The 57,671-nt window shown below is 50.5% G+C and carries 50 protein-coding genes (2 of these 50 cut by a window edge); 11 read left to right on the top strand and 39 right to left on the bottom strand.

Going from position 1 to position 57,671, the window contains the following annotated elements; genetic code table 11:
* The 9 genes from O59_RS04060 to O59_RS04020 all read right to left on the bottom strand — a co-directional run.
* Window positions 1-167 carry the 5' portion of a tryptophan halogenase family protein gene (locus O59_RS04060; protein WP_007639758.1) on the bottom strand. The gene continues 1,444 nt to the left of window position 1, outside the view, so 167 of the gene's 1,611 nt are visible here — the first part of the coding sequence; it begins with the start codon at window positions 165-167; the stop codon falls past the left edge of the window.
* Window positions 168-265: 98 nt separating this feature from the next.
* Window positions 266-3,304: a TonB-dependent receptor gene (locus O59_RS04055; protein WP_007639756.1), complete on the bottom strand. Its 3,039-nt coding sequence runs from the start codon at window positions 3,302-3,304 to the stop codon at window positions 266-268.
* A gap of 300 nt (window positions 3,305-3,604) precedes the next feature.
* Window positions 3,605-4,408, bottom strand: coding sequence for an AraC family transcriptional regulator (locus O59_RS04050; protein ID WP_007639755.1), 804 nt, complete (start codon window positions 4,406-4,408; stop codon window positions 3,605-3,607).
* 206 nt (window positions 4,409-4,614) lie between these two features.
* Window positions 4,615-7,023 (bottom strand): beta-N-acetylhexosaminidase, encoded by a 2,409-nt coding sequence (locus O59_RS04045; protein ID WP_007639753.1) that lies wholly within the window; start codon window positions 7,021-7,023, stop codon window positions 4,615-4,617.
* Between the two features lie 16 nt (window positions 7,024-7,039).
* Window positions 7,040-7,435 (bottom strand): RidA family protein, encoded by a 396-nt coding sequence (locus O59_RS04040; RefSeq protein ID WP_007639751.1) that lies wholly within the window; start codon window positions 7,433-7,435, stop codon window positions 7,040-7,042.
* Between the two features lie 145 nt (window positions 7,436-7,580).
* The gene (locus tag O59_RS04035) at window positions 7,581-9,047 is read right to left on the bottom strand and encodes an amidohydrolase family protein (protein WP_007639750.1); all 1,467 of its coding nucleotides are present in this window, start codon (window positions 9,045-9,047) and stop codon (window positions 7,581-7,583) included.
* 17 nt (window positions 9,048-9,064) lie between these two features.
* On the bottom strand, window positions 9,065-9,937 hold the full coding sequence (locus O59_RS04030) for a MurR/RpiR family transcriptional regulator (protein WP_007639749.1): 873 nt from the start codon (window positions 9,935-9,937) through the stop codon (window positions 9,065-9,067).
* Between the two features lie 10 nt (window positions 9,938-9,947).
* Window positions 9,948-11,312 (bottom strand): GntP family permease, encoded by a 1,365-nt coding sequence (locus O59_RS04025; RefSeq protein ID WP_007639748.1) that lies wholly within the window; start codon window positions 11,310-11,312, stop codon window positions 9,948-9,950.
* Window positions 11,313-11,323: 11 nt separating this feature from the next.
* Window positions 11,324-12,643: an amino acid deaminase gene (locus O59_RS04020; RefSeq protein WP_007639746.1), complete on the bottom strand. Its 1,320-nt coding sequence runs from the start codon at window positions 12,641-12,643 to the stop codon at window positions 11,324-11,326.
* 301 nt (window positions 12,644-12,944) lie between these two features.
* On the opposite strand from O59_RS04020, the gene O59_RS04015 reads away from it, so the two are divergent.
* Window positions 12,945-13,760 carry a hypothetical protein gene (locus O59_RS04015; protein ID WP_007639744.1) on the top strand — a complete coding sequence of 272 codons (816 nt, stop codon included), beginning with the start codon at window positions 12,945-12,947 and terminating at the stop codon, window positions 13,758-13,760.
* Between the two features lie 54 nt (window positions 13,761-13,814).
* The gene (locus O59_RS04010; protein WP_007639743.1) at window positions 13,815-14,747 is read left to right on the top strand and encodes a hypothetical protein; all 933 of its coding nucleotides are present in this window, start codon (window positions 13,815-13,817) and stop codon (window positions 14,745-14,747) included.
* Here the strand turns inward: O59_RS04010 and O59_RS04005 are convergent.
* On the bottom strand, window positions 14,744-16,156 hold the full coding sequence (locus O59_RS04005) for a S8 family serine peptidase (RefSeq protein ID WP_007639742.1): 1,413 nt from the start codon (window positions 16,154-16,156) through the stop codon (window positions 14,744-14,746). The two genes, O59_RS04010 and O59_RS04005, sit on opposite strands and share 4 nt — an antisense overlap.
* A gap of 202 nt (window positions 16,157-16,358) precedes the next feature.
* On the opposite strand from O59_RS04005, the gene O59_RS04000 reads away from it, so the two are divergent.
* From O59_RS04000 to O59_RS03990, 3 genes are read left to right on the top strand one after another with little or no spacing between them, the layout of a single operon-like run.
* Window positions 16,359-16,880 (top strand): RNA polymerase sigma factor, encoded by a 522-nt coding sequence (locus O59_RS04000; RefSeq protein WP_232283031.1) that lies wholly within the window; start codon window positions 16,359-16,361, stop codon window positions 16,878-16,880.
* A gap of 10 nt (window positions 16,881-16,890) precedes the next feature.
* Window positions 16,891-17,643 (top strand): anti-sigma factor, encoded by a 753-nt coding sequence (locus tag O59_RS03995; protein ID WP_007639740.1) that lies wholly within the window; start codon window positions 16,891-16,893, stop codon window positions 17,641-17,643.
* 38 nt (window positions 17,644-17,681) lie between these two features.
* Window positions 17,682-18,170, top strand: coding sequence for a hypothetical protein (locus tag O59_RS03990; RefSeq protein ID WP_007639737.1), 489 nt, complete (start codon window positions 17,682-17,684; stop codon window positions 18,168-18,170).
* Here O59_RS03990 and O59_RS03985 read toward each other — a convergent pair.
* The 3 genes from O59_RS03985 to O59_RS03975 all read right to left on the bottom strand — a co-directional run bounded on the left by O59_RS03985 (window position 18,163) and on the right by O59_RS03975 (window position 22,537).
* The gene (locus O59_RS03985; protein ID WP_050976936.1) at window positions 18,163-19,113 is read right to left on the bottom strand and encodes an SMP-30/gluconolactonase/LRE family protein; all 951 of its coding nucleotides are present in this window, start codon (window positions 19,111-19,113) and stop codon (window positions 18,163-18,165) included. The genes O59_RS03990 and O59_RS03985 overlap by 8 nt on opposite strands.
* Before the next feature lie 230 nt (window positions 19,114-19,343).
* Window positions 19,344-21,071 carry a bifunctional protein-serine/threonine kinase/phosphatase gene (locus tag O59_RS03980; RefSeq protein ID WP_007639729.1) on the bottom strand — a complete coding sequence of 576 codons (1,728 nt, stop codon included), beginning with the start codon at window positions 21,069-21,071 and terminating at the stop codon, window positions 19,344-19,346.
* Window positions 21,071-22,537 carry an MFS transporter gene (locus O59_RS03975; RefSeq protein ID WP_007639727.1) on the bottom strand — a complete coding sequence of 489 codons (1,467 nt, stop codon included), beginning with the start codon at window positions 22,535-22,537 and terminating at the stop codon, window positions 21,071-21,073. The genes O59_RS03980 and O59_RS03975 overlap by 1 nt, the downstream gene beginning before the upstream one ends.
* 302 nt (window positions 22,538-22,839) lie before the next feature.
* On the opposite strand from O59_RS03975, the gene O59_RS03970 reads away from it, so the two are divergent.
* The 4 genes from O59_RS03970 to O59_RS03955 all read left to right on the top strand — a co-directional run bounded on the left by O59_RS03970 (window position 22,840) and on the right by O59_RS03955 (window position 28,193).
* Window positions 22,840-23,130 carry a hypothetical protein gene (locus O59_RS03970; RefSeq protein WP_007639725.1) on the top strand — a complete coding sequence of 97 codons (291 nt, stop codon included), beginning with the start codon at window positions 22,840-22,842 and terminating at the stop codon, window positions 23,128-23,130.
* 25 nt (window positions 23,131-23,155) lie between these two features.
* Window positions 23,156-24,634, top strand: coding sequence for an MFS transporter (locus O59_RS03965; protein ID WP_040391142.1), 1,479 nt, complete (start codon window positions 23,156-23,158; stop codon window positions 24,632-24,634).
* A gap of 201 nt (window positions 24,635-24,835) precedes the next feature.
* Window positions 24,836-26,554, top strand: a complete 1,719-nt coding sequence (locus tag O59_RS03960) for a bifunctional protein-serine/threonine kinase/phosphatase (protein ID WP_007639721.1) — start codon at window positions 24,836-24,838, stop codon at window positions 26,552-26,554.
* Between the two features lie 196 nt (window positions 26,555-26,750).
* The gene (locus O59_RS03955) at window positions 26,751-28,193 is read left to right on the top strand and encodes a response regulator (RefSeq protein ID WP_040391141.1); all 1,443 of its coding nucleotides are present in this window, start codon (window positions 26,751-26,753) and stop codon (window positions 28,191-28,193) included.
* A 142-nt stretch (window positions 28,194-28,335) separates the two neighbouring features.
* Here O59_RS03955 and O59_RS03950 read toward each other — a convergent pair whose 3' ends face one another.
* The 7 genes from O59_RS03950 to O59_RS03920 form a co-directional block, all read right to left on the bottom strand.
* On the bottom strand, window positions 28,336-29,103 hold the full coding sequence (locus O59_RS03950; protein WP_007639717.1) for a hypothetical protein: 768 nt from the start codon (window positions 29,101-29,103) through the stop codon (window positions 28,336-28,338).
* A 27-nt stretch (window positions 29,104-29,130) separates the two neighbouring features.
* Window positions 29,131-30,588, bottom strand: a complete 1,458-nt coding sequence (locus O59_RS03945) for an alkaline phosphatase D family protein (RefSeq protein WP_007639715.1) — start codon at window positions 30,586-30,588, stop codon at window positions 29,131-29,133.
* A gap of 115 nt (window positions 30,589-30,703) precedes the next feature.
* On the bottom strand, window positions 30,704-31,921 hold the full coding sequence (gene aga27, locus O59_RS03940) for an alpha-galactosidase Aga27 (protein WP_007639712.1): 1,218 nt from the start codon (window positions 31,919-31,921) through the stop codon (window positions 30,704-30,706).
* A gap of 127 nt (window positions 31,922-32,048) precedes the next feature.
* Entirely contained in the window at window positions 32,049-33,419 is a 1,371-nt protein-coding gene (locus tag O59_RS03935) for a hypothetical protein (protein WP_007639710.1), read from the bottom strand.
* Between the two features lie 12 nt (window positions 33,420-33,431).
* Window positions 33,432-34,664 carry a cellobiose 2-epimerase EpiA gene (gene epiA / locus O59_RS03930; protein WP_007639708.1) on the bottom strand — a complete coding sequence of 411 codons (1,233 nt, stop codon included), beginning with the start codon at window positions 34,662-34,664 and terminating at the stop codon, window positions 33,432-33,434.
* Between the two features lie 3 nt (window positions 34,665-34,667).
* Window positions 34,668-35,849 (bottom strand): 4-O-beta-d-mannosyl-d-glucose phosphorylase Mgp130, encoded by a 1,182-nt coding sequence (gene mgp130, locus O59_RS03925; protein WP_007639706.1) that lies wholly within the window; start codon window positions 35,847-35,849, stop codon window positions 34,668-34,670.
* Window positions 35,850-35,987: 138 nt separating this feature from the next.
* Window positions 35,988-37,859 (bottom strand): sodium:solute symporter family protein, encoded by a 1,872-nt coding sequence (locus O59_RS03920; protein WP_007639702.1) that lies wholly within the window; start codon window positions 37,857-37,859, stop codon window positions 35,988-35,990.
* A gap of 314 nt (window positions 37,860-38,173) precedes the next feature.
* On the opposite strand from O59_RS03920, the gene O59_RS03915 reads away from it, so the two are divergent.
* Window positions 38,174-39,175, top strand: coding sequence for a LacI family DNA-binding transcriptional regulator (locus O59_RS03915; protein ID WP_007639698.1), 1,002 nt, complete (start codon window positions 38,174-38,176; stop codon window positions 39,173-39,175).
* 143 nt (window positions 39,176-39,318) lie between these two features.
* On the opposite strand, the gene O59_RS20885 is transcribed toward O59_RS03915, so the two are convergent.
* From O59_RS20885 to O59_RS03900, 3 genes are all read right to left on the bottom strand, one after another.
* Window positions 39,319-39,645, bottom strand: a complete 327-nt coding sequence (locus O59_RS20885) for a hypothetical protein (protein WP_050976935.1) — start codon at window positions 39,643-39,645, stop codon at window positions 39,319-39,321.
* A 125-nt stretch (window positions 39,646-39,770) separates the two neighbouring features.
* Window positions 39,771-40,445 carry a hypothetical protein gene (locus O59_RS03905; RefSeq protein WP_007639697.1) on the bottom strand — a complete coding sequence of 225 codons (675 nt, stop codon included), beginning with the start codon at window positions 40,443-40,445 and terminating at the stop codon, window positions 39,771-39,773.
* A 214-nt stretch (window positions 40,446-40,659) separates the two neighbouring features.
* The gene (locus O59_RS03900; protein WP_040391139.1) at window positions 40,660-41,814 is read right to left on the bottom strand and encodes an AGE family epimerase/isomerase; all 1,155 of its coding nucleotides are present in this window, start codon (window positions 41,812-41,814) and stop codon (window positions 40,660-40,662) included.
* 201 nt (window positions 41,815-42,015) lie between these two features.
* Between O59_RS03900 and O59_RS03895 the strand changes: the two genes are divergently transcribed.
* Entirely contained in the window at window positions 42,016-42,249 is a 234-nt protein-coding gene (locus O59_RS03895) for a hypothetical protein (protein ID WP_040391138.1), read from the top strand.
* Here O59_RS03895 and O59_RS03890 read toward each other — a convergent pair.
* The 16 genes from O59_RS03890 to gspI all read right to left on the bottom strand — a co-directional run.
* A complete protein-coding gene (locus O59_RS03890; protein WP_007639694.1) occupies window positions 42,222-43,190 on the bottom strand; it encodes an AgmX/PglI C-terminal domain-containing protein in 969 nt (322 codons plus the stop codon). The genes O59_RS03895 and O59_RS03890 overlap by 28 nt on opposite strands.
* A 1-nt stretch (window position 43,191) precedes the next feature.
* Window positions 43,192-43,710 carry a biopolymer transporter ExbD gene (locus O59_RS03885; protein ID WP_007639692.1) on the bottom strand — a complete coding sequence of 173 codons (519 nt, stop codon included), beginning with the start codon at window positions 43,708-43,710 and terminating at the stop codon, window positions 43,192-43,194.
* Entirely contained in the window at window positions 43,707-44,258 is a 552-nt protein-coding gene (locus O59_RS03880; protein ID WP_007639691.1) for a biopolymer transporter ExbD, read from the bottom strand. Before O59_RS03880 ends, O59_RS03885 begins: the two co-directional genes overlap by 4 nt.
* 59 nt (window positions 44,259-44,317) lie before the next feature.
* Window positions 44,318-45,001 (bottom strand): MotA/TolQ/ExbB proton channel family protein, encoded by a 684-nt coding sequence (locus tag O59_RS03875; protein WP_007639690.1) that lies wholly within the window; start codon window positions 44,999-45,001, stop codon window positions 44,318-44,320.
* 46 nt (window positions 45,002-45,047) lie between these two features.
* On the bottom strand, window positions 45,048-45,416 hold the full coding sequence (locus tag O59_RS21795) for a hypothetical protein (protein ID WP_007639689.1): 369 nt from the start codon (window positions 45,414-45,416) through the stop codon (window positions 45,048-45,050).
* Complete coding sequence (locus tag O59_RS03865; protein WP_007639687.1) at window positions 45,409-46,149, bottom strand: tetratricopeptide repeat protein; 741 nt, start codon at window positions 46,147-46,149, stop codon at window positions 45,409-45,411. Before O59_RS03865 ends, O59_RS21795 begins: the two co-directional genes overlap by 8 nt.
* Window positions 46,136-49,000, bottom strand: a complete 2,865-nt coding sequence (locus O59_RS03860) for a tetratricopeptide repeat protein (RefSeq protein WP_040391136.1) — start codon at window positions 48,998-49,000, stop codon at window positions 46,136-46,138. Before O59_RS03860 ends, O59_RS03865 begins: the two co-directional genes overlap by 14 nt.
* Window positions 48,997-50,943, bottom strand: coding sequence for a lipopolysaccharide assembly protein LapB (locus O59_RS03855; protein WP_157152446.1), 1,947 nt, complete (start codon window positions 50,941-50,943; stop codon window positions 48,997-48,999). The genes O59_RS03860 and O59_RS03855 overlap by 4 nt, the downstream gene beginning before the upstream one ends.
* Complete coding sequence (locus O59_RS03850; protein ID WP_225318500.1) at window positions 50,943-51,491, bottom strand: AraC family transcriptional regulator; 549 nt, start codon at window positions 51,489-51,491, stop codon at window positions 50,943-50,945. The genes O59_RS03855 and O59_RS03850 overlap by 1 nt, the downstream gene beginning before the upstream one ends.
* A gap of 319 nt (window positions 51,492-51,810) precedes the next feature.
* Window positions 51,811-52,788, bottom strand: a complete 978-nt coding sequence (locus tag O59_RS03845) for an FAD:protein FMN transferase (protein WP_007639678.1) — start codon at window positions 52,786-52,788, stop codon at window positions 51,811-51,813.
* A 14-nt stretch (window positions 52,789-52,802) separates the two neighbouring features.
* Window positions 52,803-53,597 (bottom strand): type II secretion system protein N, encoded by a 795-nt coding sequence (locus O59_RS03840; protein ID WP_007639674.1) that lies wholly within the window; start codon window positions 53,595-53,597, stop codon window positions 52,803-52,805.
* Window positions 53,598-53,658: 61 nt separating this feature from the next.
* On the bottom strand, window positions 53,659-54,135 hold the full coding sequence (gene gspM, locus O59_RS03835; RefSeq protein WP_007639665.1) for a type II secretion system protein GspM: 477 nt from the start codon (window positions 54,133-54,135) through the stop codon (window positions 53,659-53,661).
* 9 nt (window positions 54,136-54,144) lie between these two features.
* Complete coding sequence (gene gspL, locus O59_RS03830; RefSeq protein WP_040391135.1) at window positions 54,145-55,416, bottom strand: type II secretion system protein GspL; 1,272 nt, start codon at window positions 55,414-55,416, stop codon at window positions 54,145-54,147.
* 45 nt (window positions 55,417-55,461) lie between these two features.
* Window positions 55,462-56,619, bottom strand: coding sequence for a type II secretion system minor pseudopilin GspK (gene gspK, locus O59_RS03825; protein ID WP_232283030.1), 1,158 nt, complete (start codon window positions 56,617-56,619; stop codon window positions 55,462-55,464).
* The gene (gene gspJ / locus O59_RS03820) at window positions 56,588-57,289 is read right to left on the bottom strand and encodes a type II secretion system minor pseudopilin GspJ (RefSeq protein ID WP_007639662.1); all 702 of its coding nucleotides are present in this window, start codon (window positions 57,287-57,289) and stop codon (window positions 56,588-56,590) included. The genes gspK and gspJ overlap by 32 nt, the downstream gene beginning before the upstream one ends.
* On the bottom strand, window positions 57,267-57,671 hold the 3' portion of the coding sequence (gene gspI, locus O59_RS03815; protein ID WP_007639661.1) for a type II secretion system minor pseudopilin GspI. Its footprint extends 78 nt past the window's final position; the window shows 405 of its 483 coding nt (coding positions 79-483); the start codon falls outside the window, past its right edge; the stop codon is at window positions 57,267-57,269. Before gspI ends, gspJ begins: the two co-directional genes overlap by 23 nt.

Raw genomic sequence — 57,671 nt, 5'->3', positions numbered from 1 at the left:
GTTATGTGATAATGCTGTGCACTTAAAAAGTGACTCAACGCAGCGGCGGTCATCCAACCTGCAGTACCACCACCCACAATAACAATGGACTGTACCGTTTTTTGCAACCCTTTTTTTTGCAACTCTTGTTGTTGCATCGCATCTTGCTGAGTTTTGTTTTGCTGCATTTTTTTCTCGATATAACGTAGCTGCGATAACTAACTATATCACCGAAAAAAATACGCGCCGCTGTAGCGACGCGTATTTTTCACCAAACCTACGCCGATTAGAATTGCGCGCGCAGACTTAACGCATAACGTCTGTCAGTGACAAAGTTCAAACCATCGGTTTTATCACCTTCCTGATTCAACTGATTCATGGTTCTGGTTTCGGTATTTAACAGGTTAGAAACTTCCAGACCCACTTTGATATTTTCATTGAGGGTGTAGAAAACCGAACCGTCCAAATAACCGGTGTCTTTAGCATATACCGGAGCAAACCAGTCACTGTCGCGACGGGTAATCAAATATTCCGAACGCCAGTTGTAGGCCAGACGCGCCGAAATACTTTCATACTCGTACATACCGGTGATATTGAAGGTATTTTCTGAATAGGAAGGCAGTGGCAAATCCGTAAACGAACGGAAAGTATTGCGACCATCCTGAGGCAATGGCAGGCCATCAACACCTAAACGAATATCTTCAATAACATCGATACCTTCCGAGTCATTAATATCTTGCTGATCGATATAGGTGTAGTTAAGTTGCAAGCCCAAACCGGACCACAAGCCTGGCAGGGAATCGTAGAATTGTGTGTAGGACAATTCGATACCCTGGATATCACCCGAGCCCTCATTTACCGGGCCACTGAAGCTGCCAGGCAAGGTCACACCATTATTAGTAACCGGTGCAGCAAAGGCGCGTTCACGAATAATATTGTCGAGTTTCTTGTGGAATAAACTAGCAGTTAAAGAGTCCGTTTTATTGAAGTACCACTCTAAAGTGACATCAATATTGGTTGACTCTTCCGGCTCAAGGAAGGGGTTCTTCGCCTGACCCGTTAACTGAACATCGGTAACACCAATCACTTGTGTAGGATCATTTGGATCAGTGATATCCGTTTTACTAATCTGCATCACTTTGATATTGCGCGTATCGGTGAGTGATGGGTAATAAAGCCCTTTGGAAACGGCAAAACGCGCAATCAAATCATCTTGCAAACTGGCGGTCAGGTTAAATGTTGGCAGAACCGTGGAGTAATCCGTGCCCTCTACGGTGACACCTTCGCTCGAACCACCGGTTGCAAAATCCTGCACATTTTGTGGATAGAGCGCGGCGTTATTTGACAGTGTTGGATAATTTTCAAAACCGGTAGAGGTCAATTGGTAATTCACTTGACGCAAACCCAAATTACCTTTTAACGGAATTGCCAAATCATCAAACGCATAATCAACGCGCACATAAGCTTCTTGACGCTCTTCATTGACAGCACCAACATGATTAGGCGCAAACGGTGTGCCGGGAATACGGTCTGCTCTCAACCATTGTGAGCCAGTGCCGTAGGGCATCCAACCATTTTCGTAACCACGCAGTGTTGTTTCAACCAGATCTTCCACACTGGACATTTTGGCAAACCAGAATTCATTGGTATCGCCATTAATGCCTGCGCCGCGATAGAAATTATCAAAAGACACTTTTTCAAATTCGGTTGGGCTCTGGGATAAATCGGCACTGGTTCCGGAGAAGCCTGGGCCACCGGCACACCAACCACAACCACCCACTACACCCCAGTTGGAATATTCGGTGTCACGCACCACAAGATCTTTATCCGCATAATAAACACCCGCTTTAACACCGGTGATCCAGTTGTCATCTATCTCATAGGTAACGTCTGCCGAATAGGCATCCATTTTTGCATCGTTATCAACGTTTTGCTCTAACAGCGAACGGATAAAATTGGTATTGGTCGCAGCGGCACCGTTGGTGTTTGGATTTCTTACCGACGGACTGAGGTATTCAATACTTGGATTTGAACCGCGCAGATCCACATAGAATCTTGAACCGGTTGATTGCGACATAAAACTATTGTTTACAACCGTATTGGAAGAATCAACACGCTGGACATCAAGATCGATGGTCAGATTATCCATCGGGCGCAGTTTCAGATTAAAACTCGCATCTTCCACCGAGTTATCGGTGTCATTGAAGCGAGTGTTGTACCACAACAAACCTGAATCCAATGCACCAGCCTTGAAGAAACCATCTTCAATCACTGTCGGAAAATCTGCATCATCAGGATTGGTTGAAATATTAATCGCCGTGTTACCACCGATCACAAAACCCTGCTCATAAGGTGAATAAACCACATATTCGCGCGTAATTAATTCGGCTTCGGCTTTAATGTATTCCACTGTGGCAACAATGGTTTCATCGGCATTTTGCCACTGCAGCGAGCTGCCGAAACCTTCGCGGGTACGATCATTATTGGCAGTGCGAATGGAGATAACCCCAGGCATGTATACCTGCTGGTCTTCATAGCCATTCAACGGAGCCCCATCAGCATCGGCACCAGGGCCACGCGAATAATAGTTACCTACACCTATACCATCGCCGCGTGTTTCAAGTTCAGATTGAATCGCGCTGACCAAGAAACCAAATTCACCAGCACCGGTTTCCCAGCGATCACTAAATAATGCGGAAGCAACCGGTGTTACTGTCTCGCGCATATCACCATAAGAGGCTTTTGCACTTGCGGCTAATACGCGCCCTTCGGAATCAAATGGCTTACGCGTAACCAAATTTACTGTACCGGCAATACCACCCGAAATACGGTCAGCGGTTTGGTTTTTGATTACCTCTACCGCGCCCAACAATTCCGGTGGAATATCCTCAAAATTTAAAGTACCCCAGGGATTTGCACTGAATGCATCACGGCCATTTATTTCACTGCGCACGCGATCCAAACCACGCACCAATACCCCGGTACCTTCATCGGCAAAGTGATTTGGATCTTCCGACGAGGCAAAGCGCTCGATAGTAACGCCCGGAACACGCTGCAAGGCTTCCGTTACTGATTTATCAGGCAATGCGCCAATATCTGTAGCGGTAATAGCATCAATTACCGTATCGGAATTTCTTTTTAAATCCTGCGCATTCTGAATACTATTTCTCATGCCCGTAACCACAACCTCTTCCACGTCAGCCGTGGCAGCGTTATTGGTTTGCGCAAACGACGGCACACTAAGTGCCATAATCGATGCTGCAAGCAGTGAGTGTTTGAAGTGAGTGCCTGACATTGCTGCCACACCTTTTTTGCTGTTAAACATAAGTAACCCCTTTAGTTTTTTTCTCTCGCAAAAATACCGACACTTATAAAGGACTAACACTTTATAAACCCGATGACTTTCCCCATTTGCACTCGCGGCCCTGTCAATGTTTGTGCGAGATTTATCGACAAACAAAAAAGCAGCCTTATTTTTTCGTTAAAGCGCAAATTCCGACGCTAACATTCTGTTTTTTTAAGTGCCACAGCAAAACCAAAGTCGTACTGTCACTACTAAAAGTCGAACGTCAGCAAATTCTAAAAGAGTTACTTAAGCGCAGCGTTATTGAGTGCCTGCAAGCTGTTAGCGGCAGTGCTGTTGCCGATAAATGCTAGGCGTTACGCCCACCGCTTTTTTAAATGCCTGGTTAAAAACAGATTTACTGTTAAAACCACAACTTTTCATAATTTCGCAAATCGGTTTATCCTGCAGTGTCGGGTCAGCTAGACGTTTTTTGGCTTCCAACACACGATAATTACTGATCAGTTCAAAAAAATTCATCTGCAATTCATTATTAATGGTTCCGGACAACAGTTTGGGCGATACATTTAATTTAATCGCCAAACGCTCTACGGTGATGTGCGGTTCCAAATACGGTTTTTGCAATAGCATAAATTCCGTTAACTTTTCTGCCAGCTGCGGCTGAACTTCCACAAGCACCTCACTGGCAAGACTCTGTGCATCCTGCACTTGCCCCAATTGTTCAGACTGCTGTTGCGCAGGGTTGTCATGGATAAAAAATGGTCGCGCATTAGCTCTGAATGGTGAAAAAAAATCGGCGCGAACTCGATCATCATGATTGATTGCCATTTTTTTATGCCGCCCCAGCAGGCGCGGCCCAAACAGAAAAAAAACACAGCCGACCATAAATAAAATATTGTTCACCACCAGCAGCAAAGCGGCATCTATTGCTATATCCCAATGCAATAGCGACGCAAGCATGCGCACAAGGCCAACCAAAAAAAACAATACCAGGCAGAACAGATACACGTGGCGCAATGCGCTTTGCTGTGGGCGCGCTATTAACAAACACACCAATATCAATACCAGTGCACTGCTCATTAGCAGCGACAGATCTTTTATTGCCAGGAGTGCTACTTCAACCATATCAGTCTACCCATAGGCACATTGAGTCGTGACGCATTGGAGTTATGACGATGGGTATTGTCATATCTATCGCCCACTCGGGCGCACTCCGTTAATTATTCTTTGTCTCCTGCGCGATATTCACTGCCTCCGGCATAGTGAACTTAACCGCGAAAGGACAACGTTGTCAAACAAATTTACAATTATCCTCCATGAATTATTCTGCACTAGGGAATTAACAGTGAATCGAGAATTTTTTCAGCGGAAAAAACCAGTGCAATTATCATTTCTTGTTCTATCTGCGACGCGGCTAACAACTGTTTTTGCAGTTTTTCCTGCTCACCCGCTGCCAATGTTTTACTGGTTAAACGCTGTTCCAGTAGTGCCGAGGTGAGATCCACCAACCCATAGGTTTTTTCCGCAAACCGCACCAGTTCCGGCTGCTGTTTTAATAGCGGCATGAGCCGCGCGCGGCTTGCAGACCAACGCTGTAATTGCGTTTGTAACAATGCATAATCTTCACCCGCCACCGGGTTCATCAACCAGCCTGCCAGGCGCAGATTAAATTGCCGCAGTGATTCGTTTTCAACCGGTAATGCATCCACCAGACGATTCAACGGATCTGCTTTGGAATAGGTTTCATTGACCGATTTTTCATGTTGCCGGTGGTAGTAATAAGCCGGCTGCAACAGTTCAATAAATGTCAGCGCTGGCGCAATCGCCTCGGTTCCAAATAATCGCTGCAGCGCTTGCTCGGCTTGCTTTCGATGCAACAAGCCTGTGGATTTTTCTGCCCAGTGGGCGACACTATTCATACGCACATACATTGCATTTTCATCTTGCAATTCCTGCGCCGACCAGAGGCGTTCGGCCACAACAAATGCGCGCGGCCAGAGCCGCAGGTCGATTGACTGCTCATCCACAATTTCTGCCCACAATGCCGCTTCGCCACCCAGAATTAATTTATGCTCCTGTGCACCGAGCGGAGTCATTTTTTGCAATTCGGTTATCAATTGTGGTGCAATTTTTTTACCGCTAACCGGGTAAGGTGCGTTGCCTACTATTGCCCTGCCCTGCAATTCATCGCCATTAAATTGCACGCGAAACTCTACCGGTCCCATCCAGGTATCCAGCGAAAACACGGCGGCACTTTTTGTCAATTTCTGAATCTTCACTGCACGACGCGACTTACCGGAAAAATCGATAAAACCCTCGCGCTCATTAAGCAGTGTGAAACTACCAGTAACCGGATTGCCGCGTTTGCGTGGCAAGGAAAATGACCAGCTGGCAATTTCTTCGCGCGCACTGTTATTTTCGATCAGCGCAAGATTTTTATTGGTGTAAGGCGGCGGAGGCAAAGGATCATTGCGATAGTGATAAGCCGCGGATTGCGGCTGATCCAGATAATAACCGGTGGATAAAATCGCCTGAAAACCCGCTGCTACGGATTCGCTTACCGCATCCGGCCCGCGCCAGGATTGAATCACTATGTCATTGGGTAAATTTTTGTGTTGTATTTCATCCCAGCCAATCATTTTTCGCTGGTGTTTGTGCAAAATGGTTTGCACCCGCTGATTAAAATAGGCCTGCAGCGCATAGCTATTTTTTAAATTGTTGACCTGCATAAAGGCTTGAATGTCGGCGTTGTTATTCCAATGTTCCGGGTTTACCTCATCGCCGCCAATATGCAGGTATTCAAATGGAAATATGGCTTTGGCTTCTGCCACCAGTGCGGCGACAAATTCATACACCTTTTCATTGGCCGGATTGAGCGTGGGTTTATGCACCCCCCAACGATATTCCATCGCATAGGGGCCGGGTGCGGACATTAATTCCGGGTAGGCAACGGCAATAGCGCTGGCGTGCCCCGGCACATCAATTTCCGGCAATACCTGAATACCGCGCGCTTGTGCATAGGCGACGACCTCACGCATTTGTTTACGCGTATAAAACTGACCGTCCGACGCGAGCTGGTGTAATTTTGGATAGCGTTTGGATTCAAAGCGCCAGCCTTGGTCATCGGTTAAATGCCAGTGAAAAATATTGTATTTGGCCGCAGCCATCGCATCGATTTGTCGTTTGATCGTCTCTACCGAGAAAAAATGGCGCGAAGTATCGAGTAACAACCCGCGCCATTGAAAACGTGGAAAATCGTTAATGCTGACCTGTGGAATTTCAATTGTATTTTCGCTTACACCCATTAACTGCAACAGGGTTTCCAAACCGCGCAATACACCCAGATTTTGATTGGCACTGAGGTAGATTTTTTTATTATCGACCACCAACTCATAGGACTCATCCCATTCACTCATGCGTGAGGACATAGTGCGCGCGTCTTTAATCGTGATAACCAATGTTGCTTTGGCAGCGGTGCTTTTTTTCCAGCGCAGCTTAATGCCGGTTTGTTGATAGCTGCGCTGTGCAAAACGCTTCAGTGCGTTGTTTAATTCAGCTGTAGATTTTCCGTCGATGGCGATCAACCAGTCACTGCCAAGCTGCAACTGCGGTTCACCTGCCGCTGGTATCAATTGTTGCGGATAAGGCATAAGCGGCAGCGACGGCGCATTGGCTACCGCCGCTAACGATGCCATCGTCGATAGCATAAAACCAACAACAAATAACAGCACACGGAACATAAATTATTAACTCTTATTATGTAGAGGACTTTTTATAGGCGACGCAATCTACTTCTACTTTGCAATCCACCACCATGCTGGACACCACGCAGGCGCGCGCCGGTGGGTTTGCGCCAAAATATTCCATAAACACGCGATTGAAGGACATAAAGTCGCGCGGGTCATCCAGCCACACACCACAGCGCACAACATCTTCAGGGCCATAACCGGCTTCGGCTAAAATCGCGAGCACATTGTTAATGGCTTGATGGGATTGCGCCACAATGCCACCCTCGATGATTTCGCCGTTGACCATGGGCACTTGTCCGGAAACGTAGAGCCAACCATCGGCTTGCACTGCCCGTGCAAACGGCAAATGCTGCCCACCAGTTCCTTTACCACCTTCAACACCGTAACGTTTTATTGCTGACATTTTTCACCTTTTGTAATCTGAACTTTCAAGGCTGCTTCGATATTTCTTTCAGGACTGTCGGAGACATGGATGTCGACGACAAGCCTACATGGATGTATTCACGGCGTGTCCTGAAAGGAATATCGGAGCACCCCGGAATCACACATCAATAAAACCCAATCCGTAAATCCCGCTGCTTTTCCAAGAACTTTCCTGCGCGTTTTCCAGTAATTTTTTTATTGCTGTAGGTCAACACGCCATTGACCCACACTGCTTCTATGCCTTCGGCTAATTGTTGTGGCTGCTCGAAGGTGGCAGCGTCTTTTACGGTGATGGGATTGAAAATAACCAGATCGGCGGCGGCGCCAATTTCAATGCGACCGCGATCATCCAAACCAAAACGATCTGCCGACATACGTGTCATTTTGCGCACCGCTTCGGCTAACTCGAATAATTGTAAATCGCGACTGTAATGCCCGAGCACGCGGGGAAATGCGCCCCATAAACGGGGGTGCGGCAATGGGTCTACCGGCAAACCATCGGAGCCGATCATGGTGAGTGGATGGGCGAGAATTTTTTGTACATCCTGCTCACTCATGCCGTAATAAACTGCACCGGCGGGCTGTAATTTTTTAGCCGCGTCGAGCAAATCCAGTTGCCATTGCTGTGCGATATCCGCTAATTTTTTTCCGCCCTGCTCGGGGTGCGGTTTGCTCCAGGTGATGACTATGTCAAAGTCGCTGGTGACTTGTTGTAAATCTAAAGTGGATGAACTGGCACTGTAGGGATAACAGTCACAACCAATGGGGTGTGTGGTAGCCGCCTGTGTAATTTTTTGTAGCACCTCACCGCTGCGCCCCCAATTACCGGCACCCGCACATTTCAAATGGGACACAATAACCGGTGCCTGCGCGTGCTCGCCAATGTCAAAGGCTTCCTCGAGAGCGGCGATTATTTCGTCAAACTCGGTGCGCAAATGTGTGGTGTAAATAGCGCCCGCCGCGTTTAATTCCTGCGCCAGTTGTTTTACTTCCTCCGTGCTGCTGGAAAACGCTGATGCGTAAGCCAAACCGGAAGACAAACCCAACGCCCCCTCCGCCAGAGCCGTGCGCAGCTGCAATCGCATCGCTGCAATTTCATAATCCGTGGCGCTGCGATCCAACCGATCCATATGATTATTGCGCAGTGCTGTGTGACCGATTAACGCTGCCACATTGACGGCAGGCACAGTTTTATTAACCGCTTGTTTATAGGTGGCGAGATCAGGAAAACAAAAATCTTCTTTGCTGCCGAGCAAATTCATCGGGTCGGGCAAATTATTTTTTAAGGTGACCGGGCTGGCACTAATGCCGCAGTTGCCCACTATCACGGTAGTAATGCCCTGGGAAATTTTGGGCAACATATTGGGCGTGCGAATCACTTGAATATCGTCGTGGGTGTGCACATCGATAAAACCCGGTGCCAAGACCCAACCCTGGGCATCAAAACGCTGGTGAGATTCAGTATTGGCAAGGTCACCGAGCGCGGCGATTTTTCCATCGTGAATTGCCAAATCACCGCGCACCGCGCTAGCGCCTGAACCATCCAGAATAAGCGCGTTGTAAATGACACAATCGAATTTCACCGCCTGCATTATTCGCTTCCCTTGGTTTAGTCGCCGAGCGGCAAACGGTTGTCGCCGCCGCGATATTCATCCAGCGCAAACTTCACCCGGCGCAATAATTCCTTGCTCTCGGTTTTGCGCACCAATGCCAACTCAGTCGCAAGCAAATCTATCGCGAGTAACATGCCGTAGCGCGAAGCTGAAGGCTTGTAAATAAAGTCCGTCTCTTCGGTGACGATTGGAATAAATAAACTGGCTTTTTGCGCGAGTGGAGAATCGGGCGCGGAGAGCACAATAATTTGCGCACCGTACTCGCGCGCGATATCGGCCACTTCCAATAATTCGGGCGTGACCCCAGTAATCGAGAGCAATACCAGTACGTCTTTTTCAGTGAGCGTCGCCGCAAACATACGCAGCAAGACAGGATCGTGATAAGCCGTTACCGCAATGCCTAAGCGCGCGATGCGGAATTGCACTTCGTCCGCGAGCATGGTGGAGGCGCCGCCCATACCGCCCACATAAATCAGCCGCGCACTGTTTAATAATGCTGCCGCACTGCGAAAATCGGCCTCGACAAAACGCGCGAGATTAGCGCGTAAGGTGGATTCTACTTCGCTGCAAATTTGCGAATAAAAAGCGCTCTCTTCCAAGGCTGGCACTTCGGATAAAAAGCGTGTTCCCACCGCACTCGCCTGCGCCAGTTTTAATTTCAAATCGCGAATATCATCGCAGCCGACCGATTTGGCAAAGCGCGAAATGGTGGCGATGCTGACATTCGTTTTTAGCGCTAACTGATCAATACTTGCCGAAGCGGCAAAGGCAATATCTTCCAGAATAATATCCGCCACTTTTTGCTCAGTCGCCGAGAGCCGGTCGCGATTGGAGCGAATGTGATAAACAATATCGAACAGTGCAGTCATTTCGGTGCTCTTAAATTATCGAGGCCAATAGCAGCGCAAAACCCAGCGCCACAAAGGAAATAATGGTTTCCAATACCGTCCAGGTTTTTAAGGTCTGGGTAACGGTCATATTGAAATATTCTTTGATTAACCAAAAACCGCCGTCATTCACGTGGGACAAAATTAATGAACCCGCGCCGGTGGCAATGACTAATAACTCAGGGTGTGGATAACCGGCGGCGAGCGCAATCGGCGCAACAATGCCTGCCGCTGTACTCATGGCAACGGTGGCGGAACCAGTGGCGATGCGCATCAGCGCGGCCACAAACCAGCCCATTAATAATGGCGTTAAGGCCATGTCGGAAGAGAAATTGACAATTTCTTTGGCAATGCCCGCTTCCACCAAAATGCGGTTTAAACCACCACCAGCCCCGACCAATAAGGTGATGCCAGCAGTGGGCGCCAAACAATCGTGACTGAATTTTAAAATCGAATCGCGATTAAAACCGCGCGCCAAACCGAGGGTGTAAAAACTCACGAGCGTTGCAATTAGGAGCGCAACAACGGAATTGCCGATAAATAATAAAAAATCGTTCAGACCCGTGCCACGTTCGGCGATTAAATCGGCCCAACCGCCGAGCAACATTAACACCACAGGTAATAAAATTGTCGCAAGTGTGATACCAAAACCGGGCAACTGGCGCTCGCTATCGGCATGAATAAATTGTTCTTCGAGTGGGTTGTGCGCAGGCAAATGAATTTTGGGTGCAATCCATTTGGCAAAAATTGGCCCAGCAATAATCGCGGTAGGAATGCCCACCAACAGCGCATAAAAAATCGTGCGGCCAACGTTAGCTTGATATTCCCCCACCGCAATCATCGCGGCCGGATGCGGCGGCACTAAACCATGCACTACCGACAAACCCGCGACCATGGGTAAACCCACTAACAACATGGAAGTGCCGGTGCGACGCGCCACGTTAAAGGCGATGGGAATTAACAATACAAAACCGACTTCAAAAAAAATCGGGAAGCCCACGAGGAAAGCGATAAACACCATCGCCCAGTGCACATTTTTTTCACCGAACCAGCGAATCATGGTGCGCGCGATTTGTTCCGCGCCGCCCGATTCCGCCATCATTTTTCCGAGCATGGTGCCCAGTGCCACGACGAGTGCGATGTGCCCCAGCGTTTTACCCACACCGGCTTCATACACAAACACCACATCTTTTGCGGGAATACCGGCCATTAAACCCAGACCGAGCGACACCAGCGTCAGCGTAATAAAGGGATTCAAACGGTAGCGGGCGATTAATAAAATCAGCGCAATAATGCTGAGCGCCGCGTATACCAACAGCCACTGACCCGGAGTTAAAAAACGAGAAAAAAATTCCATCGCCGCGCGCCTTAAAAAAACGTTTCCACGGCATCGATCACCGTGTAGTTATCGTCCACCACCAATAGCTGGCGCCACTTATCAAAGGTCAGGCAGGGGTGGGAAATATCGAGCGCGAGCATATCGCCCACGTGCAAATCAGCACCGGCAGGCACCTGCATAAAGGCGTGTTGATCCATCATTTTGGTCAGCTGCCAGTCCGCTGGCGCGGGCACAGGTTTTTCATCACCGGGGCGACCTTTGTTGTGAGGACGAAAGTGCAAAGCGGGAATGGGCAGACCGGCATCAAACGCCGCATCGCGTTTACCCAGGCCGAGAATCACCAGACCGGGTTCGGGAATGGATTGCACATAAGCCCAGAGTTGTAGCGCGGGCAGCAAGCTGCTGTGCATAGCCCGGGCGATGGGGTTGCAAGCTTGGATACGAGCTTCGGAGGCTTTGTAAATGCCGACATCATGGGTGAGGTAACAACCGGGGCGCAGGATGATATCCAGCACGCGGGCATCGCCCAACGAGGCACCGGCCCATTCCTCCGCCACCAAATCAAACCAGGCGGAACCGGCGCCAGTGAGTATAACCGGCCCTTGAGCCAACTGGCCGTGGGCTTCCAGAGTCATCAAATCGCGCAGGGCCAAACGCAGAAACTCGCGAATGGCGGCTTCGTCATTCAGTACACCCTCATAAACTTCTACGCCGCGTAATGCGAGTGCTTGCGGGTAGCGGGCGATGGTTTCTAACACGGCGGCGCGGGTTGCGGCGTCGCGCACTCCGGTGCGGCCGCCCGCAACACCCAACTCCAAAAGCAGATTCAAACGCTGGCCCGTTTGGGCAAAAAACTGCCCGAGCTGTTCGACATTCGCTGCCGAATCCACAATCACGTAACACTCAAAATCCGGGTCTTGCAGCAGGCGGCTGATAATCGCCATATTGGCGCGGCCGACTAGCTGGTTAGCCAAAATCACCCGACGCACACCAAACTCATAAGCCGCCTGAACTTGTGGCGCGGTAGCCAGAGTGATACCCCAGGCGCCAGCATCCAATTGGCGATGGAACAGCGCGGGGCTCATGGTGGTTTTGCCGTGGGGCGCGAGTTTCAACCCGTAGCTGGCGATAAAGTCTTTCATCCACTGCAGGTTGTGTTGCAAGCGGCTTTCACTCAGCACCGCGACCGGCAGACTTACATCCTCTTGTAGCAGGTTCCAACCCTGCGCGGCAATCTCGCCCACCAAAGGCTGTGTCAGCGAATCCCCAGCCGCAATACCTAAACCCTTGCCCACAGGGCTAAGCGGTCTGATTTTCAGGTTTGACTGTAAATTATTTTCTTTAGTCATATTATTTTTGCGCCAATAGCAGAAAAAACGAGCGTTTTCACAAGGCTACCAGCAAAAATGCGCCATGTTAAGAAAATTATTTACAAAATGACGTTTTTGCTTGAAAACTTCTTTCAGGGTTTTGCCTACCGGGATTCCCTTGTTTAGCCCCCCACCCCCTCCTCATTTGCTTCCCGCATCAAATATTTTTTTCAGGTTCGGGAATAAAAATAACTCCCCCCGCGTTAACAGGTTGCAAGTCGACGAAAACGGGCTGCAGCGCAACCCGCTTTCAAACCCTGAAACGAATGAGGACATCACCATGAACAAACACACTTTATTGATTGCTGCTTGCACCCTGGCCTCCAGCGTTTGCTGGGCACAAGACGCGTCATTGGCCGTAGATACAAGCGCCAACACCCAGACTGCAGCGGATGCTCGCCTCTCTGCCCAGGAAGGCACATTGAGTGCCGGTTTTGGGTTGCAACAAAATGCCAGCGCAGCGACCAGCACTAATGCCAACAGCGACGCAACTGACAGCGGCGCAGAAGCGGAGCAAAACAACACCGACCAAGCCAATGCCGGAACAGAAACCGCCGGCGCAATTTCTGCAGCAGCGACCGGCAATGCAGCAGTGGATGCACAGGCAGTGCTCACCCCCATCAGCCAACAGGCAAACCAGTTGCTAGAGCGCGGGGCGGCGGCACAGGAAAACCTCTCGGCCAATCTCTCCGCCACTGTGAATGCCACCAGCACCGCCGCCAACGGCGCGATTAACCAGCAGCTGAATTCAACCCAGCAGTTGGTTGCCGATAGCAACCTGCAAGGTTCGGCAGAACAGCTGGTTAGCGGTTCGATAGATAGCTCGTTAGATAGCGTGGTAAATGGCTCGGTCACTGGCTCAGTGAACGGCTTGGTAGATGGGGCGATAAGTGGTTCTGTAGAACAATTGGTAACTGGCTCGGTTCAACAGTCCGTCAGCGGCTCAGTCGAGCAAGCCATTGGCAGTTCGGTAAACACAGCGGTAGAAGGCGCCATCAACAACAGCATCGCTGCGAGCATTCAGGACACTGTGGATAGCACCGTGAATAACAATATCAGCGCGGCCTTAACTGACAGCTTGAACCTCGGTTTGTAATAAGAGATCGGCGCTCCGGCGCCGATTTTTTTTGCCTTTTGCGGAGCAACCATCATGAACCCACGCAGTGATAAACAACTGATTATTAGCCTTGGCCGTTGGGTTATCAGCCCTTTAGTCATCGCCCTCTGTAGCATTGCCGCCCACGGGGCCAATAAGCTGGATGTGGAGCTGGAAAGCGGCGCCGAATACGATTCCAATTTGGCGGTAGTTGAGCTTGACCAATACTCCAGCGCTGGCGACTGGGCACTGCTGGCCAATGCGCGCGTAAATGCCCAGTGGCAGGCGACACCCAAGGCGATATTTAAAGCCGGTGCCAGCTACAACAGCAAAACCTATCAAGACATGAGCGCGTTTGACCTGGGCATCCAGCAATTGTTTGCCGATGCCAGTTATGAACTGCCGCTGTTCAAGCTGAGCCTGAGCTATCACCAGGCCGACGCCGCGCTGGACGGCACCGATTTTTTAACCCTGCGCCAGCACAGTGTTTACCTGTCGCGCCTGTTCAATCAGCGCACCTTTGTGCGCGGGGCGGTGAATTATCAGGACAAGGATTTTCCCACCAGTGCCGAGCGCAATGCGCACAACCTGGGTATGGCGGGTGATGTGTTTGTGTTTTTTAACCAGGGCACCACCTTTGTGGCGTTTGGCTTGAATCACGAGCGCGAGAACGCCGCCAGCGATCCGTTTGATTTGACCGCCACCAGCGTAAAAACCAGCATTAATCACCAGTTCCCCGCCTGGGGCAAAAAGACCAAGTTGCAACTGGGCTGGCGCTATGAGCAGCGCGATTATTCGACCATCACCCCGGCGTTGGAAGCCAAACGCGACGATACCCGGCAGGTGGTAAATCTGGAATGGCAGATCAATACCCATGAATGGTTGGCGCTGGTGGGCAAGTTGGAACGGGGCGATTATCAATCCAACCTGCGCAGTGCGGACTATTCCGAAACCCGCGCCTCACTCACGTTAAAAGCCAGCTTTTAAGGGCGCTGCAATTGGCCGTGACCAAATATCGGGTCGCGGCCCGGTGCGCCCAAATCCTGCGCACGCTTGATTAATTGCGCCATCACCCCCGAGGCAGGAGTAGTTGCCAGCTCGCAAGCAAGCAATGCCGAGACCAGCGGCGCCGCCATAGAGGTACCGCTCTCACGGCCATAACCACCCGCACTGCGCGCGGTGATCACCGACACCCCCAGCGCGGCAAAAGCGATATGTTCCCCCCGATTGGCCCAGCGATAAGGACGCTGCTGTTGATCCACCGCCGTCACCGCGATCACCCCCTGATAGGCCGCCGGATACAAGGGTGGTGCGGCTGGCCCCTCGTTACCCACTGCCGCCACCACCAAACTGCCCGAGGCAATCACGCGCGCAATCACCTGCGCCAGAATGCTGTTATCCGGGCCGGTCAGGCTCATATTAATCACCGGCACTTTTTGTTCTATCAGCCAATTCAAGGCACGCACCAGATTCATCATGGTGGCGCCTTGGGTGTAATCATTGCGCGGGTAAAATACCGAGGCCGCATAGAGTGTTGCGCCCGGCAGAAGCGGTTGCAGCTCATCGCCTTTGCCTCCTGTCCCTGTTCCAACCAACAGCCCCGCCACCGCTGTGCCGTGGGCTTTGGGCGATTCGATATCGGCCCCGATAAAATCCTGCTGCTGGATTTTTACCCCGGCAAACGCGGGATGCGTGCTATTAATCGCGGTATCGATCATGCCGATAGACAAGTCATCAACACAGGCAGGAACCTGAGGTGGCGATGTGGATGATATGGGTGATGAAGCGGGTTGCGAGGACTGGGGGGCAGCAGTTTGGGGCGAATAGATATGATTGCGATCCAGCTGCGGATGCAAACTGGCGGGCAAGCGCTGGCGCAGCGCGGCGCGGGAATCCAGAGCGGCGGGCACACGAAAGCGCACCAGTTGCAGCCCCAACCCGGCAAATTGGGTCTGCTCAATGATTTCAACATCAAGCTTGGACAACTCCGCCAACGCAGTTGGGTCGAGCAATAACAGCCATTCGCGCTCCACGGCGCGCCAGCCATCTTCCACTTTGACATCTACCAACACCGTGGCACCACGGCGATCAACAATCGGCAGCACCGCCGTTAGTAAGTCGGGCACCAGTGCGGTTGTTTTGGCGAGGGCGGCATCGACCGGTTGTATCAAGGCGTCGCGCAATACCGACTCCTCCAGTAAATCCTTCTGTACCGATTCCTGCACCTGGCGAACTGTGTCATCCAGCTCCCGCGTTACGCCGTCCAGTGTGGTATCCACCGGCAGGCGCTCCAACAATTGGGCAGCAACCGGCTGGCACAGGCAGGCGAGCACAAGACTGCTGCAGGCAATACGCAAACAACCAAGACGTAAATGACGACGGTAAAAAGGTTTCATTGGGTCACCATGGCGTGTAATAGGGTAAATTAACCACAAAAAATGGCTGGGTTCATTACCTGGTTAACGTTTGCGGGGAATAAAAATTCCAAAAATAATCACTGGAATGGGAATAAAACCAACAGCGGGCCGTTTACTGGATAAGAGCACCAAAAACTACTCCTCAAACGAGCCCCCAACACCAGACCTGAAATCAGCGCCTATGAAGACCGACACCAGTATCGCCATGAAACAGGAATTAACCCAACTCGCGCCCGCCTTACGGCGTTTTGCCTACTCGCTCACCGGCTCCGCCGCCGATGCCGACGACTTATTGCAAAATACCCTTGAGCGCCTGCTGAGCCGTGGTGTGCCCGAGGATATTGAGTTGGCCAAATGGGCCTTTCGCGTGTGCCGTAATATTTGGATTGATGAGTACCGCGCGCGCAAGGTTCGCCAGCACCTTAACTACGCGATTGAGGACAGCGAGGAGCCCGTTGCCGATGGCGCACAAGCGATTGAAGACCAGATCGCCCTGACGGAGGTAGATGCCGCGATGCAGCAATTGCCCGACGACCAGCGCACGATTATTTCACTGGTGGCGCTGGAGGGTATGTCCTACAAGGAGGTGGCCGACACCCTGAGCATTCCCACCGGCACGGTGATGAGCCGCTTAGCGCGGGCGCGTATCGCGCTGAGCCGATTTTTAAATCCCGAACAACCGCCCGCCGCTGAAGGCGCGTGAGGAATCCGCCATGAGTCTTTCGAACCAATCACCACCCCATGAAGTATCCGATGAACAACTCTCCGCCTTTTTGGATGCCGAGCTGCCCGCCGCGGAAATGGAGGCTGTGCGCGAGCAGATTAGCCGCGACGAAAACCTCGCCAACCGCCTGGCAGAACTCGCCATGGTGGATACACGGGTGGCCAGCCATTATCGTCGTATTGATGAACAACCCATGCCGGAGGCTATCACCCGCCTTCTAAGCGACGAGCAACCAGCCAATAACATCATTGCCTTCCCGCTGTGGCGGAGAATCCAGCAGGGTTTGCAACAACATGCGGCCATGGCCGCTTCGGTAGCGCTGGTGATTGGTTTTGGTGCCGCGCAATTATTGCCGGGCAATGCCGGTAGCAGCGACAACTGGAACGCCATCGCCCAAGCGCTGGATAACACCCGCAGTGGCGAACAGCGTGCACTGGCCGATGGCAGCGAGATTAAACCGCGCCTGAGTTTTATCAACGGCGAGGGCAACTACTGCCGCCAGTTCCAAGTAAACACCGGCAATAACAGCGCGGAAAATATCGCCTGCCGCCTGGATAACCAATGGCAGTTAACCCTGAGTGTGCACAGTCAAGCCAGACCAGCGACAGATGATTACCAAACCGCCAGCGGCAGTGACAATGCGCTGATTGAAAATGCACTGGATAACATGATGCAGGGCGATGCCTTTGATGCAGCAGCCGAAGCGGCAGCAATCAACAACCACTGGCGCCGCGATCCATAACCACTGACACACCATGCATGAGCAACAGGAGCTTCGGAATGATCAAACCATTTATTGCGTTGTGTTTGCTGGTTTTGCTCACTGGCTGCGCCAGTCAACAACATCAACAGCACCGCCACTATCACCCCGCCAAGGGCGATGGCACCGGCTATAAGGAACTGGCGCTGAGCGAAACCCACTACCGCGTGCAGTTCAAGTTGCGCGGCCAACAGCGCGCTGCCGCCGAGCGCTATGCACTGCGGCGCGCCGCTGAACTGACATTACAGCAGGGTTACGACTGGTTTGTGGTAATTAAAAAGACCCAGCGCCGGTTGGAGGACGAACCCGCGTTTCCCGCCCGCCGCGAGGCCATCACCCAGCGCCACTGTGGGCTGCTCGGCTGCCGCAGTACCCGCTATGCGCGGCCGGATGAAGACCCGTTCGATGAGGAGGCTTACACTCTGGTACTGCTGGAAATCCAAATGGGGCGCGGCGTGCGCCCGGAGAAAAACAGCTACGACGCCGAAACCACCCGAACCATTATTTAGCCTGCAGTAACTGCCACTCGCGCCCGGCATGTTCACTGCGGAAGGTTTCTATCGCGCCGCGCTCCTGCAGAGTCACATACACGGTTTTGCCATCGGCACCGCCAAAAGCGACATTAGTGGGTTTTTCGCCCTTGAGTTTTATACGCTGTAGCACTGTGCCATGTGGTGAGACCACGGTGACTTCACCGGCACCGTAGCGCGCGATATACAAATTGCCGCGCACATCGCTGCGCATGCCATCCAAACCGTGATCGGCAAATTCAATCAACAGGCGTTTGTTTTTTACGGCGCCGGTGGCTTTATCGATGTCGTACTTCCACACCCTGCGCTGCACACTTTCATTGACGTACAGATGCTGTTCATCCGCACTCACTTCCACGCCGTTGGTGGTGCCCATATTGTCTTCGAGCAATGTGACCACACCGTCGCGGGCGATCATCCACAGGTTGCCAGTATTGTCCGCCCACTTGGGGTCACTGGCGTAAATGACCCCGGATTTGGCGATAGCAATGTCGTTGGGCTGGTTCATCTTATCGCTGTGGGCATGCACCGAAATCGCTTTGGAACGTGGATCGATTTTTAAAATATTGTGCCCGGTGTAATCCGCCACATACATAAAACCATCGCGATCAAAACGAATACCGTTGCCAGTGCTGCCGGTGGGTAGGGTGAGGAATAATTGCGCGCTCTGGGGTTTATCGGTTTGGGGTTTATAAACAATGCCTATGGTGCCGCCTTGGCTTGCATCGGCGTCGCGCGCAAAACTTACCGCATAGAGATTGCCCTTGGCATCCACCGCTGGGCCTTCAATGCCTTGGGTGAATATACCATCGCCGACATAATCTTCAGTTTGGGCGCAGGCCCAGGGCGCCAACAGGCTCACGAACAAAACGCTGGCCGGGGCAATTCGAAGCGGAAAAATGCTGAAAGATAAACGATACATCTCGACCTCACTCTAGGGACAAATGCCATTGGGAATAAGTGCAATTAAAAACAGCTGCAATTAGGGTTGCGTGTACTAAAGGCCAGAGCGGTAGGTAGGGTATAAAACTGCGCTTATCATTGCGCTTATCGGTTTTTTACTTTTTATGGTGTTAATTACCAGCGGGGATTTATAGCGAATAATCACCGCCAGCGCAAATGCGCCAACGGGGATTAAAACTCACCAGCGATTTAAAAATAAAAGGAGACACAGAGCGCAACAAACAAAATGGCCGATAAACCCTGCCAAAAACGCAGCGGATTTTTTTCCAACAGCAGTGCGCGGTAGTGCTGTTTATATTTGGGATTGGGGTGTTGCAGCTCGTGCAAAAATTCCGAGACATCGGCGTGGCGCCGCTCCAAATCGTAGCGCAGGCCTTTGCGAATCGCACCGTCCACCCAAAAAGGTACCAGCGGGTTGAGTTCATAGGTGGAGGTGTAGCGAGTATTTAAATAGGCGCGCTCGGTACGGCAGTTGGCGAGTTTGCCATCAAAGGGCGCGCTGCCGGTGAGCATTTCAAACACAATTACCGCCAGCGAAAACACATCGGATTTTTCATCGCTCTTGCCCGCTAAAATGGTTTCCGGCGCAGAATATTCGGCGGTGCCCAAAATATTTTCACGCGCAATAGGCGAGCTGATTTCCGCAATGCCTTTTACCAAACAGGAACCAAAATCAATAATTTTAATTTCGCCGTGGCGATCCACCATGATATTGGCCGGGCGCAAATCCTGGTGCAGGGTTTCACGGCGATGAAAAGCGCGCAGCCCTTTGCAAATTTGCTCCACCATATAGATAACCGTTTGCACAGATGGCAGCGGATTTTTTTTAATCCAGTGATTTAAGGTCTCACCATCAATATATTCCATCAAATAATAGAGACAGCTTTTGGGTTTGTTGGGCGCAATCACTTTCACCACATGGGCATTGTGAATGCGGCTGCCAATCCAGGCCTCCAAAATAAATCGTTCTATATAGGCGGGGTCGTCGCAAAAATTAATTGACGGGGTTTTCATACACAGCAGCTGGTTGGATTCCAGGTCGCGCACCAGATACACCTGGCTGCGGCTGCTTGCATGCAATTCTTTTTCAACGCGATAGCCGTCGATTTCCATGCCGGAGGTTAAATGCGGCGGGAATGGCAGGGCACCGAGTTTTTGACAGGCGTCGTTAATATTTTGTGCGGGCAGGGAATCGATACGCAGCAACTGGCAGCTGATGTTGTCGTCGCTCTGATTAGCCGCCGCCAACGCCAACAATTGCTGACTGAGCAGTTCGTAATCATCACCGCCCGCCTGTAAAAAATGACTGAGCTGTTCATCACTGACAAAATCGTGCAGGCCATCGGTGCTCAATAAAAAAATATCCTTCTCTTCCAGATCGATGGTTTTACAATCCACATCGAGCGATACATCCAACCCCATGGCGCGCACCAAATAAGACTGCTCGGCGTTAATGACGGTGCGATGGTCGCGTGTCAATTGCTCCAACACACCGGCGCGAAAACGATAGATGCGCGAGTCGCCCACATGAAAAATATGCGCGCTGTGGGATTTAAAAATAATGCAGCTGAGCGTGCTGACAAAACCTTTTTGCGCGTCGCGAAAATGTTGGCCACGGGAAAAGAGCCAGCGATTGAGCGCCACCAACACTTGAGTGGTGGATTTTTTCACGGTCCAGGTATCGGGCGTGGAGAAATAATCAGCGAGAAAATTGCGCACACAGGTTTCACTCGCCTCTTTACCAGCTTCGGCGGCACTCACCCCATCGGCAATAATCGCCACCGCGCCCTTGGTATCCAGCAGCATGCCCTCGGGAATACGCATACCTATGGCATCTTCATTTTGGGCCTTAATGCCGGCGGTTGATGCTTGCCCAAGGGTAAATGCCAATTTGCTGCCAAGATGCCACTGGTCCATTAATGCATTTCCACCAATTGCACCCGGCCATCGGGCAGCACTTCAAACATGGTGCTCTGCGGTTCTTCCAGAAACATCGCGGCGAGTGCAGTGATTGCAATAGCGGCCGCGATAGTGAGGAAAAATACCGGGGTACTGACAAAGGAAAAAATGGTGAGGAACACCACAGCACCAATATTGCCGTAGGCTCCCACTATGCCGGCAATCTGGCCGGTAAGGCTGCGGCGAATAAGGGGCACCACGGCAAACACACAACCAGCCGCCGAACCTAAAAAGAAGGAGCAGCACATCATCGCAGCGACCGCTAACGCAATCGGCCAGTCGCTGTTAATCATCGACATAACAAAAAATCCCAGTGCGGCGCCGATCAACAAAATCACCAGGGATTTTTTGCGCCCGAATTTATCGCTGATCCAACCGCCCGAGGGGCAAGAGCCAATATCCACCGCTGCAAAACAAGCACCAAATACTCCGGCCAATGCTACCGGCACCGCAAAGGTATGTTGGAAAAATAGCGGCAGCATAGACACCACCGCCAGCTCCGAACCAAAGGTCACGGCGTAGGCGAGGCTTAAAATGGCCACCTGCTTAAACTTGTACTGCTGGAGCTTGTCGACCGGGGCGGAAAAAACGTGCAGATTTAAACTGTAGATCTTGCGGCATTGCAGTAAAAAAATCGCCAACAGTAGCGCATAGATTGCATAGAGCGTGGTCGCAGCAATCAAGCCCAGGCTATTTACTTTCCAGGCCAATAACGCCATGGCGCCATACATAGGAATATTCACCAGCAAATAGAGCACAAAATCTTTTTTGCTGGTGACTTCCAAACCACCGGATTTATTCGGCTTGAAATAAGTAGAGCCCGCGGGCGTATCGCGCACGGAAAAATAATAAATAAACGCATAGAGAAAGGCGATCAATCCGGTGATGCCAGTGGCATAGCGCCAGCCGTCATCACCTCCCACCAGCAGTGCAATGGTGGGCAAACTAAGCGCTGCCACCGCCGAACCTATATTGCCCAGCCCCTTATAAATTCCTTCCGCCAAGCCCATCTGCCGCGCGGGGAACCACTCGCTGATCATGCGAATACCAATCACAAAACCGGCGCCGACAAACCCGAGTAAAAAACGCGCCAGCGCGAGCATTTCAAAACTGGTGGCCAGCGAAAAAAATAAACAGAGAAAACCGGTGATGATTAATAACAGGGAATAAATAGCGCGTGGCCCAAAAGAATCCACCAACATGCCAATCACAATCCGCGCCGGAATGGTCAGCGCCACATTGAGAATCAACAGGGTTTTTACCTGCTGGTCGCTCAACCCAAAACTGGCTTGAATGGCCAGCAACAGCGGTGCGTGGTTAAACCACACCAAAAAAGTAATAAAAAAAGCCAACCAGGTCAGATGCAGGATTTTGGTTTTCCCCGCAAACGACAACAGATTCATTTTTGCACTATTTTCACTCATGCCCCAAGCCTCAAGGTTTACTTATGAGGCGCAAACAGCAATAACCAAGCCACAACACAGTATTGTGTTATTTTTTTGCAAATAGTTTATGCACCAGACTAAAACATCCAACTAAAAAGCACGAAAAGGCACAATTATTGATCACTGCGCACCCACCATTTATCCACTTTCGGTGCAAAACCACAAATCCAGTTCGCACAGTTTTAGCGCTATAGAGCAATAAAATCCGGTGGAAACACCTGATTTTGCGAAAGACGTCCCACCACTACCCGATCGCTCTGCTTCATCAACAGGCACAATCTATGACCGCAAGTGCCTTGATGGGTAGCACCTTGTTAAAAAAGGTGCAAAACAGATTACAAACCCGCAAATGCACCATTCAGAATCAATTACACAATTTAGAGCGTTTATTTGGCGCACTATTTATTCTCAAGCGTGCCCTCAAATACACCCATATCAATAAAAACCGCTTTTTATGTGCACTATTTATGATTTGGCATAGCCGTTGCAAAACCCTCATAGAAGTTTCATCACTTCAGGATGCAGAGCGATCACCGGCTTCATTAAGGTGCACGGCCCTCTGCCGACCTTGAATAATTGTCTGCCGGAAAAAACGCCATGAGCACTTACCGTTTCCCCCTGTTGGATTTTTCCAATAAATCTGTTGCGACCCTGCACTTCACCTGGTTCGCCTTTTTCCTCACCTTTGTGATGTGGTTTAGCTTGCCACCACTTAAACCGCTGATCACCGCCTCCTTTGCGATGACACCGCAACAGTGGGCTGCGCTACTCACGCTCAACGTAGCACTCACCATTCCTGCGCGAATTGTGGTGGGTAGCTTGGTGGATAAATTTGGCCCGCGTGCGATTTACTCCGGCTTGCTGATTTTTTCCGGCGCCTTATTAATTGCTTTTGCTTGCGCACAATCCTTTGAACAGCTGGCACTCTTCCGCTTTTTACTCGGATTTGTCGGCGCCGGTTTTGTGATTGGTATTCGCTTGGTGAGTGAATGGTTCCCGGCGCGCCAGGTTGGTTTGGCGGAAGGGATTTACGGTGGCTGGGGTAACTTTGGTGCGGCAGCGGCGGGTTTTACCCTGCCCTTTTTGGCGATCCATGTATTTGGCGGTGAAGACGGTTGGCGTTATGCCATGGGCACTGCGGCGGTGATTGCGATGGTATACGGTGTGGCTTTTTATGCCAGCGTGCGCAATACCCCCAAAGGCTCTACCTATTTCAAACCGAAAAAATCCGGCGGTTTGGAAGTGAGTAATCGCAAAGATTTTATCTTCTACGTGATTATGAACGTGCCTATGTATTTAATTCTCGCGGTACTCGCGTGGAAAATGTCCCCCACCAATTTGGGCTTGTTAAGCACAGCGACGACTTACATTTTGTATGTGGTGTTGTTTGCCCTGTTTGTATTCCAGTTTTCACAAATTTATCGCGTGAATAAAGATATGCTGCAAAAAGGCAGCGTGGCCGAGCACGACAAGTACGAATTTAAACAAGTGGCTATTTTAAGCTGGGCTTACCTTGCAACCTTTGGTTCAGAGATCGCAGTGGTATCCGTATTGCCCGCGTTTTTCATGACTACCTTTACCGGTTTGAGTGTGACCCAAGCGGCAATGCTCGGTGGCTCCTTTGCGTTTATGAATTTAGTGGCACGCCCTGGCGGCGGTTGGGTGAGTGATAAATTCGGTCGCCGTTTCAGCATGAGTATAATTCTGGCCGGCGTTGCCTGTGGTTATATGCTGCTTGCGCAAATTAACGCTAGCTGGCCGTTATACCTGGCATTCTCTGCGGTATTTATCTGCTCGCTGTTTGTGCAAGCCGGTTGTGGTGCCGTGTTTGCAGTTGTACCCTTAATCAAACGCCGCATGACCGGCCAAATCGCTGGCCTTGCCGGTGCTTATGGCAACGTGGGCGCGTTGTTCTTTTTGACCATGAATACCTTTATCGATATTCAAACATTCTTCTGGATGCTTGCCGGTACTGCTGCTATAGGTCTGGTATTTGTGCAATTCCTGAAAGAGCCAAAAGGCCATGTAGTTGAAGTGAATGAAGATGGTTCACTGCACAAAATTGAAGTGAGTTAATTCAATCGCGATCAGATGCGAGTTTGGCGTTGGGGTGTTTGTTTCGAAACCGTCAAGTCAGGGACGACTTGACGGAGCTACAGGGATGTATTCATGCGTTTTCGAAACAAACACCCCAATGGCAAACGGATTCGTAGCACCTATTTTCCTACGCTAAAATTCTCTTGCGAGAATTTTTTCTTTTTATAGAACTGAAAATTTATGGATCACCTGCAATCAGTGCTGCAAATTTCCTTCGCGCAAAAAAGTGAGGCGGGGCGTAAACCGGAAAATCAGGATACGGTCGGCGCACGCATTCCCGAGGGCAATTTACTCACCACCAAAGGCATTGCGATTGCGATTGCCGATGGTGTGAGCAGCAGCATGGCCGCGCGTGAAGCGAGTCAAACAGCGATTGCCGGTTTTCTCAGCGACTACTACGCCACACCCGACACCTGGCGCACCCAGCAATCCGCCATGCGCGTGATTCAAAGTTTAAATTCCAGCCTGTGGGGCCGCAGCCAAAATTCGATTTACGGTGAAGGTTATCTCACCACTTTTTCCGCGCTGATTTTAAAAGGTGATAGCGGTTTTATTTTTCATGTGGGTGATACCCGCGTTTATCGCCTGCGCGAGAATAATCTGGAATTACTCACCCGCGACCACACCCAGCGCATCGACAAACACACCACCCATTTAAGCCGCGCCATGGGCGCCGACCCTTATTTAGAAGTGGATATGCACAGCCTGGAATTGCAGCGCGGCGATATTTTTATTTTATCCAGCGACGGTATTCACGAACATATTCCGCCCGCCGAGTTAAAAGCGCTGATTTTGGCCGAACAACACAATTTGGACAGTTTGGTAAATCAGGCACTGCCACTTGCGCTGCAACACCAGAGTGAAGACAACCTGAGTATTCAAGCGCTGCGCATCGACAACCTCGGCACCGCCGGGCAAAACGACGCGGTACAAGTATTGTCGCGCCTGCCCTTTCCGCCGGTGTTTTCACCCGGGCAAAGTATTGATGGTTTGACGATTAAAAAAATCCTGCACGAATCAACAAGAAGCCAGGTGTATTTGGTGGAGGATGAAAAAAAGAATTTATTGGTGATGAAAACGCCGTCCGAACTCTATCAGGACGATAAAGCTTATATCGAACGTTTTGTGATGGAATCCTGGATTGGTGCACGCATTCAAAGCACCGGTGTCGTGCGGGTCATTCCCGCCTCGGAAGCGCGCTCCTGTTTGTACTATCTCACCGAATATATCCCCGGCCCGACACTCACCCAATTATTAAAAGAACGCGGCGTTTTATCGATCCTCGACGCGGTAGAACTGACCGAAAGTTTAATTCGCGGCATTCGCGCCTTTCATCGCAAAGAGACACTGCATCAGGATCTAAAACCGGACAACATAGTGATTAGCGGCAAAGGCCCGGTGATTGTGGATTTCGGTTCCTGCTGGGTCGCTGGCGTACAAGAAGCAGGTGCCCCCATTGAACGCGACCAGGTGCTGGGCACCCTGGATTATTCCGCGCCGGAATATCGCTACGGCGGCAGCACCAGCGAAGCCTCGGATCAGTTCTCGCTCGCGGTGTTGCTCTACGAAATGCTCACCGGCAAACAGCCCTACGGCAGCACCTACAGCAAAGCCATGGACTTAAAAAGTTTCCAGAAACTGAAATATATTTCGGCGATGAAATTTAATCCGCTGGTGCCCTACTGGCTGGATCGCGCGCTGGAAAAAGCCCTCAGTATCAACCCCAATCACCGCTACCAAGCGCTGTCGGAATGGCTGCAGGATTTAAAACGCCCCAACCCCGATTGGCTGGTACCGCGCTCGCAGCCGCTACTGGAAACTCACCCGGAGCGGGTGTGGAAAGTATTGGCCATTTGCGGCTGGTTGACGGCGCTGCTGGCATTTATCTTCCCGCGCTGACATCTCGCACCACGTTTACATCCCATCACACCCTAGCTTCTCATCTCATGGGCACTCAGGCTGTGATTGAATTGGCCGCGCACAGCGGCCTTTTTCTGTTAGGCTCTCGCCCTGTCTCGATCACCCGTCATAACACCCAAAAACCAATAACGATAGCCACCAAGAATACTAGCGACACCGCAGAGGGATGTTTGTCATGGCCAGTAAACGTGCACTGATTGTGGATGACTCCACCACCGCCCAATACCGCTTGAAAAAAATGCTCCGTGCCTACCCGCTCGATATCGATATTGTCGACTCGGGTGAAGCCGCACTGCGCTACCTGGCGCACCACTCACCCGACGTGATTTTTATGGATCACCTGATGCCGGGCATGGATGGTTTTCGCGCGCTGCAAATTATTAAATCCCACCCCGAAACCGCGATGATCCCGGTGATTATGTACACCTCAAAAAGTGGCGATGTGTACACCGGCCAAGCGCGTGCACTGGGCGCCTTGGATGTGGTCAGCAAAGATCGTATTAACGCCACGGATTTATCGCGGGTGATGGAGACCATTCATATTTATCCCCTGCCCAAGAGCCAGACTCACAGCAACACCGACGTGGAAAGCCCGGAATTAATTGCAGCGGCCAATAAAGTGAGCGTGGTCAGCGGTTCGGAACTGGAGCGCCGTGCGCCCAATCAGGCGGCGATGGAACAGGCGCGCAATATCGAACTGCGCCTCAGCCATATGGAGCACAGCCTGGAAGATAACCGCCGCTTTATTACCTCGCGCGTGTCGCGCGAATTGCAGGGGCTGCGGCAAACCTTGCGTCAAGAATTTAGCAATATTACCCAGCAACAAATTCCGCCCGCCGCGCCCGACACAACAGAACCAACGGCACCGGCCAGTAATAGTCGCTGGGGCATAGGGTTGCTTTTAGTCGCGGGGATAATTGCCAGCTTGTATTTCCTGCTACAAATCAAAACGCAACTTGAACAAAACACTCAGCAGCAGGATTTATTAACCGAGCAGCTGCAAGAACTTATGCAGCAAGCACCCTTTCAACAAACATCCGGTCAACAAACCCAAGCTCAACCAGCAAACATCACAGCACAAACGGCGGCTGTTAATCACACTCCCACACTGGCGGCAAACGGAACAACAGCAAACGATTCGCTTAATTATTTGGACGATCTGGCTTGGACATTTAATCAGCAAGGTGCACTCGCCTTTCGCCAATACACTATCGACACCAGCACTGTCTTGCGCCTGCATGAATTATTGCATCGTCTCGCCAGCCGCGGCTTTAAAGGCATGGCGGTGATTACTATTTATGTGGGGGATTTTTGTATCGGTAAGGACAAAAACGGTATGGATCAACTCGCTGCCGATGAAACTAGCCTGAGCAATTGCCTGCTCTCCAGTGAACTCTACGGCATGGATCGTTTGATGGCCGACTATGTACGCGAAACCGAAATGATTTTGCGCAATTTAACCGGTAGCATTAACAGCACCCTCACTCTGGATATTCACGCGCTGGAAGGCACCGAGCCCTACCCTGAACGCCTGCCCACTTTTTTTGCCGGCGAATGGAATGCTATCGCGCAAAAAAATAATCGCATTGAATTGGTGCTAGTGGCGGAGCGGGAATAAATAAAAGCGTCTTACACTCGATAACAATCAAAGTCATAAAAACTGCACCATAAAATTTATACAACAAAAAAGCGGAGTCTGAATTTCAGCTCCGCTTTTTTGTTGCGCAGATTTTAGTGAGAAAATTTACAGCAAGGCGCAATTAGCTCTCATCAATATCGTAAAAATGACTAATCACAAAGCGCGCTTTTGGCAGCAAGCCGTTTTCTTGCGTATTGCTGTAGTAAGCTTGCCAGTGTTTAACGCCACTCCAAAACGTTTCGGGGGCGGAGAGGTTGGCGTTTACGCCGGGGGCGAGATCGAAGCCGTTGGCGTTATAGAGTTGGTTGAGCATCATCGCCGAGGGGAAACCAATTTGCTGCATAAGTGGATTGGCGGCATTGCCCGCGCCCCATACAAATGCCAGCCAGGGCAGAATATTTTCTACCGCATCGTAACTCACCCGTGCTTTTTGATAATCCGCTAGCGATGCAAGAATTTTTTCCTGCGGCACAGGAATGGCGAGCAGCGCCAGATTGGGAAAATCTTTTTGGCTGGGCAAATACTTTAAGGGCAACTCGATTAATCCATTGCGGGCGGGTGCATAGCTGGCGTTAGCGGGTTGGAATAGCGGCAAATTAAAAAAGCGCGCTTGGGTAAAATCACCCTGCTCGACTTTTAACAGCGCGCAGTCCGACCAGTAGGAAGGCAGCATGTCACCGCGCAAATGGGATTGCGCGACACGCAAGCGAAAGGAGGCTACATCCTTACCTCCGGCCAACACCACAAAACTCCATTGGCTTGCATCCGCCAGCGCAAAACTCTCATAGGCGCGTGGCAGCCATTGCAAATTGCTTTCGCGATTGGTGCGCGCTAGCGGGTATACGTCGGTGTGCACTTGGCTTTGGGTTGCGAGGGTTTGTTTGATCATGTTCCTTTCCTCAAAAAAATCACATTGTTAAAAACTATTTAATTTAAACGGGCCGCAGCTTTTGCTGTAAGCGCGACGCAATTTTTCATCCGCATCGGTACACACATAATCTACGCTGAATTCAATACCGGCGGGCGTCGCATGAAAGCGCAGCAGTGCCACATGGTCACCGCGCTGACGATGTTTAACACTGAGCCGCAAATTGGAGAACTTCAATTCATTCACCTCGGCCGCAATCGGATGGCAGGGGAAGTCCTCGCCCTCACCAAACAAGCTGCGCCAATTATTTCTAACGAGTTTGTATTCATCCACACAGTTGGTATCGATCAAACGCGACGGCGAGGCGATCACTTCATAGAAGAGGGTATTGCCGCGCACATTTTTACCCTCGACTATGCGCCCCCAATGCACATCACCGGTGATATAAATCACCGGTATTTCGGCGGCAAATAATTCGGCGAGCGCCGTGGTGATCAGCGCAAAATCGGCGTAGTTGGGCATTTCCATATCGGCAATTTTGCACGCCCAGGGGCCGGGGGTTTCAATCAATAGGGCCTGCCCCGAACTGAGCAAACCCACCGCGGCGTGCCCTTGTTGTTTGCGCTGGAGCAAATCGCTTTTCCACTGCCCAATCGCCGCATGAGTTGCGGCATTAAACATCTGCACGCCGTCGTCATCGCGCTGGGTGCGCCCATCCAAAAACAACATGCTTAGCGGCGCAATATCCTGCCGGAAAAAACCCGCTGCTTGCGCCGGGGAACGCTGATAGCGCTCATATAAACGATTGGCTAACTCAGCCCAATTGGCACGATCCTGTTCGCAGTGGGTATTGTCCAACTGGGCTTGGAAGAGCGGAAAGTTATTCCAGAATTCGTGATCGTCCGGCACACAAAGCACTGGGCCTTGGCGCAAAATATTGGCCAACCCCGGCTGTTGCGCGCTGTTGGAAAACCAATTGAGTTGATATTTTTTCCCCAGCGTTTTTGCCAACGCCGTTTTGTTGCAGGGTAAATCTTGTTGCGAGGGCAGATCCAGATACACCTGATCACCCGCAAGCACCGTGAAATCCGGCGCGGGCTTAATGTGTTTTATCACATCCGCCAATGCGCGACTTTTATCATTGGGTTGGTAATAACAGGAGGAGAGCAGCAGGTTAAAACTGGCCGCATTTTTTAGCGGCAATTGTTGTGGTGGTCGGCGGCTACTGAGTGTGGTCACACAGCCATTAGCGCTAACCGTGACCGTGAAACGCTCAGCGGTATCCGGCCACGCCAATTTAAAAATCCCGCGATAGTTAATCGCTTTGCCGCGCGCATCGCAGATTTCATCACCCAGCGGTTCAAAACCTGGCGGCAATAATTGTGCAGCCACCGACTGACCGGCAATTTCAAAAATCACTGACGGCGGAGGGTAAACCGCCAACATGCCGACCCAGATTAATAATTCATCCGGGCGCCCCACTTGATTGTACGCAAACAGCTGCACCTGATTTCTCCCTGCAGATATGGCAAGGCAGCACTATATACCCGAATTTGAGCCAGGCAAAATGCAACAAAGCCGGCAAGTGCCGGCTTTGTTAAATGACATACAGCACAAAAACTTACTGCGGTGTTAAACGCAACACCACCACGCTATGGGCAGCCATGGTCAGGTTTAATTTTTCTGCAGTGGAGCCCTTGCCGCCATTCCAGATATCGCGCCAGTTGAATTTTTTCTTATCAAAGAAAATCTCATGTTTGCTGATATCGTCTTTCATGTAGTGGAAGCCCCAATCCAGACTGTAATTCACTGTGGTATCCGCGCGATTTAAAAACAGCACCGCGTAGTCACCTTTCTCCAAGGGTTTGACATAAATTTCGATATCGCCTTCATCAATCCATTTCATCGCTTGAATGCCCAGTTTGTCTTGGTTGATGGCAAGCATGTCTTTGTTGGTGAGAATTTTCTTGGTGGCTTCGCTCATCTTGCGTAAATCATTACCGGCGATCAGCGGTGAGGCCATCATCGCCCACAGGGAAAAATGTGCGCGGTCTTCGTCTTCATTCATGCCGTTGCCGACTTCCATCATGTCCATGTCATTCCAATGGCCGGGGCCCGCGTATTTACGCAAACCGGCTTGTTTATCCAGAATGGGTAATACGCCCCACGACGACCAGGAACCGTGGTTGTGCTCGCAATTCCAGCAGGGGTAAATGTCACCCGTGGTGCGCCATGAATGACCAACGTCAGTTGCCCATTCCCAAGGTTTGTTATCGCCCCATTCGCAAATGCTGAATAACATAGGGCGGCCCGCTTTATGAATGGCATCGCGCATGGTGGCGTAAGCAGCTTTGGGGTTGATGTCTTTGGTATCGCACCAATCGTATTTCACGTAATCAATGCCCCAACTCGCATAGGTCACCGCATCCTGATATTCGTGGCCGCGACTGCCTGGGCGACCGGCGCAGGTGGTATTGCCCGCGTCAGAATAAATGCCGAGTTTTAATCCTTTGCTGTGAACATAATCCGCCAGTGCTTTCATGCCCGACGGAAAACTCTTTTTATCGACCTGGATAAAACCTTGTTTGTCGCGCTCGCCGTGCCAGCAGTCGTCGATATTAATATATTCATAACCCGCGTCTTTCATGCCCGATGCCACCATAGCGTCAGCCATTTCGCGAATCATTTTTTCATTTACATCGCAAGCAAAAGTATTCCAGCTATTCCAACCAAGCTGCGGGGTTTTGGCGAGATGCTCAAATTTTTGCGCACTGACGCTCATGCTGGCAGCCAATGCAAATCCGAACAGACCAGTGTTTATCAATAGTTTTTTTATCATGGTGTTGACCTTTTTTGTCGTGAGGATATCGTCGAATACATCATTATATTAATAATCTGATAATTTAATACGGCGTTAAAAAAAACTGCAATTTTCATTGCAGTTTTTTACTGACGCAGCGTGCAAATTATTTCGGCTGAAAACGCGCATTAAACTCTTTCATAATGGCAATGGTAGATGCATCGGTATCAAACACACCGTACATGCCCTGCTCTTCTTGTGGCGGGTCACCCATAAAATCGTCGCCCTCTTGCCACCAGTAGTTCGCGCGTGTGGTGCGGCCATAACCATTCCAGGCCCAAATGTTGTAACCCGCACTCGGTTCACCTTGTTCAAGGCTCGCCAGCATCAATTCAAATACACCGCGAAAATACATATCGCGATATTCGGTGGTGGAATCCATCGCGTAGGAACCCATATCGCGATCCAAACCAAACTCTTCCAACACCAAGGGTTTGTTTAATTGTTTGGCAACATCAATGTGTGCACGCATATAGTTCTGTGCTTTTTCCCACGCCGATGGCCAGGTTTCTGCCGGTTTGGTTTTATCAAACCAGCTCCAGTTGCGGATCCACATGTGGTAGGTGAGGTAATCGATATCCGGCGTGGCGTGCGCATCAATAAATACTTGCATGTCATTCACTGATCCCATTTCACCTTCACTACCACTGCTCACTAAATGATGTGCATCCAAAGTTTTAATATAAGCCGCAGCAGCGTGAACCCAATCGATATAAATTTGTTTTTCTTCCGCCGTCGTTTGTGAATTACCGGGGCGCGGCTCGTTAGCCAATTGCCAGGACATAATCGTCGCGTCATCCACATAGGCTTTGCCATTAATGCTGTTCACGCGGGTAATAATTTTTTCCAGCGTTTTGCGATATTCCTGCTGCGCTTTTTCGCTGCGGTAGAAACTCGCTGACTTGGCCATAAATGCTTCCCATTCGTTAGTCACGTTCGGGTCTTGCACTGGCTCGCCTTCAATCCAGGCCATGTATTGAGTCATACCGCCCGACCATTGCCAGAAATTATTAAAATACAGCACCACGGTCATATCGCGTTTAGCGAGTTCAACTAATAAATAATCCAAACCTTGCAGCAAGGTTTCATCGTAGTTGCCAAAACCATTGGTCACTGCCGGTTTTACCGCTGAATTAATTTCACTTTTTTCGGATACAGCTAATACGCGTAAATTATTCACGCCGATGGCTTTCAAATTATCCAGCTCTTTCGCCAAGCGCTCGCGATCACCGACTTCATTGGGTGCCCCCAAATAAGCCGCGTACCACATATTTACGCCGGTAATCACATAGGGTTTACCTTGTAGTTCAAAGTGCCCGCCGTTAACACGCACAAAATGTTCGTGGGCAGGCGATGTTGCAACATTGGCCGTAGGTGCAACTGCTGAGTTACTTTCTGCAACGGGTGTGTTTTTATCGCAGGCAGCTAACAACAATATGGATACAAATCCGACAATAACAGCAATAATATTCTTCATTATTTTTCCAGATTAAGTTGTGTGTACAGAAGCATCGCCCTGTAAATAACGGATCGCTTCCATCATGGCGCGGCCATTATGGTAGGGGCATTTCCAAAAACCCACTTTGTAATAGGGTGTGGCGCTGGGCGCGTGCAGCCGCGACAACCACAACCACTCACCCGACTCATTATCAATTTGATATTTTTTAATAAAGGCCCACACATCTTCCGCCGCCGCAAAATATTTTTGTTCGCCACTGACACTGTAAGCATAAAGAAAACCCACTAACGCTTCTGCTTGTACCCACCACACGGTGTCGTTATTCACGGTGGCACTGGCAAAATCGTAAGAGTCCACCACCTGCCCCAACTCGCCAATGCCTTCTTGCAGCGTCACTTCGGCGATACGAATTAATGTCGGTGTAAGCGCGCTCGTATAGGCTTCGTCACCCAGCGATTCCAATGCTTTGGCAATTAACCAGCTGGCTTCAATATCGTGCCCGTAGGTATAACCGGGTGAAAAATCCTTCCACTGCAGATCCATAAACATGCGCAGATGGTGCGTGTTTCTGTCGATCATGTAGCGATCAAACATTTCGATGTTGTATTGCAGTGCCGCGCGAATTTCTGCCCTCGGCTGCGCCTGATACAAGGTGGTATAAGCTTCAAGAATATGCAGATGGGTATTTTGCGATTTGGGATAATTCAAATCTTTGTCACTGAGGCGTAAGTCCTCAATCACGCCCCAGTCGCGGGTAAAGGCTTCAAGGTAGCCTTGATGGGTGTGATCAATAGCGTGCTGCTCAACTAACTGAAAACATTCCAGCGCGCGCGCGAGTGCCTGCGCATCGCCCGTGAGCTGGTAGTAAGCGCAGAGCGCGTAAATAGTAAATGCCTGGGCGTAAACTTGTTTTTTGGTATTGATCGGCGCGCCCGCCGCATCCAGCTCCCAATACACACCGCCGTGCACATCATCAAAAAAATTCGCACACAAATAATGGTATGCGCGCTCAGCACAATCGCGATAAACCGGGTTATTGATTTGCTGCGCGGTTTCACTAAAAAACCAAAGAATACGCGCATTCAGAATAATGCCTTTACTGGCAGAGGGAACAGGCAGATTGTCTGCCCCCACTTCACCGTAAAAACCACCCTGTTGCTCATCGATAGTATGGGTAGCCCACCAATCAGCAATAGCGCTCAGTTCTGCGCGAAATTCTTGTTGCAACACAATGGCAGATGAAGGAAGCATGGCGGCGTTCATGGTTTAAACCAAATCCTTCATTACTTGCAAATTCGCACTGATTAATTCATTGCGCACCGCAACCGATGCCGCAGAACGCAGGCCATCTTCCGGGGTGTTTTTGCAATAGTCGATCAGTTTTTCCACGGTAGACGTTGCCACGTGCATGCGTGTATCCGATGAGGCGTAATAAATAAACACTTCATTTTTTTCGTTCGCAATCCACCCGTTCGAGAAAGCGACATTGGATACATCACCCACCCGTTCAGCACCGTGCGGTGCAATAAAATGTCCGGCAGGGCGATGTGTTACTACCCAGGGGCGCTCCAATTCGGTCATGAACATGTAGAGCACATAACGTAAACCGGCGGCGGTATTACGCACACCGTGGGCGAGGTTCAACCAGCCTTCGGCAGTTTTAATCGGCGCAGGGCCTTGGCCATTTTTAACTTCTTTAATGGTGTGATAAACCTTGCCATCCACAATCACTTCGGATTTCACTTCGGCGCGAGTCATGTCGTCCACCAGACCCCAACCAATACCACCACCGGCGCCCACGCTGATAAAACCGTCTTGTGGGCGGGTAAACAAACCGTACTTGCCGTCGATAAATTCCGGGTGCAATACCACATTGCGCTGCTGACCGGAGTAGGTCACCAAATCGGGCAGGCGCTCCCAGGTAATTAAATCTTTGGTGCGTGCAATACCACATTGCGCTTCCGCCGCAGAGGTATCGTTCGGGTGATTTAAATCTTTGCGCTCGGTGCAAAATAAACCGTAGATGTAACCATCCTCGTGATTGGTTAAACGCATGTCGTACACGTTGGTATCGGGGCGATCTGTTTCCGGCATGGTGATGGGGTAATCCCAAAAGCGGAAGTTGTCGATACCATTTTGGCTTTCCGCAATCGCAAAAAAGGATTTGCGATCCACACCTTCTACACGCACCGCTAAAATGTATTTACCGTTCCAATACATTGCACCGGAATTAAACGCGGCATTAATGCCCTGGCGCTCCATTAAATGCGGATTGGTTTTTTCATTTAAATCGTAACGCCAAAAAACCGGAGCATGTTCGGCGGTGAGAATCGGGTTTTCGTAACAATCGTAAATACCGTTGCCATCGCGTTTTACAGCATTTTTTTTCGTGATTAGCGTTTCATGTTGTTGCAGTAAGGCTTTTGCTTTTTCTTTAAAACTACTCATGTTTCAAATACTCCAATGAGTTTTTCCAGTGTTTCATTCTGATGAGTGTTTCATCACACATCGAACTTATAACGTAATCGTTTACACCCGTAGTTAAAATTTTTTGTGCTGCAGAAAAACCGCAGCACAAAATCGCTATCAGGGCTTGCTTAATAAATGCTCGTCGTTAGTACCCTGCAGTGCAGAGGCAGGAATATCCGCCGGATAATCTTCCAGTTTTTGGTACCAGTTAAACCAGAGGAAAATGCTGGTGATCGCTGCCACAACCATTGCCGCGATAAACTCTGGCCAATGTTTGATAACCATAAAAATCGGCGCGGCGACCAGCGAGGTTTGCCACACAATCCCCACCAGTACATTGACTGCATCACGGGCAAAGTTTTTGTTGGCGCCCACCTGCGGATAATCTTTTTGCACTTCCGCCAATACCGGTGCCCAAAAACCCCAAGGACGCACTTTGGTGTAAAACTTTTTCAGCACTTCCATATCGTCCGGTTTAGTCAACAGCGAACCAATAACGCAGGCAGCAATACAGGCGAGGAACATAAAGGGGAAAGCATTGATGGGTGCTATATCGGTAAAAATCAGCGGGAAGGCGATCGCAAAACCGGTCACCATGCCCCAGAAATAACCATAGCCATTAAACCGCCACCAGTACCACTTCAATACGTTGGAGGCGGTGTAACCACCGTAAAGTGCACTCACCAACCATTGAATAACCTGATTGAGGGTGGGAATAAAAAAGCCAATCGCCACACCGAGAATGACAAACAAGACGGAAATGAGGTAACTCATTTTTACGTAGGTTTTTGGTTCGGCATCGGCATTGATGTAGCGTTTGTATAAATCGTTAACCACATAAGCCGGTGCAGCATTGACTGTTGCGGCAAAGGTGGACATAAAGGCCGCGAGCAAACCAGCGATTAACAACCCCAACAAACCGCTCGGCAAAATTTCACCGGCCAATACCATGGGAAGAATTTGTTCAAAATCGACATTCTCACCCATCGCATTTAAATCACCCATAAATAAACCCAGCGCAAGCACAGTTAACCCGGTGATAAGCATGTAGCGCGGAAACATCAATACGACGGTAACAACACCACTCATTTTGGCGGCTTCTTTCGGGGTTTTAGCGGAGAGCACACGCTGCATGTCGTAAGTGGGTTGTGGGCCGGCCATGCTTTGCAACATGCCTTTAAACAACATCAGCATAAAAAAGATGGCAAATAATTCATAACCATCGGCATCAATTTTTTGTTGTGCGGCGGCGAGTTTTTCTGACCAATCCAAATGCAATTCCCAGCTGAATAAAATACTGGTCCAGCCTTCGGGAATCGCGGCATTTAACATTTCCGGTGAAATGCGCTGCATGGCAATTACCCCCACCGCGATGCAGGCAACCGTCATAATGAAAAATTGCAGCACCTCGGTAAACACCACACTGAACATACCGCCTTTCACCACGTAAAGTGTGGTGATGGCGGTGATAATCAGCCCATAACAAACATCGTTCATATGTGGGTCTGCAGCCAATTGCCAAGGCATAAATACCGCTGCAAATTTACCAATACCGATAAATCCGTAAGCAATAAAACCAATCACATTCACCAGCGCAAACAGCACCACAATTAAATGTGAGAGGCGTGCGCCCTTACCTTCGCCAAAGCGAAAGGTAATCCATTCCGCACCGGTCATTACGCCTGAGCGACGCAACCAGGCGGAGAGGAAAACCATCAAAAAGATCTGGTTAAACACCGGCCACAACCAGGGAATAAATACACTGGTGAGACCATACACAAACAGCAAATACACCAGCCACATAGTGCCGGAAATATCGAACATGCCCGACGCATTCGATAAGCCCAGTTGCCACCAGGACAGTTTATTGCCGCCGAGGAAGTAACTTTTTATATCTTTGGAGGCGCGACTGGAAATCCAAAAACCAACCACCAGAGTGGCAATAACGTAAGCGAGAATAATCGCTATATCCAACAGAGGAAGATTCATTAACAGATTCCAAATTTATTATGTGGATCGACACGGGTCGTTTTTCTTATCTGATTGTTACTTCCGTGCATCGCCATACAACCCCTAGCGGGCAGGCTCAGGAAAAACCGCCTAGGTAACAGCAGGGAGCAAACCTTTGAAAAAGATATAGCATAACTGACCATAAGCACCTTAACAGCAAGCTAATGTAACCGTTTACATTTTATTTTTCTAGTCTCTTGTGGTGAGCTGTAGTAAATTTTCAGTCAAATAAGCAGTTTTTCGGACAAATCCATACCCACCCGCCTATCACCGGCACCCTAAGGTCGTTTTTTATGTCCAATATTCGCGATGTTGCACGCTTGGCTGGCGTATCCGTTGCAACCGTTTCACGTGCCCTGAGCAACCCCGAAAAAGTTTCTGATGAGAGCCTGGAAAAGGTTCACAAGGCTATCGCCCAAGTGGGCTACCGCCCCAACATGCTGGCGCGCAACTTCCGCTCAGCGCGCGCCTACGCGGTAGTAGTGCTGGTGCCCGATATAGCCAACCCCTTCTACTCGCTTTTTATTCGCGCCCTGGAAGACCGCGCCCAGCAAAAAGGTTATGCCGTGCTGCTGGGCGATACCCGCGGCACCCCCGAGCGCGAAATGGAGTACATCCGCCGCGTAGAAACCCGCCTGGCCGATGGCATAGTGCAGCTGCGCCCCAGCTCGGAAAAAAGCCAGAACAACATTCCGCCCGATATTCCCTGCGTGAATGCCTGTGGCTGCGAATACACCACCGGCCCGGCCATTCGTATCGATAACCGCGCCGCCGCCAAAACCATGGTGAACTATTTGATTTCGCTCGGACACAAACGCATCGGCGTTATCTCCGGCTTGAAAGACAACCCTCACGCCATTGATCGCCTGGAAGGCTATAAAGAGGCATTGGCCGAAGCAGGTATTCCTTTTGAGAGAGACCTGATTGCCGAAGGTGACTTCACCATGTGGTCCGGCCTGAACGCCGCCTTCCAGTTCTGTAATATGAAAGTGCGCCCTACCGCGATTTTTTCCATGAACGATGAAATGGCAATCGGCGCTATGCAGACCTTAAAAAACCAAGGCATTCGCATTCCGGAAGATATGTCGGTTACCGGTTTTGACGATATCGCCTACGCCAAATATTCCGACCCAAGCCTCACCACCATTTCACAACCAGCGGAAGAGATGGGCAAAATGGCGATGGATATGTTGCTGAAAGTGATTGAAGGCGAACCACTGAGCCAGCGCGAATGTGTATTGCCGACGGAATTTATTATTCGCAAAAGTACCGGGCCATTGTTAACTAAAAAGTAAGGCTATATTTTTATAATCACCAAAAACATACAGTATTTAAATATTGTCATGTGTAATAAAAATTTATAGCAAATCAAATCATCAAAGAATAAGGCCAAGGGAGCATTAACTTCCTTGGCCTTATTTATTGATACGAAAAACTATCAGGGTTTTAAGTATACATTCCAGTTGGAGCAAGATCCGTTAGCATAATATGCGGGACTGCCGGGGTAAAAGGTACAAGTGCGGTTATTCCACCCATTGCTGTAATTGGTATAAACACCAACGACATAAGTGCCCGATGTACATGCAATGCTGTATTCTTGATAAAGATAATATCCTCCACCAGTGCTATATACCTGCGTAAAGGTACAACCTCCATAAGAGTTACCGAGGACAGGGTCACCATACTCTGCTACTTTTTGATCTGCATGCGCAACAGCAGAAAGACCTAATGCCACTACAATAGCCGCCATAAATTTAAACTTCATATTAACTCCTTGTGTTAACTATTATCGGCCTTGCCTCATGCTTCGCTCTCGGGTGAGTGATAAATTTGGCCGTTATTTATCGCGATCCTACTCCCTTCCTACCGGAACTTTTTACCGCACCATTTTTATTGAAAAATGGAATTGCCCTGCGACGAGATATACACAACAAACTCACCTTTTTCCGGATTGGGAAAATAAGTGATGGAATAATTTGAATCTGGATTGTTACTAGCTAACACCTGCCACAGAGCACGATAAGCTTTGTCGGCACTGGCATCATCCTGAGAAGGGATAGTTATTTTGCACGTCACTGACCGGCAACTCATGTGCGTGGGAATATAAGAGCCGAGCGCAGCGGTATCAGCAAAGATTGACAGTAATCTATTTTCTTCTGTAGCCGCCCATTGGTAATCGACAAGCTCGGCCTCGTAGCGAAGATTGGATTCTTCAATTAAGGATTTGCTATTTTTTTCACTTGCGAACTGCCTGAGGATATTAATCTGTTGCTGTTGTGCATCACGGGCTTTTACCAGCGCCTCTATATCTGCTGTTTGGTGTATTAACTGCACAGCTGGAGAAATTTCATTGGTCGATGCTGTTTTATTTTCAACAACCACTGATTGATCAGGAGAGAGCGGCGCAGATGCAGGAGGAAGTACGGCAAGCGGGATAACATCACCCGCGCAAGTATTGGCCGAAAGGTTGGGTGCGATGTAATGATTTTTTGTCACAGTAAACGTTATATAAAACGTCAAGGTGGCAGTTATAGCGATTATGCTGACAAATTTAAAATTACCCATCCGTAGCACCTGTTGTTATTAACACCCCAGAACAACATGTATACTAGACGACAAATAAAACCGCAAGCACAAAACCTAATTTAGATTTTTTTGGCGCGCAAGTTTCTTTTCATTAGAAAAAACAATTTTACAAAGCCAACAGAGAACCATTTTTTATCAATAAAAAAGCGCGCAGTAATTTTTTACTGCGCGCTTTTTCGTTTCTGGGAAAATATTATTTTTTTGCCACTAACTCAAAATGATCAAGCAATTCCATTGCCGCCACAATTAAATGGTATAGCGTACTGGCGGGCGCGACATCTACGACCACTTCATCATTGGCACCGCGTTGATCAACATAGGAACCCGGTGTTGATGCGCAGAGATAATAGTTAAATAAGTCATCCACGCCTTTAATCGCAATCGCTTCAGCATCCGAATTTCCCTCACGGATCTGCACCAGGCTCGCTTTAATTAATTCAGTGATTCCCCAGCAGCGTTTGTTGGGATCGATAACCTCACCGGTGTAACTCACCGCATCAAATAACAGACCGGATTTATCCATACCAATTTCCAAACCGCGCGCATACAGCGCGTTGGTATAACGGGAAACCGGGCGACCGGTGCGGCGGTGATACCAGTCGAGCAGCCAGACCCACTCCATCATATGACCCGGTTCAACCGTATCGCCTTTGGCATTGGGCAAACGCGTCCAGCTATCGTCAAAAAATTCAAACAAGACACCGTGTTGCTCATCAAAAAAGTGGGTTTGGAATAGCGCAAATAATTCGCCCACCCGCGCCAAATATTTTGCATCACCGGTAGCATCGTAGAGCGCAAGAAAGGCTTCAAATAAATGCATATGCGGATTTTGGCGGCGACAGGCATAGTCGTAATCACCCTCGATCCAACCACCTACTGCAGAACCAAAAGCGGCATCCAAATGGGCGATTAATTTATCGGCCTCCTGAAGATAAGCAGCCTCGTTAAATGCGCGATAACACCAGGCATTGGCGAGCAGGAAAAACGCGTGGTCATAGAGATCCTGTTTGGTATCTACCACCACAAAATCTTTGTTCAATAAGTGGGTATATCCCGCGCCTGCGGCAGGGTGTGCCGCTGCTCCATGCACAAACGCCAATAACTTTTTGGCAATATCCTTACCCTCCGGGCACCAGCCGCGATGGTAGGCCGCTGCAAAAAAGAAGGCTTGGCGAGCCTGTACCCGCACCCGGGTGCTGGACTCCAGGTCAGGTACACCCGCGGGTGTCAGGCGCTCGTAGTTAGCGCCGGTTGTAGGCTCTATACCACGCGCTAACCAGAGAGGCAGGGCATCTTGTTTGATCCAGTGTTCAAGGCGACTGGCCGCCGCACGCAATGCTTGAGACATAAAGAATCCATTTACCGCCAGATGCGGTTGCTGTGAGTTAAGTGGCGAATGGGGATTATGGCTGATTGAGTCGGCATTTTGCGCGGAGCCTTTAACAGGGCGCAAATAAAAAGCCCCGGAAAACCGGGGCAAAAAACACAACAGCGGGCTATGGCTTAACAATTAATCACTAACAACTGTCAGCAGCGACGACAGAAAACAATGGATAAAACCACCATAACTGTAATCGATTACCAACAAATAACCATGAATAAAATGGCCTTAGCGGGGCTTATTATGGGTAAAAATGTAATCGGTTACAAGTATTTTGTCATGAAAATCATCACGGGATTGCGATTCGCCATCCATCTGACTGACAGGCATAAAAAACCCCGGCAAGCCGGGGTTTTACAAGGAGCGTCAAACGGTTACTGCGGTAAAAAGTCGAAGGTTTGATTGATGGTAGTGCGCGCCACATTGGAGGCAGGAAAACTGATCAAGCGAATGCGCTGCAGGATTTTCCCCTCCAGATCGCTATCGCCCAGTTCGCTGGATACCAATATTGCCTCAACGATTTTACCGCTGGGGTCGATCACAATCTTCACCACCATCTTGCCTTCCAACGCCGCGTTTTGGCGCAGGGCGCGGTTGTAGATCGAATAGATCGCACCTTTATGCTGTTCCATGATCTTGCGGATTTCTTCTTCGCTGCGCGCTGCACCGCCTGCACCATTGCTGTTGCCAGCAGTAGCCTGGGTCGATTTTTTGCCCGCTTCGGCCAGGCCGCTTTTCACTTTGGTAGTCTCACGCCCCGAGAGCGCTGTACCGCCGGTATCGCGGCTCAATGCTGCGGTATTAATGCCACCACTGGCGGTTTTGGCGCCGCTGGTAATCATGGCGCGATCCAACTGCGCAGCTTCACCCGTACTATTGGTTACTGTAGTCGCCGCCGTTTCCACCGCCGAGGTCTGCATCATTTCACGCATTTCAGCCAGATCGTCTTTAAACTGCATTACACCGGTATTGGCCGCCTGCTCGCGCGCTTTTTCCAGTGCCGCCTTAGGTGGAGTAACAGGTTTTTTCACCGGCTCCGGCGGTTTAACGACCGGCTCCGGCTTTTTTTCTTCCACTTTAGGCTCGGGCTTTTTTTCCTCTACCTTGGGTGGCTCGATAGGTTTCGGGGGCGGTAGCTCTTTCTTTTCCAACACGACCCGCGCCAATTGCGGTGGCAGCTTTTCTTTTTCCGCACGGGTAATCTCAGGCACTTTGCTGAGTGTCACCAGAATGCTGAGCACCAGCAACACCACAAAACTCACAACCAGTATTTTGGTAAATCGCTGATCGTCCTCAATCGAGGAGCTCCAGGGCAACTGTAAATTTAACAGGGGGTTGGCCATCTCAACCCTCCCCATTGTTAGCGGGTAATTCTTTTTTGGTTACTGCCAGCGAAATATCGCGATACTCCGCCGCCGCACAAGTCGCCATCACTTTCTTCAGTAATTGATAAGGCACCTTTTGGTCAGCCATCACCGTAACAGGGCGCCCGGTGAGTTGATTTTTTTCCGTCAATGGCCCGGCTTTTTCGGCGTGATATTTTAATTCCTGGGTGAGCGGCGCAAACTGATCGCCTTCAGCGGCCAATAAATCCGCCACCGAGCCCACTGCCCTGCCAGCCACAACCACGTCGGTTGCACTGATCAATACCAACAAATTTTCTTCCGGAACCTGATCAGACACCGACGCGGGTAACTTGATACTTTTATCCGTTTGCAAAACTTCCACATCACCCGAATTCACCAACAGGAAAAATACCAGAATGGTAAAAATATCCATGAGTGAAACCAGGTTTAACTTGGAACCTTGTTTTAACCGGCGATGATGTTTTGCCATGCGTTTAGCGCGTAGGGATTGCTTCATGGTGTCGCTCCCTGTGCATTGCCACTCACGGCGGAGGTTTGACCACCTGCGGGTGGCGCATCGCCCAATGAAATCTCCGGAAACAATTCCGCATCGACCATGCTGGCGGCAACTACCGCTTTGAATGAACGTACGGTATCCATAGTGCTAACCAGGGTTTGATAGTCGGTATCTTTTTCGGAGAGGATATAAATATCTTTTTTCTGGATACCTTTATCTTCCAACAAGCGTTTGGTTTCCTGTAGCACCGTCGCCAATAATGCGAAGTCATATTGCCCGTCAGCGGTTTTTTCCACCCACTTTAATTTGATGCCCGCCGGATAATTCACTTCAAATTTATCGGCGCGAATAATCAACTCCAATTGCTGCGGTGGCTCTTCGGTTTGCGGCGTGCTTGAATCCGCCATGTCCGGCAATTTGAGATCCAGTACGGTGGTGCGCGCGAGCACCATGCTCATCAACAATACCGGCACCAATATGATCATCAGATTCATAAAGGAGGTGATATCGAGATCTGGATCCTCTTTAAAACGGCGTTTTATACGCATAAGATTTTCCCCAATAAATACAACTGCTGATTGCGCAATAACTGCAACGGGCAGTAAGTTTATTGAGCGGCTTGCTGTGGTTTAGCGGCCGATTCCGGCGCGCGCGTACGCACACTCACTTCACTGGAATGAGCGATAATATTCAGGCACTTCACACCCGCCATTTCCAGGCTATCGATAATTTCGGTAGTTTTACTTTGAATCATGGAGTGAATCAGCAAGAGAGGAATAGCAGCAATCAAACCAAAGGCGGTGGTGTTCATCGCCACGGCAATAGACGATGACAGGAGCGCAGCTTTTTCAGCGGGGTCAGCGCTGGCTACGGCGGTAAACGCTTGAATCAAACCGATAATGGTACCAAGCAAGCCCAGCAAGGTGGCGATATTTGCCAATGTTGCCAAATAAGCAGTGCGTTTTTCCAGGCGCGGCATGGCTTCCATTACACCTTCTTCCATCGCCAACTCAATATCATCGCGACGCGGTGATTGCGCCATGCGAGTAATACCCGCTGCAATAATGCGCGCAATAGGTGCGCTGCTGGTCTTGCCTAAATTGACCACGCCGTTGTAATCCTTTTTTTGCAGCAGCGGCAAAATACGGTCAAACGCCTGGCGGTTAGACGACTTGGCAGACGACAATACCAACCAACGCTCCAATGCAATAGCAATGCCCACTACCAATACAATGGCAATAGGATACATAAAGGCGCCGCCATCCTGAAAAAAACGAATCAAAGTATCCATAACGTCTATTAACCTCACCAGAGAATGTAATTAAAAAATGAATTGATTATTGCGCAGCGTCAAACTCGCCCGCTGCTTCCAAATGACGCTGTAATTCATCGCGTTCCAAATGTCCAAACACTGAATCTGCTTCGCTACCCAACATTTCCATTTCCAATTCGGGGCTGAGCGGTGATTGCCAGGGCAGAATATACATCACTCGCGGCTGTTCCTGATTGCCGGTGACGGTGGTGCGCAAATTAATATTCGCCTCACCGATAGCTGCAGAATTTCTCGGCGCCGTATTTTCTGTTGGCTGTTGCGGCGACGTTTGTTCTGGAACTGCTTGCTCCTGATCAATTGGCTCTTGAACAGCCTCTTGCGCGATTGTCGCAAAAGACCAACACATCACTAACGCGAGAAATAATTTATTCATTGCTCTCACCCTCAACCGCTGCCGGAGCAGCCTCCACCGCAGCTTTCGGTTTAGCGGTAATACCCAGGCGACGCTGCAAATCAGCAATCCAACTTTTGGCTTGTTTATCCTCACCGCCGATCAATTCTAAATAGGCCTCATAGTGCGGTAGTGCTTCCACGCTTTTACCCAGGTACAAATCGTAAAGTATGGCGATATTTTTATGGCTCTCGGCGTGATAAGGCCAAACGCTCAGTGCTTTTTTGTAATTGCTCTCTGCTGCCGCAAAATCCCCTGACTCGCGCTGCAGGATTGCCAACTGATTGTAGGCATCCAGATTTGTATGATTGGCTGCGATAGCATCGCTGAACGCCTGGGCTGCGCGTTTGTTTTCTTGTTGCGCGCGATACACCAACCCCAAGTTCAAATGTGCGCCCGAAAGCTTGGGATTAGCAGCGATAATTTTTTGCAACACGCCCTCTGCCTGTGCCCACTGTTTGTTGCGCATGGCGCGCGTGGCATCGGCAAATTGCTGGTTGAGTTCGCGACTCACCGAGGGTTTGTTTTGTAAATAGGGATTCGGCGTAGCGGGACCCGCCGGCAAAATACTCGCACCAGGCGCGGCGATAGACTCCTCTGCAGCAGATTTACTTTTTCCACCGCTGGATTTTTTTGGTGCAGTGTTAGAGCAGGCCACCAATAAACTTGCCACGGCGATTAATAACCATGTGCCTGCGTATTTAGTGAATATCATTACTCACCTCCACGCGGGTTTCACTTTTGTTGTAGCGTGCGGGCAACAATTTAGCGAGCGCATCAAAACTGCGTTTAACACCATTGTCATAAGTGCCTTTCCAACTGCGCTGCGCATTGGCTTGATGAATTTCAATCGCTTTCTCTTCGAAGGGATAAGCCTGCTCTTCCAGCAAAATTTCGTATTGTTCCAAGGCCAATTCATCCAATTCTTTGGGGCGCTGTGAGGCCATTAAATCGCGGCTGAGCTGCGCATAAATTTCACCGATTTTAAAACTGGCCTCAGTAGTGAATTCAGCCACGCCATAACCCAGCACTTGTTCCTGCGCTTTGAGTGCTTTTTCCAAGGCCGCGCGTTTGCGCTGCAAACTGTTTTTAAGTGGCAAGGTGAGTTGGATACGCGAGAATTCATCGTAAGCTGGCTGCGCTAATTCTGCTTGTGCACTGGCCGCTAGATACGTGGAGCGATCGGTTTTGGCACTGCCGGCACGCTGATGGCTATTAATAATATTTTGCAGCCAATAATTACGTTTATCGCGTTCACCCGAGGCGCGATACAACTCGGTCAATTTAAATTGCGCTTCTAAATTGTTCGCCAAGGGGCGCGGGTATTCGGTTGCATAACGACGGTACTGTTCAATCGCCTGCGCGCGCTTGCCGGATTTTTCATACAGCTCGGCCCCCATATAGAGCGACTGGCGTTTAACATCCGGATCGGTGCTGGTGCGCTCCATGACCACCAATTCATCCGCTGCTTGTTGCCATTTATTTTGATTTTGATAAATCAGCACCATCTTGGCAGGTAAGGTAGCGGTTAGCGAATGACTGGGATATTTTTTGCGGAAGCCCAAATAAACATTTTCAGCCTGCGCCCATTTTTCCTGCTCAATTAAATACACACCAGCATCGTACTGTGCTTTGGCTGCAATCTCGGTATTGGGTGTGAGTTGGGTGATGCGCATTAATTGTGCGATGGCAGAATCTTTATCGCCAAAGGTCAAGCTGGCTTCAGCTTGCTGATAAATACTTGCGGCAATGCGCTCTTGCACTTGTTGCACACTGGGTGCGCCCGGTTTTTTACCGTAGGCAGGCAAGAGGTTTAACACTTGCATATAGGCCTGTTCAGCGGCGGCATATTCTTTGGTTTCAAAACGGCTGTGGCCGAGAATCAGCCAGCTTGAAAACAGCAGCGAACCCTCAGCTGCCGGCTGCCACTGGATTACGCGCTCGGCAATCAGTTTGGCGTCTTCATAACTATTCTGTTGCAACAAATCATTGGCGGCTTCCGCCAAGACGACGACTGCGCGTGGATCAGTTTTGTACACATCGGCAAAATTTAATGCATTTTGAATTTTGCGACGCTGCCATTCTTCCTGACGGTTATCCGGCAAACTGCGCGCCGATTGAATTAATTGTTGCGGCAATAAAATCGCTGCATAACCGGCATCGGCGCCACGCAGCTTATCCATATAACCGTAGGCAACCTGCTCATAGGCTTCCATTGCCGCCGGCAAATCGCCCGCTTCATTTAAACATTCGGCGAGTAAAAACGTCATCTCTGCTACTTGTGCATCCTTGGCAAAGGTTTGCACAAACTCGCGATACCATTTTGCCGCACGCGCAAACGCGCGCATGGCTTCGCTATTATTTTTGGGTTTTAAGGCTTGTGCTTGCGCGTGTTCAAACTGCGCCAATTCCTGTAATGATTGATGCAAATAGGCAAGTGAATTATTGCCTATCACACCTTTGCGGCTAGTCCAATAAAAACTGCTGATGCCATACCGTTCTACAAAATCCTGTTTTGCGGGCAGGATTAAACTGGGGAAATCACCTTCCTGATAAACATCAATCACTTTAATACTAAAGCTGGGGGCAAAATCGGAATCGGGATTGTGTTGCACAAAATGCTGATAGGTTTCGGCACTGTCGGTAAAACGTTTTTGTTCGAGATATAACTGACCTAATTGTTGGTACAACAAATATTCATAGGGGCGGCGACCACCTAATTCAGTTTGCAAACTAACGATGGATTTTGCACCTTCAAGATACGACAGCGATAACCCCATCACGCGTAAAGTATCTTTCACCAAATTCGCTTTGGAAGCACCAATGTCTGCGAGCACTGCATCCACCTGTTCCGGGTTGGCAGCGCTGCCCAATAGTTGATCCAATACCTGCGCAAATGACAAGAGCGCCAGATCGTAATCGCTGCGTTTAAATTGCGCCCAACCGCGCATATAAAGTGCGTTTTGTTTTAGCTCAGGGTTGCTACCATTTACCACCGCCGCATAATTGCGTTCAGCCGCGGCATAGTCGCCATCGGCAAACGATTTTTCCGCGCGACGAAATTGGGTTTCGGCGATAAAACCGGAATCGGGATTGGTATTCGCCAGTTGATCCAGCACTTGCGCAGCCTCGTCATTACGACCATCCAACGATAAGGCTTTGGCAAGCTTGTAACGCAATTGATCAGCGGCAATACCATTAACCGGTTGCGCGCCTTCACTTTGCAATTTAAGTAGCTCGCTGTACATAGCGACCGGCTTGTCGTAAAAGCGGCGCATGTCGGTAGCATCGAGCTGAGCCTTTTCACTGCGCGCCATTTCCAAATCAGCCAGGCGCACCAAAATTTGCTGTCGCAGTTTGGGTTCATCGGCAACTGACAGCGCGCGCTGATAACTTTGTTCAATACGCGCCACATCCAATACTGCAACTTTTGCTTTGCTATCGGGCAATTTTGCTTCCGGTAAATCGGCCAGGGTTTTACCGCGCCCATCATCGCCCAAGCCAACGTAGCTACAACCCTGCAGTTGCATACCAGCGATAATTATTAATCCAAGCAGTCGCTTCATTCCGGTTGTCTCCGCAATTCCGCGTCATACAAACGCGCGACCGCAAGATGCGCTTGCGACAAATAATTTTTTAAACGTTTTTCATGGCTCGCCAATTGTTGATCCACCTGCTCGCGCAATACGCGGGTTTGCTGCGCGATTAATTGTTCGGTGACGTACAACTGGGTTGCTGTTTCTTGCTGCAACGTTTGCAGGCGCGCCAATACCGGTTGGATATCCAAACTGGTGGCGGTGATCTCATCGATATGGGTTTGGGTTTTGATCACGCTCGCCAGTGCGCCATCTATTTGTGCAAGTTCCCGCTGCTGCTCCGCCAGGGCGATAGGATAATGCTGCGCGGCTCGCCACAACAAAATTCCGGCAAACATTTTTTGGCGCTGCGCCAGCTCATCGGTTTGTTGCCCTGCCGCTTGCATGCGCGCGATGGTTTGTCCGGCGCGGGTAACACGCTCCTGCAGTGCACGGGTATCGGCGTCGGCCAACGCGAGATAATCATCCGCTGCAATAATTTGCTGCAAACGTGTGGCAAATTGATCGCGGCGCTGCTGTAACTGTTGCGCCTGCAGCGCAAAAGCAGATTGGGTTAGCTGTTGCTCTTGGCGACCGCGTAGCGCTTGTTTTTCCAACAACAGTTCACGATAAGCAATCAGTTTTGGCTGCCAGTTTTGCAACAAGCGCTGTAAACGCAATAAATCGCGCAACTCCAAAACCGCCGTTTGAAAACGGGTTTGTGCAAATAATTCGCTCATGTACGCGGAGCGGGTTTTGATAATGCTGGTGCCATCGAGCTTCAACCAGTTTTGCCCATCATCAGCAATTACTGCCGAGAGTCCTTGCCCTTCCTCATCGTTTTGCAACGCCTTGCGCGCCTCTTCCGCGGCCATGGGTTTGGCATCGATTAAAGTGAGCAATTCACCTTCTGTTAGCGTTGCGCGCATATCGCGAATTAATTGAATTTCACGCGCTAATAATTCTTCCGCCAGTTCATAAGCAGCGACGGCTTCGCCCTGCGCATTTAATTTTTCGTAGGCAAAAGGTAAAGCGAGCAGCGATTCCTGCACCGCGGGATAAATCAAACTGCGCGAACGCAATAATTGCCAGGGCTGTAATGCGGTGGTGTACTCTTCTTGCGCCACGGCGGCCCAGCCATAACCCAGCAGCGCTTGATTGGCATAAATGCCATCGAGCCGCACTTTGGTAAATTCACGAATCGCCGCCGCGTATTTTTTTTCCGCGAGATAAGAATAACCAAGCGCTGTGGAGGATTTGTCTTGCAGTGCCCACTGGGTCGCGCGGGTGCGCGGGTCTTTGGCTATATCAATATCCGCCAGCGCATTAAAAAATAGTTGTGCCTGGGTAAAATTACCTTCGCGCGCATGCGCTGCACCCAGGTTATACAGTGCGTAAGGATTCCAGCCACGCAGTTCACTCTGCTCAACGGTTTTGGGCGTGAGTTCAGCGTAGCGCTTGTCACGGATGCGAATATTGATTTGCAAAGCTTGCAGTTGGGCGCGCAATGCTGGTTTGAAATCGGCACTGACACGATTAAAACTTTGCTCGGCAGCGGCCCAATCGCCGCGTGTGTAATAGAGTTTGCCGAGATAAAACCAAGCGGCATCGCGCACTGATTGGGGGCGGCGTTCGTCCTGCAGGATTTGACTGAAAACCGATTCAGCGTGATTTTGCATACCGAAGGCGAGACTGATGCCGCCGGCAATTAACTCCGGATTATCGCTGTGCCCCTGAATGCCGTTGCGCGCATCTGCCACCATTAATTCGGCGATGGCATTGACGTAATCCTGTTGGTAGTAGTGAAAAAGTGCGACGCCGTAGCGCAAATCGGCTACGGCAGTTTTAGGCTTTTCCTCGGCCGCTACGGAAAACGCCGTTGCAAGCAACGGCGATACCAACAGAGCCAGTAATCGACAGCGGAGCAGACGCATTACATCTGCCATTGTTTGATTGAAAATTCAGGTTGCAACTGTGCAGTGGAGTCGACAATTTTTAATTCCAACACCACCGGCTCCTGATTTTTATTGATCGTGATCTTGGCGCCGCGTTTGTAATCCTGCTGCGGACCACGGCCGGTAAAAAACGCGCTGATTTCGTGTTCGCCGCTTTTTAAATTACCGATATACAACCGCTGCACCCCGCCGCGAAACAGCGCGTTGGTTTGTTTGTCGGTGTAGAGCTCACTTGCCACTAACTGATTGTTGATTTCAAGTTTGATGGCATCCAAGGCGAAATACTGGCCCAGATCCATGGAGACATACACCGCAATTTGGGTGCTGGCCGGGTAGAGCAATTCCTCTTCGAGAATAAGTAAATCGCGGTTTAGCGTCAGCACCGATTCTTTCAGCGATTCAACCTGCCCTGCCGTTGCTGGCGCTGCTGATTGCGCCCAGGCATTACCCGCGACTAACTGCCCCCAAATTGCCATCAATAAAAATAACCCAGCCATAGCAAGCCTGTGGCGCAAGAGGTGAAACATGGTCTATCTCCGAAGAATGGATGGATGGCCGCTGAGGCGTCACCCGGCAATCAGAAAGCCCTTAGCATTTTGTAGACCAACTGATTCAACACCGGTAAATGCGCCACATTCTAGAAGCCCGTTCACTTTTTGAATGTGACACCGAGCACAGTTGATCTGGCGCCTCAATTTCTTTTTGGGTTGCACGTGTTTCTTTTTTTAATCCACGAGTTACGTTTTATGTCGCCAACTAACAATTTGCGCGCAGGTTGTACAACAACTCGCCACCTGAAAGCCTAGAGCGTTTTTGCCAGAATGCTAAGTGCTTGCTGGTGCAATTTTATTGGGGATTTTCCAGCCCTTGGCTGTACAGCACTTTGCCCTGACTGGTGATAATTACCGCATCAAAACCGGGCAATTTATTGATCAATGCCAAGCCTTTTTCCGGCCCCATCACAAACACACTGGTGGAGAGCGGATCGGTATCAAACCCCTGCGGGCCGATAATGGTCACGCTGTTGACGCCCGAGGTGGATTTACCGGTGCGCGGGTTAATAATGTGATGGACGCGCTCGCCGCTGTCGGCAATAAAGTAGCGCTCGTAATCGCCCGAGGTGGACACCGCCACATTGTCGAGCGGCAGACTGATCGCAACAGCATCGGCGCGCGGATTTTTAATGCCAACCAACCAGGGGCGGCCACGTTTGTCGCCCAGTACCCGGCTGTCGCCACCAGCGCTGAGGCTGGCGTGCATAACCCCATGGCTGCGCAAAATAGCGATTCCGCGATCCACCGCATAACCTTTGGCGATGCCACCCAAGTCTATGTACAACTGCGGATGTTCAAACCACAGCGTGCGCTGCTGTTTATCCAGATGAATCAAGCGATAGTTAATCGCCGGTAAGAGTGCCGCACGTTGTGCCTCGCTCGGCGTAAGCCTTTTGCGGTAATCGTAATAGCGCGCCAGGGAGGCGAAGGTGATATCAAACGCGCCGTCGGTCAGACGACTGTAATAGAGGGATTTATCAATCAGACGGGTCAGCTCTGGCGAAATTACCAAGGGTTTATCCGCTGTGGCCAGTACCGCCTGTTGATTGGCGCGCGATAACTCGCTCGACGCTATGTAGGGGCTAAAATGCTGGTCGATGCGGTGCATTTCCGCCATTACCGCCGCCAACGCAATTGCGGCTTTGGCGTCATCCTCCAGCCAGAATGTGAGGCTGACACGGGTACCCATGACATCCTGTGCATCGCTGTGCCATTTGGCCTGGACACTTGAAGCCAAGAGCAGCAGCAGTGGAATACAGAGGAAACGCATAGCCACCGCCAGTATCAGAGGTTCAGATCAACGCGATAATGGGTTTTACCCTGTTCATCAACCCGGTCTTCCTGTGCAAACATGGCGAGCATATCGATTGCATTGGCCGACTCAAAAAAGGCCTTGGGCGCGGCCACTTCACCATTGATCCGCCCACCACTGGGCGCTGTTAGCTCGACAGCCAAATTCACATCCATCGGCCCGGCCAGTTGGAAAAATTGGGCTTTGATACCGTTGTTGCCATTGTCGGACAACTCAGCCGCGTAACTCCCAATATCCAACCAATTAGAGCCTGTATTCACCCGGGCGCCATTCCAGGTCAGCTTGCCCTTGAGTGCTTGCAATACGTTGCCACGCAATTGCAGTTGATCGATATGGGAGGAAAACTGACCCTGAATCGGAATGGGCAAGTAGGTTTGTACCAGTGCCGCTGGCACCAAGATGTCCGCATTGCGCAGCTGCAAGGTGCCGCTCGCGGTCGCACAAATTTCGCCATCAAACTCTTGTTGCGGCAAGCGGGTAGTCACCTTGGCGCAGGGCGATAACAGCAACAGCGACAGGGGCTGTAATTTCCAGCTCAACTGTCCAAGCGAATACTCCCTTGTAGGTGTGCGCAGGCTGGCGAGGCTGGCGCGTCCATCCCACAGGGTGCCCGTCACACCACTGAGCGCCAAACCGGTACCACGGGTGAGGAAATAGCCACCCCAGATGGCCGGAATATTGGCAATCGCAAAGACCAGAAAAAGCGTAACCCCCAGGGGAATCCACAGTTTTTTACGCGACAGCAGCAGTGCAGTTATACGGCTCATAATTATCTTTTAAGTAGGTGGCAGGCAACTAGCGCTGGCATCAAGCGCAGCGCTGCAGGGCTCAAAGTTTTTGCAGGCGCAGATTGACAGTGACCTGACCGACATCATTAGTTGCGGCAATAGATAGTTCACTCACGCTAATCCCCTGCTTAAACTCCATTTCATACAGCCATTGCATCAGCGCGTCATAGGGTGCACGCTCCAGCCGCACCCGCACTTCACCATTGGCACCGGGGTTGAAACCGCTCATGCTCAGGCCGTTGGCGCGCAGCGATGAATCTATCACCCCACTGATATTGGCCGAGCTCGCAGTATTGCCCTGACTGCGCATTTGCTGGATTTGCGCCGCCATGATTTGCACCTTACCCAAGGCCTGGGTAGAGGCTGTATTAGCCGCCAGCAGTTGATCGCGCTTGTTCTGGATGGGTGTCAGCACTACCAGCCACAGCAGATAGACAGCTACCGCCAACGCACAGGCCAGCAGCATCATTTGCTCGCGGCGGTTGTATTTATTGAGCAGGGTAAATATCTGGTTCATCACAAGCCCCTAGGGATTTTTACTGACTTTGAGGCGTGCCGATTGCACATTGCCTTGGGCATTGGCACTCAATACTTCGGCATTAAGCCCCTGGTCGCGAATTTTTTGGCTCAAGGTTTCAAAGGCCCCAAAAGTATCGGCCTGAATATTGATGTTCAATTCACCCGTATCACCCGCATAGGAAATCCCTTTGATAGTGACGGTGGGAGCCTCGGCGATTTGCGGCAGAGCTACCGCAAGTAGCGCCATCACACTGGTTGACTGCCCCACTGGCTGGCTTTGACGCAAAATAGTCGCCAACTGTTTTTCCGCATCCACTACCCGACCTTGCGGAATAGCGATGCGCGCGGCAGCTTCGATTTGCTGACGAATTTTCAAATTCTCGGCGCCCAATTTATGGATTTCATACAGCAGGGTGCCCAAGTAAACCGCCACACAAACACCGGCAAAAATAGCGATAGAGCGCCACAACTTCCACCAGCGCTCAATGGGCAAACGCTGGGAGAAATCCCCTTGGCAGAGGTCGATAGAGCTATTGCTAAAATCCAATGCCCAGGGGTCCGCAAGGCTTTGGCTGGCAATTTGCTCATGCAAACCGGCGGGAATCATCTCCACCAATGCGGCCAGATCCTGCTCACTGGCCGCGCGCAAGTGCAGCGCAGGTAATTGCTCACCGCGCACCTGATCGGCAAGCAACATCTGTAATGCAAGGCGGCCCTGGGCATAGGCGACACTAAAACCCATGGTCGGCAGGTAGCGTAAATGCAGCTGGCCTTCAAACAACCCCAAAGTCCAATGATTGCCGGGCTGGGTGATTGCATCCAATGCCAGCGGTTGGGTTAGCGGTGCACTCCAGCAACGGGTAACTTCAATCCCCAGCGCCGCCAGTTCGGCAAAGGCCGCTTGCAGCCAGGTTTTATCGGCATAGGCGACAACCACTTTGCCATCGGCAGGTGTGCCCAGCGCAAAGTGCAAGTCTTCCACATCGCCCACCACCGAATCCTCCAGTTGGAACGGCAGGAGGTTGCGCAGATGTTTCTTTTCTTTATCGCTGTATTCAAGTTGGCGGGTATTGACGCGACTACCGGGCAATATCACCCAGGTACTGAGCGGGCTTACTACCTGACTGCTAACCGCTGCACGCAGCGCCTCGCGATCGCCACTGGCCACAGAATCATTCGCTGGCGTACCGTCGGCCGCAAGCCAACACCAACGAAAGCTATCCGCGAGGCTTTTGCCGTCGTCGGAAGTATTTACGGAGAGCACCAATTGCATGGACATAATTTGCTCTAACTCTGCATTCAAAAACGGATTATGGATTGCGACTTAATCGACCAACTCGGTCTTGTCACTGTTTTTGTCCCGCTCATTGCGCACCGAGCTGGGCAACTCAAACACATCATCGCGCTGGATGGCCTTAAGGCTATTATTTTCACCGCGCTGCATGAGGGTGCGCATACTGCGGCGCTGATCCACCAACTGCACCGTTGCATTGAGCCAAAAGTAATCGGTTTTTACCGTCAGCCCATCCAGTACCAAGTTGCGACCGGAAAACAACTTGCTCCAGCTTTCACTGATAACCCCAGGCTCGGCAAAACCGGTTTCGGGGCGATCAGCAATAAATTGCTCCGCCTCTGAGGGGTTCAATGGCTCCAAATTATTGGCGTCATTAAGCGTCAACAACAAGTTGTTGATGCCATCCCCAAACGGGCTGATCGCCTCGATGGTGTTCACATTCATGCCCACCTTGTCACCCGGCAGGGCGGTGATAAACGGCTGCAAACGCATAACCAGCTGCGGCAGTTCGTTAAAACCGCGCACCAGCCGCAACTCATCGACCGACTTAAAGGGTGCATTGGCAGGCAGATAACCGTTTTTCAACCCTTGATAATAATTGGACTCGGCACCGCCCATGCCCGCTTCGATGTCGTCGCCATCAATCCAATCCAGCACCGCTTCGAGCAGGTACTCGGCTTCATTCTGATTGAGTGGCAGATCGGGAAAAGTCTGCAACAAGCGGATAAAACGGCGCTGTGGTTCCGAGTAGCGCTCGGCATTGCCGATGGGTTTGTCTGCCACCAACGGCGCCAGTAAATCATTCAAATTAAACTGCGCACTGGCATCCACTAACTGCGCAACACCGCTCACCCCATCATCCTCAATCGGCACCTGGGCATTCCAGTCTTCACCGAGAAAATCAATATTGGGGTCGTTATCGGCGACACTGAACATCAGCTTGGCGACCTCTTCCGTCCCCTCCAAAAAGGCCCGCGCCTGGGCACCATGCCAACGCGATTCGGCACGCGCCAAACCCAGTTGGTATTGGGCAGCAAATTTCACACTCAGCGCCGCCACCAGCGCCACAATCAACAATACCAGCACCAACACGGTGCCGCGCTGCCCATCAACAAGAGTGCGCCGAATACCAATCAACGTGCGCCACGCGGCGCGATTATTGTTCTGGCAGGGCAAAGAGACGCACACTGGGCCCTACTCCTTTGATATCGATAGTAATTTCTACCGCCAACGGCAAGCCGCCGGCACCTTGTAAACTGCTATCTGGCCACTGCTGTAGCCAATCGTCCGCATATTCGCGCCCTTCGAGCGCACTTTTGCCCTTGGAGGTGATGATCCCCTGATGCAAAAAACGCAGCTGCAGATCATCGACGTCACTCAGCAACAACTGATGAAAGGCATCGTCTTCCATCTCGATATCTGCCAATGCGCGGTTGTATTCGGGCATAAAATCGCGCCACAACTTGCCCTCCACCACACGGTAACTGATTAGCTGTAAATCGCTGCGCGGCAAGTTGGCAAAATTGACCCAACCGCGCCGCTTGAAAAACAGCACAGGCTGATCGGCATTTTCACCGGAGGAGCGCAGACTCTCGCCTTGAAACAGCGCATTTTGATCATTGGCCAGCGGCATTTGCACATGGCGCAAATCGGCAGCAATAATCTGCCAAGCGCGATCGAGACGATTAATTTCATCCAATACTTCATTGGTGCGCTGGGCACCTTTATCCGCCGCATCCAGCGACTGAAACGCCATTACCGCAATCAGCGCCGAAATAACCAGTGCGATCATCACTTCGAGCAGGGTAAAACCGCGCTGCGCCAAAGGGCGATGTTTACTGCACAATTTCAGGATCACTGATATACCCCGTCAAGCGCGCCAGCGCTGGTTGATCCTGATCCACCATGGCAGAACCGAGCGAAACACCATCGGCAGGCCCCATCAAACGCACCGCAATTTCAACCCGTTTAAAGCCCTGCACGGGCAAGGTATCCAGCGCGAGGGTGGTTAACTGCCATTGCCAGCGCAGGCCAGCCAAATCAACCACACCGGAATCTTTTTCGGGCAATTGGTAACTCGCTAGTGCCTTTTTCGCTTTTTGCTGTTGCAGCAGGCGCACGCGGGCAAGTTCATTTTCTGCCACCCAATAGGCGTAGGTTTTATCGCGGATCGCGGCGGAGCCATCCAACTGGGTCATCACCAGCGTGATTAATGCCGGCAGCGCCATAGCCACAATCAT

It is taken from the genome of Cellvibrio sp. BR, from assembly GCF_000263355.1.
Classification (GTDB): Bacteria; Pseudomonadota; Gammaproteobacteria; order Pseudomonadales; family Cellvibrionaceae; genus Cellvibrio.
This window is presented reverse-complemented; position numbering and strand designations above follow the sequence as displayed.

Excerpts from the sequence above, each read along its gene's own strand:
- aga27 (WP_007639712.1), bottom strand. The coding sequence starts at position 31,921 with ATGATAAAAAAACTATTGATAAACACTGGTCTGTTCGGATTTGCATTG.
- O59_RS03915 (WP_007639698.1), top strand. The coding sequence starts at position 38,174 with ATGTCCAATATTCGCGATGTTGCACGCTTGGCTGGCGTATCCGTTGCA.
- O59_RS03880 (WP_007639691.1), bottom strand. The coding sequence starts at position 44,258 with ATGCGTATAAAACGCCGTTTTAAAGAGGATCCAGATCTCGATATCACC.
- O59_RS03990 (WP_007639737.1), top strand. The coding sequence starts at position 17,682 with ATGATCAAACCATTTATTGCGTTGTGTTTGCTGGTTTTGCTCACTGGC.
- O59_RS04000 (WP_232283031.1), top strand. The coding sequence starts at position 16,359 with ATGAAGACCGACACCAGTATCGCCATGAAACAGGAATTAACCCAACTC.
- O59_RS04050 (WP_007639755.1), bottom strand. The coding sequence starts at position 4,408 with ATGGTTGAAGTAGCACTCCTGGCAATAAAAGATCTGTCGCTGCTAATG.
- O59_RS03875 (WP_007639690.1), bottom strand. The coding sequence starts at position 45,001 with ATGGATACTTTGATTCGTTTTTTTCAGGATGGCGGCGCCTTTATGTAT.
- O59_RS03985 (WP_050976936.1), bottom strand. The coding sequence starts at position 19,113 with ATGTATCGTTTATCTTTCAGCATTTTTCCGCTTCGAATTGCCCCGGCC.
- O59_RS03975 (WP_007639727.1), bottom strand. The coding sequence starts at position 22,537 with ATGAGTGAAAATAGTGCAAAAATGAATCTGTTGTCGTTTGCGGGGAAA.
- O59_RS03960 (WP_007639721.1), top strand. The coding sequence starts at position 24,836 with ATGGATCACCTGCAATCAGTGCTGCAAATTTCCTTCGCGCAAAAAAGT.
- O59_RS03885 (WP_007639692.1), bottom strand. The coding sequence starts at position 43,710 with ATGAAGCAATCCCTACGCGCTAAACGCATGGCAAAACATCATCGCCGG.
- epiA (WP_007639708.1), bottom strand. The coding sequence starts at position 34,664 with ATGAACGCCGCCATGCTTCCTTCATCTGCCATTGTGTTGCAACAAGAA.
- O59_RS03860 (WP_040391136.1), bottom strand. The coding sequence starts at position 49,000 with ATGAAGCGACTGCTTGGATTAATAATTATCGCTGGTATGCAACTGCAG.
- O59_RS03970 (WP_007639725.1), top strand. The coding sequence starts at position 22,840 with ATGACCGCAAGTGCCTTGATGGGTAGCACCTTGTTAAAAAAGGTGCAA.
- O59_RS04015 (WP_007639744.1), top strand. The coding sequence starts at position 12,945 with ATGAACAAACACACTTTATTGATTGCTGCTTGCACCCTGGCCTCCAGC.
- O59_RS03900 (WP_040391139.1), bottom strand. The coding sequence starts at position 41,814 with ATGTCTCAAGCATTGCGTGCGGCGGCCAGTCGCCTTGAACACTGGATC.
- O59_RS03845 (WP_007639678.1), bottom strand. The coding sequence starts at position 52,788 with ATGCGTTTCCTCTGTATTCCACTGCTGCTGCTCTTGGCTTCAAGTGTC.
- O59_RS03890 (WP_007639694.1), bottom strand. The coding sequence starts at position 43,190 with ATGGCCAACCCCCTGTTAAATTTACAGTTGCCCTGGAGCTCCTCGATT.
- O59_RS03980 (WP_007639729.1), bottom strand. The coding sequence starts at position 21,071 with ATGGACCAGTGGCATCTTGGCAGCAAATTGGCATTTACCCTTGGGCAA.
- O59_RS04010 (WP_007639743.1), top strand. The coding sequence starts at position 13,815 with ATGAACCCACGCAGTGATAAACAACTGATTATTAGCCTTGGCCGTTGG.
- O59_RS20885 (WP_050976935.1), bottom strand. The coding sequence starts at position 39,645 with ATGAAGTTTAAATTTATGGCGGCTATTGTAGTGGCATTAGGTCTTTCT.
- O59_RS04035 (WP_007639750.1), bottom strand. The coding sequence starts at position 9,047 with ATGCAGGCGGTGAAATTCGATTGTGTCATTTACAACGCGCTTATTCTG.
- O59_RS03950 (WP_007639717.1), bottom strand. The coding sequence starts at position 29,103 with ATGATCAAACAAACCCTCGCAACCCAAAGCCAAGTGCACACCGACGTA.
- O59_RS03855 (WP_157152446.1), bottom strand. The coding sequence starts at position 50,943 with ATGCGTCTGCTCCGCTGTCGATTACTGGCTCTGTTGGTATCGCCGTTG.
- O59_RS04045 (WP_007639753.1), bottom strand. The coding sequence starts at position 7,023 with ATGTTCCGTGTGCTGTTATTTGTTGTTGGTTTTATGCTATCGACGATG.
- O59_RS03955 (WP_040391141.1), top strand. The coding sequence starts at position 26,751 with ATGGCCAGTAAACGTGCACTGATTGTGGATGACTCCACCACCGCCCAA.
- O59_RS04030 (WP_007639749.1), bottom strand. The coding sequence starts at position 9,937 with ATGACTGCACTGTTCGATATTGTTTATCACATTCGCTCCAATCGCGAC.
- O59_RS21795 (WP_007639689.1), bottom strand. The coding sequence starts at position 45,416 with ATGAATAAATTATTTCTCGCGTTAGTGATGTGTTGGTCTTTTGCGACA.
- O59_RS04025 (WP_007639748.1), bottom strand. The coding sequence starts at position 11,312 with ATGGAATTTTTTTCTCGTTTTTTAACTCCGGGTCAGTGGCTGTTGGTA.
- O59_RS03850 (WP_225318500.1), bottom strand. The coding sequence starts at position 51,491 with ATGTTTCACCTCTTGCGCCACAGGCTTGCTATGGCTGGGTTATTTTTA.
- gspM (WP_007639665.1), bottom strand. The coding sequence starts at position 54,135 with ATGAACCAGATATTTACCCTGCTCAATAAATACAACCGCCGCGAGCAA.
- O59_RS03935 (WP_007639710.1), bottom strand. The coding sequence starts at position 33,419 with ATGAAGAATATTATTGCTGTTATTGTCGGATTTGTATCCATATTGTTG.
- O59_RS03995 (WP_007639740.1), top strand. The coding sequence starts at position 16,891 with ATGAGTCTTTCGAACCAATCACCACCCCATGAAGTATCCGATGAACAA.
- O59_RS04055 (WP_007639756.1), bottom strand. The coding sequence starts at position 3,304 with ATGTTTAACAGCAAAAAAGGTGTGGCAGCAATGTCAGGCACTCACTTC.
- O59_RS04020 (WP_007639746.1), bottom strand. The coding sequence starts at position 12,643 with ATGACTAAAGAAAATAATTTACAGTCAAACCTGAAAATCAGACCGCTT.
- mgp130 (WP_007639706.1), bottom strand. The coding sequence starts at position 35,849 with ATGAGTAGTTTTAAAGAAAAAGCAAAAGCCTTACTGCAACAACATGAA.
- O59_RS03840 (WP_007639674.1), bottom strand. The coding sequence starts at position 53,597 with ATGAGCCGTATAACTGCACTGCTGCTGTCGCGTAAAAAACTGTGGATT.
- O59_RS04005 (WP_007639742.1), bottom strand. The coding sequence starts at position 16,156 with ATGAAACCTTTTTACCGTCGTCATTTACGTCTTGGTTGTTTGCGTATT.
- O59_RS03920 (WP_007639702.1), bottom strand. The coding sequence starts at position 37,859 with ATGAATCTTCCTCTGTTGGATATAGCGATTATTCTCGCTTACGTTATT.
- gspL (WP_040391135.1), bottom strand. The coding sequence starts at position 55,416 with ATGTCCATGCAATTGGTGCTCTCCGTAAATACTTCCGACGACGGCAAA.
- O59_RS04040 (WP_007639751.1), bottom strand. The coding sequence starts at position 7,435 with ATGTCAGCAATAAAACGTTACGGTGTTGAAGGTGGTAAAGGAACTGGT.
- O59_RS03865 (WP_007639687.1), bottom strand. The coding sequence starts at position 46,149 with ATGATATTCACTAAATACGCAGGCACATGGTTATTAATCGCCGTGGCA.
- O59_RS03965 (WP_040391142.1), top strand. The coding sequence starts at position 23,156 with ATGAGCACTTACCGTTTCCCCCTGTTGGATTTTTCCAATAAATCTGTT.
- O59_RS03905 (WP_007639697.1), bottom strand. The coding sequence starts at position 40,445 with ATGGGTAATTTTAAATTTGTCAGCATAATCGCTATAACTGCCACCTTG.
- O59_RS03895 (WP_040391138.1), top strand. The coding sequence starts at position 42,016 with ATGGATAAAACCACCATAACTGTAATCGATTACCAACAAATAACCATG.